General features: G+C 70.6%; 40 protein-coding genes and 1 pseudogene (1 of these 41 running past the window's edge). 25 read left to right on the top strand and 16 right to left on the bottom strand.

Annotated elements, in window-relative coordinates; all coding sequences use genetic code 11:
• A protein-coding gene (locus tag CC117_RS07655) for a hypothetical protein (protein ID WP_071083028.1) crosses the window boundary here: on the top strand, positions 1–783 show its 3' portion. The gene continues 162 nt to the left of window position 1, outside the view; the window shows 783 of its 945 coding nt (coding positions 163–945); its start codon lies off the left edge, out of view; the stop codon is at positions 781–783.
• Between the two features lie 29 nt (positions 784–812).
• Here CC117_RS07655 and CC117_RS07660 read toward each other — a convergent pair whose 3' ends face one another.
• Entirely contained in the window at positions 813–1,109 is a 297-nt protein-coding gene (locus CC117_RS07660; RefSeq protein ID WP_084131706.1) for an ADP-ribosylglycohydrolase family protein, read from the bottom strand.
• A 147-nt stretch (positions 1,110–1,256) separates the two neighbouring features.
• Between CC117_RS07660 and CC117_RS07665 the strand changes: the two genes are divergently transcribed.
• Positions 1,257–2,330 (top strand): hypothetical protein, encoded by a 1,074-nt coding sequence (locus CC117_RS07665; protein ID WP_071083030.1) that lies wholly within the window; start codon positions 1,257–1,259, stop codon positions 2,328–2,330.
• A 79-nt stretch (positions 2,331–2,409) separates the two neighbouring features.
• Here the strand turns inward: CC117_RS07665 and CC117_RS34360 are convergent.
• Positions 2,410–3,073 (bottom strand): annotated as a pseudogene (locus CC117_RS34360) (IS630 family transposase); the annotation flags it as partial.
• Complete coding sequence (locus tag CC117_RS39765; protein ID WP_256385361.1) at positions 3,042–3,167, bottom strand: hypothetical protein; 126 nt, start codon at positions 3,165–3,167, stop codon at positions 3,042–3,044. The pseudogene CC117_RS34360 and the gene CC117_RS39765, both read right to left, overlap by 32 nt.
• Positions 3,168–3,892: 725 nt before the next feature.
• Here CC117_RS39765 and CC117_RS07670 point away from each other — a divergent pair.
• Positions 3,893–6,619 (top strand): type 1 periplasmic-binding domain-containing protein, encoded by a 2,727-nt coding sequence (locus CC117_RS07670; protein ID WP_131803032.1) that lies wholly within the window; start codon positions 3,893–3,895, stop codon positions 6,617–6,619.
• Positions 6,620–6,762: 143 nt separating this feature from the next.
• Here CC117_RS07670 and CC117_RS07675 read toward each other — a convergent pair whose 3' ends face one another.
• Positions 6,763–7,995, bottom strand: coding sequence for a lipase family protein (locus tag CC117_RS07675; RefSeq protein ID WP_116287724.1), 1,233 nt, complete (start codon positions 7,993–7,995; stop codon positions 6,763–6,765).
• Between the two features lie 697 nt (positions 7,996–8,692).
• On the opposite strand from CC117_RS07675, the gene CC117_RS07680 reads away from it, so the two are divergent.
• Together CC117_RS07680 and CC117_RS07685 are read left to right on the top strand one after the other, a co-directional pair.
• Complete coding sequence (locus tag CC117_RS07680; RefSeq protein WP_071083033.1) at positions 8,693–9,571, top strand: aldo/keto reductase; 879 nt, start codon at positions 8,693–8,695, stop codon at positions 9,569–9,571.
• A gap of 467 nt (positions 9,572–10,038) precedes the next feature.
• Positions 10,039–10,599: a hypothetical protein gene (locus tag CC117_RS07685; RefSeq protein ID WP_071083034.1), complete on the top strand. Its 561-nt coding sequence runs from the start codon at positions 10,039–10,041 to the stop codon at positions 10,597–10,599.
• Positions 10,600–10,732: 133 nt separating this feature from the next.
• On the opposite strand, the gene CC117_RS07690 is transcribed toward CC117_RS07685, so the two are convergent.
• Entirely contained in the window at positions 10,733–11,179 is a 447-nt protein-coding gene (locus CC117_RS07690) for a MarR family winged helix-turn-helix transcriptional regulator (RefSeq protein ID WP_071083035.1), read from the bottom strand.
• Between the two features lie 87 nt (positions 11,180–11,266).
• Between CC117_RS07690 and CC117_RS07695 the strand changes: the two genes are divergently transcribed.
• Positions 11,267–11,683 carry an organic hydroperoxide resistance protein gene (locus CC117_RS07695; protein WP_071083036.1) on the top strand — a complete coding sequence of 139 codons (417 nt, stop codon included), beginning with the start codon at positions 11,267–11,269 and terminating at the stop codon, positions 11,681–11,683.
• A 53-nt stretch (positions 11,684–11,736) separates the two neighbouring features.
• On the opposite strand, the gene CC117_RS07700 is transcribed toward CC117_RS07695, so the two are convergent.
• Positions 11,737–12,621 (bottom strand): SDR family oxidoreductase, encoded by an 885-nt coding sequence (locus CC117_RS07700; RefSeq protein WP_071083037.1) that lies wholly within the window; start codon positions 12,619–12,621, stop codon positions 11,737–11,739.
• Positions 12,622–12,769: 148 nt separating this feature from the next.
• On the opposite strand from CC117_RS07700, the gene CC117_RS07705 reads away from it, so the two are divergent.
• Positions 12,770–13,216: a winged helix-turn-helix transcriptional regulator gene (locus CC117_RS07705; protein WP_116287725.1), complete on the top strand. Its 447-nt coding sequence runs from the start codon at positions 12,770–12,772 to the stop codon at positions 13,214–13,216.
• 29 nt (positions 13,217–13,245) lie between these two features.
• The gene (locus tag CC117_RS07710; protein WP_241829918.1) at positions 13,246–14,034 is read left to right on the top strand and encodes a hypothetical protein; all 789 of its coding nucleotides are present in this window, start codon (positions 13,246–13,248) and stop codon (positions 14,032–14,034) included.
• 28 nt (positions 14,035–14,062) lie between these two features.
• On the opposite strand, the gene CC117_RS07715 is transcribed toward CC117_RS07710, so the two are convergent.
• Positions 14,063–14,872 (bottom strand): NAD(P)H-binding protein, encoded by an 810-nt coding sequence (locus CC117_RS07715; RefSeq protein WP_071083039.1) that lies wholly within the window; start codon positions 14,870–14,872, stop codon positions 14,063–14,065.
• Positions 14,873–14,954: 82 nt separating this feature from the next.
• On the opposite strand from CC117_RS07715, the gene CC117_RS07720 reads away from it, so the two are divergent.
• On the top strand, positions 14,955–15,872 hold the full coding sequence (locus tag CC117_RS07720) for an AraC family transcriptional regulator (RefSeq protein ID WP_071083040.1): 918 nt from the start codon (positions 14,955–14,957) through the stop codon (positions 15,870–15,872).
• 52 nt (positions 15,873–15,924) lie between these two features.
• Here the strand turns inward: CC117_RS07720 and CC117_RS07725 are convergent, their stop codons facing one another.
• From CC117_RS07725 to CC117_RS07745, 5 genes are read right to left on the bottom strand one after another with little or no spacing between them, the layout of a single operon-like run.
• On the bottom strand, positions 15,925–16,302 hold the full coding sequence (locus CC117_RS07725; RefSeq protein WP_084131708.1) for a DUF6924 domain-containing protein: 378 nt from the start codon (positions 16,300–16,302) through the stop codon (positions 15,925–15,927).
• A complete protein-coding gene (locus tag CC117_RS07730) occupies positions 16,280–17,815 on the bottom strand; it encodes an MFS transporter (RefSeq protein ID WP_241829919.1) in 1,536 nt (511 codons plus the stop codon). Before CC117_RS07730 ends, CC117_RS07725 begins: the two co-directional genes overlap by 23 nt.
• A 59-nt stretch (positions 17,816–17,874) precedes the next feature.
• Positions 17,875–19,467: an acyl-CoA carboxylase subunit beta gene (locus tag CC117_RS07735; protein WP_071083043.1), complete on the bottom strand. Its 1,593-nt coding sequence runs from the start codon at positions 19,465–19,467 to the stop codon at positions 17,875–17,877.
• Positions 19,464–26,822: a type I polyketide synthase gene (locus CC117_RS07740; RefSeq protein WP_198541767.1), complete on the bottom strand. Its 7,359-nt coding sequence runs from the start codon at positions 26,820–26,822 to the stop codon at positions 19,464–19,466. The genes CC117_RS07735 and CC117_RS07740 overlap by 4 nt, the downstream gene beginning before the upstream one ends.
• The gene (locus tag CC117_RS07745; RefSeq protein WP_084131710.1) at positions 26,819–28,687 is read right to left on the bottom strand and encodes a fatty acyl-AMP ligase; all 1,869 of its coding nucleotides are present in this window, start codon (positions 28,685–28,687) and stop codon (positions 26,819–26,821) included. Before CC117_RS07745 ends, CC117_RS07740 begins: the two co-directional genes overlap by 4 nt.
• Before the next feature lie 729 nt (positions 28,688–29,416).
• Between CC117_RS07745 and CC117_RS07750 the strand changes: the two genes are divergently transcribed.
• Positions 29,417–30,634: a PucR family transcriptional regulator gene (locus tag CC117_RS07750; protein WP_071083045.1), complete on the top strand. Its 1,218-nt coding sequence runs from the start codon at positions 29,417–29,419 to the stop codon at positions 30,632–30,634.
• 25 nt (positions 30,635–30,659) lie between these two features.
• Here the strand turns inward: CC117_RS07750 and CC117_RS07755 are convergent, their stop codons facing one another.
• Complete coding sequence (locus CC117_RS07755; protein ID WP_241829920.1) at positions 30,660–31,316, bottom strand: TetR/AcrR family transcriptional regulator; 657 nt, start codon at positions 31,314–31,316, stop codon at positions 30,660–30,662.
• Between the two features lie 165 nt (positions 31,317–31,481).
• Between CC117_RS07755 and CC117_RS07760 the strand changes: the two genes are divergently transcribed.
• From CC117_RS07760 to CC117_RS07785, 6 genes are all read left to right on the top strand, one after another.
• The gene (locus CC117_RS07760) at positions 31,482–32,330 is read left to right on the top strand and encodes a sugar phosphate isomerase/epimerase family protein (protein ID WP_071083047.1); all 849 of its coding nucleotides are present in this window, start codon (positions 31,482–31,484) and stop codon (positions 32,328–32,330) included.
• Positions 32,327–33,124, top strand: a complete 798-nt coding sequence (locus CC117_RS07765) for an enoyl-CoA hydratase/isomerase family protein (RefSeq protein WP_071083048.1) — start codon at positions 32,327–32,329, stop codon at positions 33,122–33,124. The genes CC117_RS07760 and CC117_RS07765 overlap by 4 nt, the downstream gene beginning before the upstream one ends.
• 90 nt (positions 33,125–33,214) lie before the next feature.
• Positions 33,215–34,267 carry a 2,3-butanediol dehydrogenase gene (locus CC117_RS07770; protein ID WP_071083049.1) on the top strand — a complete coding sequence of 351 codons (1,053 nt, stop codon included), beginning with the start codon at positions 33,215–33,217 and terminating at the stop codon, positions 34,265–34,267.
• 14 nt (positions 34,268–34,281) lie between these two features.
• Positions 34,282–35,097, top strand: coding sequence for an SDR family NAD(P)-dependent oxidoreductase (locus tag CC117_RS07775; protein ID WP_071083050.1), 816 nt, complete (start codon positions 34,282–34,284; stop codon positions 35,095–35,097).
• A gap of 321 nt (positions 35,098–35,418) precedes the next feature.
• Positions 35,419–36,906, top strand: coding sequence for an alpha/beta hydrolase domain-containing protein (locus tag CC117_RS07780; RefSeq protein WP_084131712.1), 1,488 nt, complete (start codon positions 35,419–35,421; stop codon positions 36,904–36,906).
• A 431-nt stretch (positions 36,907–37,337) separates the two neighbouring features.
• On the top strand, positions 37,338–38,093 hold the full coding sequence (locus tag CC117_RS07785; RefSeq protein WP_071083052.1) for an NPP1 family protein: 756 nt from the start codon (positions 37,338–37,340) through the stop codon (positions 38,091–38,093).
• A gap of 598 nt (positions 38,094–38,691) precedes the next feature.
• Here CC117_RS07785 and CC117_RS07790 read toward each other — a convergent pair.
• From CC117_RS07790 to CC117_RS07800, 3 genes are all read right to left on the bottom strand, one after another.
• Positions 38,692–38,991: a hypothetical protein gene (locus CC117_RS07790; protein ID WP_157905374.1), complete on the bottom strand. Its 300-nt coding sequence runs from the start codon at positions 38,989–38,991 to the stop codon at positions 38,692–38,694.
• Positions 38,992–39,055: 64 nt separating this feature from the next.
• Positions 39,056–39,703: a CoA transferase subunit B gene (locus tag CC117_RS07795; RefSeq protein WP_071083054.1), complete on the bottom strand. Its 648-nt coding sequence runs from the start codon at positions 39,701–39,703 to the stop codon at positions 39,056–39,058.
• Positions 39,704–39,705: 2 nt separating this feature from the next.
• Positions 39,706–40,449 carry a CoA transferase subunit A gene (locus CC117_RS07800; RefSeq protein ID WP_071083091.1) on the bottom strand — a complete coding sequence of 248 codons (744 nt, stop codon included), beginning with the start codon at positions 40,447–40,449 and terminating at the stop codon, positions 39,706–39,708.
• Between the two features lie 1,012 nt (positions 40,450–41,461).
• Between CC117_RS07800 and CC117_RS07805 the strand changes: the two genes are divergently transcribed.
• The 9 genes from CC117_RS07805 to CC117_RS07845 form a co-directional block, all read left to right on the top strand.
• On the top strand, positions 41,462–42,601 hold the full coding sequence (locus CC117_RS07805; protein ID WP_018639349.1) for an acyl-CoA dehydrogenase family protein: 1,140 nt from the start codon (positions 41,462–41,464) through the stop codon (positions 42,599–42,601).
• 15 nt (positions 42,602–42,616) lie between these two features.
• Complete coding sequence (locus tag CC117_RS07810; RefSeq protein WP_071083055.1) at positions 42,617–44,038, top strand: aldehyde dehydrogenase family protein; 1,422 nt, start codon at positions 42,617–42,619, stop codon at positions 44,036–44,038.
• A gap of 109 nt (positions 44,039–44,147) precedes the next feature.
• Positions 44,148–44,531, top strand: a complete 384-nt coding sequence (locus CC117_RS07815) for a carboxymuconolactone decarboxylase family protein (protein ID WP_071083092.1) — start codon at positions 44,148–44,150, stop codon at positions 44,529–44,531.
• Complete coding sequence (locus CC117_RS07820) at positions 44,459–45,403, top strand: NAD(P)-dependent oxidoreductase (protein WP_241829926.1); 945 nt, start codon at positions 44,459–44,461, stop codon at positions 45,401–45,403. Before CC117_RS07815 ends, CC117_RS07820 begins: the two co-directional genes overlap by 73 nt.
• Before the next feature lie 696 nt (positions 45,404–46,099).
• Positions 46,100–47,365 carry an aromatic ring-hydroxylating oxygenase subunit alpha gene (locus CC117_RS07825; protein ID WP_071083057.1) on the top strand — a complete coding sequence of 422 codons (1,266 nt, stop codon included), beginning with the start codon at positions 46,100–46,102 and terminating at the stop codon, positions 47,363–47,365.
• Complete coding sequence (locus tag CC117_RS07830; RefSeq protein WP_071083058.1) at positions 47,349–47,672, top strand: hypothetical protein; 324 nt, start codon at positions 47,349–47,351, stop codon at positions 47,670–47,672. The genes CC117_RS07825 and CC117_RS07830 overlap by 17 nt, the downstream gene beginning before the upstream one ends.
• A gap of 2 nt (positions 47,673–47,674) precedes the next feature.
• Positions 47,675–48,883: a metal-dependent hydrolase family protein gene (locus CC117_RS07835; RefSeq protein ID WP_071083059.1), complete on the top strand. Its 1,209-nt coding sequence runs from the start codon at positions 47,675–47,677 to the stop codon at positions 48,881–48,883.
• On the top strand, positions 48,873–49,283 hold the full coding sequence (locus CC117_RS07840) for a nuclear transport factor 2 family protein (protein ID WP_071083060.1): 411 nt from the start codon (positions 48,873–48,875) through the stop codon (positions 49,281–49,283). Before CC117_RS07835 ends, CC117_RS07840 begins: the two co-directional genes overlap by 11 nt.
• Positions 49,280–50,073: acyl-CoA dehydrogenase family protein (locus CC117_RS07845; protein ID WP_071083061.1), on the top strand; the 794-nt coding region annotated here is incomplete at its 3' end. The genes CC117_RS07840 and CC117_RS07845, both read left to right, overlap by 4 nt.

Here is a 50,073-nt window from a genome sequence, read left to right on the forward strand (position 1 = left end):
CAGACCGCACCCACCCAACTTGCCGTGATCCTGGTGGTGCTGCTCACCGTCGGCGCGTCAGGAGTCATCGTCAGCCAGCTGGCAACCCCCGCACTGCGGCTGCTGGAAGGCTACTGGCCGGGGTGGACCGAGCCGGTGCGACGCCGCCTCATCCAGCGTCTCGTCACCCGTGCCGCGCGCGACAGCGCCGCCTGGCAGACCGTGTATGCACACGTACATCCCCCGGCCACCCCCACCAGCAAGGAGGTGGCTGACTACACCCGCCTAGAACGCCGCCTGCGGCGGTGTCCGTCACCGGCGACCCCCGGCTATTTCCTGCCCACCGCGATCGGGAACATTCTGCGAGCCGCCGAACGCCGCCCCCTGAACAAATACGGCCTGGACACCGTCGTCCTCTGGCCTCGACTCTGGCCTGCCCTCCCCGACAATGCCCGCGCGGACATTCGTGCGGCACGAATGTCCCTCGACAGCGCCACCTGTGTCGCGATCTGGGGAATTCTCTTCTGCGTGTTTGCGCCCTTCAGCATCCTGGCCGTTCCGCTYGGAATCGCGGTAGCCACGGTCACGATCGTTTTCGTCGTCCCGGCACGCGCCCAGGTCTTCGGTGATCTGCTCGAAGCCGCCTACGACCAGCACCGCACTCTGCTCTACACCCAGCTCCGCTGGCCTCTGCCCGCCAATCCCCACGAGGAACGGGAACACGGCCAGCGCCTCACCACTTACCTCTGGCGCGGTTCCGACGACACCACTCCCGCGTTCACCCATCCCCGAGACCCAGCCTGAAGACCGCCGTGGAGATCATGTCGGGCCGGTCAGCTGCCGGGGTAGCGGTCGAACCACTCCGTGATGGCGCCGCCCCACGCGTCGGGCTCGGTGGGCGGGTCGACCAGCTCACGGACGATGTCGTCGGCGAGCTCGCCGATCAGATCGGTGCCCTCCAGAGCGGCAAGCCAGTCGGTGGGCAGGACGTGCTCCCCGTACACCGCGCCGAGCAGACTCCCACAGACCATGCCGGTGGAGTCGCTGTCACCGGAGTGGTTGACGCTGGCCAGGAGAGCAGCGCGCGGATCGGCCCGTTCACCCGCCCGACGGTCTGGTGAGTTTGACAGCGTGCGCGGCGCCTGCGACCCCCGACGGCCGACGGAGCTGGCGGCTCAGCCGGTCCGCCTCCGAAATCACCGGACCTGGGGCACCTCCGTCGGTCACGCTGGGACGAGCGCTCCGCGCCACTGCGTGACAGATCGGAGGCCGTACACGTGGTCGACCTCGACGAGATCCCACCCGGCAGGTTCCGCGTCATCCAACTCGCCACCGGTGAACGGCTCGACCTCGCCGACCCCACCCTCGGCCGACCCGACGGCCTGGAACTGTGGGACCGCGCCGCCGCCCAGACCTCCCGCCGCCACGCCCCCACCGCCCGCTGCCTGTTCCCCCAGTGCGAGGGCGCGCCGGTCATCCTCAAGACCTATCGGGCCACCGGAACCCGCTACGCCTCCCACTTCCGCGGCGAAGGAGGCCGCGGCGACCACACCGTCGCCCCACCGGACCGTGCCCGGCACAGCGCGCTGCTCGACGTCTGGACCAGGGTGTACGACCACGTCGGCTGGCAGGTTGCCGCCCACGAACGCGGCCACGGCAGCCGCGGAAGGTCCCCCGGCCTGCTCATCGCCGACGCCCCACAGCCGACTTCCACCCACGTACAGCTCACCCAGAAGAAGAACCACATCAAACGGACCCGGGACGCGGCCGCGCGAGGTGTCACCGCCGTGTGGAACGCCGGCCCCGGTGTCATTCTCGACGACCGGGTGCCCGAGCTGCGGTTCACCACCGACATCCCCGAGGTCCTCGCCGCCCGCCATCCCCAGGACCTCACGATGCTCGGTATCCGCCGCCTCACCTGGGTCCGCGACACCGGCCCCGGTACCGGACCCGGACTGCGCCCGCAGCCTCGTCCGAGACCCATGACCATGGGCGACATCGCCGAACAGATACCCGCCGGCGAACTGGCCCCCGTCGCCTATGGCAAGTACCGGATTCTCCTCTCCAGGACCGATCGCGCCGCCTACGAAGCCGGCCAGACGACCGTCGACGACGGGGAACGCCCGGCCGCCCCGCCGCAGGGCACCGCCCGCCGGCACCTGGAACTGGCGCGGCGAGCCAGAACCGGCAGGCTGACGCTCATCCGCTACGACCCCGATGAGGAGGCGACGTTCGCGCACGGCACGGGCAACCTCGAAACCCTCGTGCCCTGCGTGGTCTGCGGAAACGGCACCTTCCGCCGCCGGTGGGGCCTGGCGATCGAACGCCGCTGCGAACATGAGCTGCGGTGACTCGGCGGATCGCGGGCCGCTACTCCCCCAAGTTCCCCGGTTTCGGGTTTCGAGTCGACCTTGACGTCCGCGTGAAGCCCTAGCGTTCCGAGTCGTTAATTCGTTCGCAGTAGGCGGCGAGGGTCTCGAGGATCTCGTCGGTGGTCTTCGTCCAGATGAACGGCTTCGGGTCCTTGTCCCATGCGTTGGCCCACTTKCGGATGCCGCTTCGAGTTCGGCGACGGACCGGTGCGTCGAACGGCGGAGTCTCCGAYGGGTCAGTTCGGCGAACCAGCGCTCGACCAGATTCATCCACGACGACCAGGTCGGGGTGAAGTACAGGTGGAACCGCGAGTGGCTGAGCAGCCACTTCTTCACCGCCGGAGTCTTGCGCGTGGCGTAGTTGTCCAGGATCAGGCGCAGGTCGTAACCCTTCGGGACCGAAAAGTCGATCAGCTTGAGGAAACGGAGGAACTCCTGATGGTGTGGCACCTGAAATGCTGGGCGGTCACTGATCCTGACGTCGGGTCAAGCGCGGTAAACAGACTGGTCGTGCAGTTGCGGACGTAGTCGTGGTCATCCGCGCGGGCGTGCCGGGCATCAGCGGCAGCACCGGCGCAGTGCGGTCCAGCGCCTGAATCTGGCTTTTTCGTCCACGCAGAGAACGGTCGCTTTCTCCGGCGGTCGAGATAGACCCCCGCCACGTCACGGACCTTCTCCACGAACTGCGGATCAGTCGAGAGCTTCCACGTCTCGACCAGATGCGTCGTCGACCTCGTCGACCGTGCACCGCTCGGTGGACCAGGAGTCGTACTGTTCGGCTGCGATCTGCTGGTGCATCCGGTCTGGGGTGACCATCTCCGCAGCGATGACGCACCTCCCTCACTCGGCAGAACGGACCTGCCCCCACAGCCGGCGTAACGCCGCGCCTGACCTCCCGGGCCACCCGAGGCGGTTGGTGCGGATGGTGGCGCCGCAGGCACGGGCGTGGAAGGCGGACGCAGGGGTGTCAGCGACGCGAGGCAGGTTGGGGTGACTGTAGCGAGGGCGAGCCAGACGGCATTGGCAGTGGATCTCGGCGCCTGGCCCGAGAGGGGGCGCGGCCCGCTACTTTTGCTGATAAGCCAGCAGCTGGTCCGGGTGCATCGTGCCGACAGCGGTCACACGGCATGAGGCGAAGTAGTTGCGGGCGCAGTTACAAGGGGGCGCATCGGTCATGTGGAGAACATCGGCTATGGTCCTCATCGTCGACAACCGGGCAACGATGCCGCGGGACACCCGATGAAAGGACGAACGTGGCGGGGCTGAATGGCGAGGGCGAGGGCGAGGAGGACGTTCCGTACTTCGCGGGCGTAGGTACTCTCCTCCGACTGATACATGAACTGTCGACGCGAACTCGCCGGGCCGCCCCGCTTCCCGCCATCTGTCTGATACGGGCATCGGGCGACGGCCCGTGGCTGAAGAGGCTGAGGTTTCGGCTGCGCCAGGGGCGGGGTAACCGCAGAATTMCGCACGTTCTCGTTCCGAGCGACGCCGCCGCGGGGACGACGGCGTCCGACCAGGCGTCGCGGGTCGAGTCTTTTGTGTCGGCGATTTTCAAGGAACTGTGTATCGACGGATTCGGCGTCACAGTGATTCGCTTCCGTCATTTCACACTCGCCCAACGGCTGACCAAGCTGGAACTCGCCGGGTCAGACGAACCGGTGGACAGGATACTGAAGAACGAGCTGCGAAAATGGGCGGGTTTCAGGGACCCTCGCGAACAAAACCAGATTATTGACAGCACCCCGGGTATTGCTCGAGCCCTGTTGTACCTGCTGGTACTGGCCACTCCGGAGATTCGCCTCAGACTGTGGATGCGAGGCCTGATTCCCGGCTTCGGCCAACCCCGATGGCTCCTGCGGCAGCAGCGACACCTTCCGGACATGCGGGCGGACAGTTTCATCGGCTTCGCCCAGCGTATCTGCGCCAATCAGGATAACAATGACAGTAAGCGACACCAGATTGACTGGTTGCTACTCAACGCATTCCTACAGGACCTCCGCCTCGCCTATCGTCGCAGGCCCTGGCGAATCCGGGCCTGGCGACGGACAGCCAATATTTTGGTGCTCCTTGAGAACGTCACCGTTGACAACGGAGGCGTCGACCTGGTCACACTTCTTGGTGACGTACGTAACGCGACCGGGGAGAACGACCCCCTGGTGGTTGTCGCCAGCAGTTCGGAGGACGAGGCAACCCGGATCACCGCCGCGTGGGCGATCGACGAAGATTCGGACCGGGCGGTCGGGCCGCGTCTTGGAAACTGGCAGCTGCCGCGCCCTGCCGCCGACGCCGACGACGCCTACGAGGTCTGGGCGGCGCTGCCGACCCCCGGCCCCCGACCGGTGGAGAGCTGGTGGCTGCCGCTGAGGATCCCCCTGTCCGGTCGCAGGCCCCCGGTTCCGCCGCAGCCCGCACTGCCCCTCGCGGCCACAGGATGGCGGCGCGCGATGCCACCGCCGCCCTGGCCGCTCGGTGCTCGCAGGTGGGTTCTGTGGTCGCTCACCCTGGTCCTGCTGATGCTCGCCGGAACCGTGGCATGGATCGCCACGCCTGGTCTTCGTCATGGGTGCTGGTCCACGACGGACGGTGTCTCCGTATCCTGGATCGACGGCGAGTGCGTCGGCCTCACCGGCGGCCCCTTCGCCTTCGAGGACCTCGACGGTGATGCCCGTTCGGGCGACCAGCTGCGCGCCGTCCAGGCAGCGATATTCAGGCAGAACGAATGCGCGAACATCCTCCGCCGTCAGGCCACGATCACTCGCGACTTCGTCACTCTGGTCTACTTCGCCGCGCTCAGTGCATCTAGCGAAGCCCAGGCGAACTGGTCCGCGGCGCAGGTCGGTGAGCTGCAGGGCGTGCTAACCCTCCAACGCCATCAGAACGCCGTTCCCAACGCAAAGGATCCCGCCTGCCGTCCGTCCACGGACGAAATTTCATCGGGGACGGAGCAGAGTGGGCCCGTTGTCCGGGTGGTCATTGCCAACGGCGGATCCGACATGCGGTTCGCGGACCGGGTGGCGAAAAAGCATCTGATCCCGTTCGCGGGCAGACCCGACGAGAAGGTCGTGGGTGTCATCGGCATGGACCGCAGCGTCCGCGAGACCAGGGAGGCCATCACCGACCTGGGCAAGGCCAGAATCCCGGTGATCGCCACGACGCTTTCCAGCGACGGCCTGGCGGACCTCTCTCCGTACTACCTGCAGATTGTCCCCCAGAATCGACGGCAGGCCCTGCTCGTCAGGATGTACGCGATCAGAACCCAGCGGATGAAGGTGACCGTCCACTATCCGAAGGGGTCGTGCGGCAATGATGACGGCGTCCTGCCCGATATTGATGATCATTATGTCTACACGCTGGTACGGGACCTGCAGGACGAATTCCCCGCGACCTCAACAGGCTCGTCCGACGGAGCTCGGGCCCCCGAGCTCAACCTGCGCGGCTGGGATCCGCCCTCATGTCGGTCCGGGGCACTGAAATCCTGGTTTCAGGAAGAATGCGGCTCCATGGATGCGAGGGATCTAATCTTCTATGYTGGTCGACACGAGGATTTCAAGGACTTCGTAGCCGGGATGAAATCCTGCCTCGACACCGTTCAGGGGTCGAGCATGAACGGTTCTTTGGTCCTTGCTGACGACTCGGTCACCAGATACGTCATCGAGAACGCCGGCGCGAGCAGTCAGAATGTCATATTTCGGTACGTCTCGAAGGGCGCCGTGGCCGTACTCGCCCGAAAAGACTGCTCAGACGGCGTACTGGAGGAGAAACGTCGGGTTGGTACAGTGGCCCTCGTATTCGGCGATGAGCTACCGCAGTTCTGTAACCGGCTGCGATCGATGTACACGCTCACGGGCATCGAGGAGCCGCAGGCCTACGGTGCCGACGAACGGGTGGCGTTGGCGTACGACGCCGCCAAGATGATGGTCGACGCGGTGGACGCCACCGGAGAAACGGACATACTCGTCATCATGCGCGAGCTCCGTTCCAAGGAGTACAGCGGCGTGACCGGAACCGTTGATTTCCGTGCCACCCAGGTCGCCGACTCCAAACAGCTGGTGGTCATGAGGATCGACCTCGGGCGAAAGACCCTGCCAGACGGCGATAATCCGACGACCCGACAGCCGGGCACCGACGTCGAATACGACACGTTCGTCACGTGCAAGTACGTAATCCGTGGTATGCCGCCGAGCGGCACCGACTGCTGGAACAACAGCCTGGGTCCGCTGGCACCACCACCCGTGGCTGTAGGTACACCAGATGGGCATGAGTAAGCCCCCCGTCCAGACCACCAGTGCGAGGCGGGAAGAGCGGCGCTCCCACGAGCCGGCACCGCCCGCCGCAGGCCACCCGTCCCCACTGTCGCCGATGACGGTGGGGACGGGTGGGCGGCCGGGCGGCCGCTCGGTCCGTCAGGTCAGCAGGAGCGGGTGAAGGGTTTGCCGGCGAATCGGTCGGCGAGGAATCCGATGGCGTCGCCCTGGGCGGTGAAGATGGTGGTGGCGTGTTCACCCAGGTAGCTTCGCCAGCGTATGGGTGCGCCGGCCGCGCAGTAGGTGTTCTTCAACGCCTCGGCCTGGGGGCGGGCGACCAGTTCGTCGATCGGCCAGGCATGATAAAGGAAGGTCGGCACCTTCGGTGGGACGGAGCCGAGTTTCTGCTCGTTGATGCGGGCGATCCAGGCGGGCGTGTTCAGCGGGTTGGTGGTCGTGTAGTCGCTGATTTTCCGGAACGGGTACGCGATGAGGCTTTCGATGCAGGAGGTGGAGAGGTTGCCGAAGAAGGTCCTGCCGGCGTTGTTGAGATAGCCGTCCAGGTTCAGTTCGGGGTAGGCCGCGTTGAGTCCCGAGGCGGCCATCGCCAGGACCGCGAAACCGATGCCGCCGTCGAGCTGTCCGGCAACGGCCAGCAGGTCGGCGGGAACACCACCGGCCGAGATGGCCCGCAGGTTCAGTTCCGGGGCATAGGTCGGCTGGAGTTCGCCGGCCCACGCGGCCGCGCCGCCGCCCTGCGAGTAGCCGAGCAGGCCGACGGGGTTGGCGGTGCTCAGGCCGGTGGCGGGCAGCCGCTGGGCGGCGCGGACGGCGTCGAGGACGGCGTGGCCCTCGGAGCGACCGACCACGTAGGTGTGGACTCCGGGGGTGCCGAGCCCTTCGTAGTCGCTCATCGCCACGGCCCAGCCGCGCTGCAGTGCCTGGTCGACGAATCCCTGGTTCTGGGCGGCGCTGACGAGGGGGTTCTTCGACGGGGCGCACTGGTCACCCAGACCGACCGAACCCGAGGCGACCGCGACGATGGGCATACCGACCGGGCTTCTGCCCTTGGGAACGAAGATGGTTCCGGAGACCGCGTTCGGTCTCCCCTGGGCGTCCTGCGAAAGATACAGAACCAGGTAGACACTGGCGTTGTTGACGTCGCTCTTCTTGCGGTACCAGATCACGTCACCGGGCGCACCGGCGGGCAGTGGTGACGGCGGGGTGTAGAAGGCGTCCCCGGCGGGTCCTTCGCCGGCGGCCGCGGCCGCAGCGGCCGGGGCCGCACTGATCGCGACAGGGACGATCGCCGCGGGTATCACGAGTGCCAGCGTCACGATGATCGATCCGATTGATCTCCGCGGTCGTGAACCGCGGCCGGATAACTTCTGCCACATGCCGATCAACCTTCTTTCTCCAGGGAACGGCTACGCACCAGGGGTCGTCACCAGAGCGGGGGGAAGGGCACAGACGTGCACCGGGACGGCCGGCGAAAGCGTTCGGGGTCTCCCGGTGGTGACCCGACCGGAATTGAGCGCCAGCGAGGTCCACCGACCGGTCCGGTGGTTCCGGTGCCTGACGGCGGAATGTTCGGAGAGGGCTTCCTGCGGGGGGATGGCCACCACTGCGAGCAGCACGTTCTGTCGTGATCACTTCCCACGCCGGGCAGCACCCCCCATTTTGTTACCCGCTGGTACTACCAGCGAGTAGGTTTCGGACCCTAACAATTCCGCCGCCTTTTGCCCATACCGCGACGACGCCAGATCCGGGCGCACCTGCTCCGCGCACCGTCCCAGCCCGCCAGGACCGGCGAGTCCGGTCGTGCGGCACGACCCTGGCAGCTCGCAGGCGGCCGACAACCTCCCAGCTCAGCGCCCCTGCGCCCACCCCCGCAGGCGATCCCGCGCGGCGTGAGGAACCGACACGGCCACGGCCGGCCCCGGGCGCTGCGCGCCGCCGGCAACGTCCGCCCGCAATAGCACCAAAGTGTCGGCCGCGGCGATGAGGACACGGCGTACTCATCCGTCCGGTCACGGGTACGGGGTGGCCGGACGGAGCCGCCTACCATCTACGTGAGCGGAGGGACGTCAGCGGATGGATTCGACCACGTTCCGTATCGGTGGGGATCTTGCGGTGAGCCGGCTCGGGTTCGGGGCGATGCGGCTGCCGACCGAGCCGGGCGCCGATCGCGAGCAGTCGATCGCCGTGGTCCGCCGGGCCGTCGAGCTGGGGGTGACACTGATCGACACCGCTTTTCTGTATGGCGGTGGCGCGAACGAGCAGCTTCTCACCGAAGCCCTGTATCCCTATCCGGACGACCTGCTGATCACGACGAAGGTGGGTGTCGCGCAGACGGGCCCGGAGGGCGAGTGGCGGCTGGATGGCCGGCCGGAGGTCCTGCGCGACCAGGTGGAGCAGGCTCTGCGCCGGCTTCGGATGGACCGGATCGAGCTGTTGCAGCTGCACCGCGTCGATCCCGAGGTACCTGTCGCCGATCAGCTTGGCACGCTGCGGGAACTGAGAGACGCGGGCAAGGTGGGCCGGATCGGCCTGTCCGAGGTGAGCGCGGCCGAGCTCGCGCGGGCGCGGGAGAGCGTCGAGATCGTGAGCGTGCAGAACCGTTACGGCGTGGTCGACCGGGAGCACGAGCCGGTGCTGGCGGCCTGCGCAGCGGCGGGGATCGCGTTTCTGCCGTGGCGGCCGCTGGGGGCGGCGGTGGCCCCGGGGGCCGCGTCCGGCGACACCGCCGAGGTCGCCGCGATTGCGGATGAGCTGGGTGCCACCGCGGCGCAGGTGGCGCTGGCGTGGCTGCTGCACCGGTCGCCGGTGATCCTGCCGATTCCTGGGACGGCACGACCCGACCATCTCGAGGAGAACGTCGCCGCGGCCGAGCTACGTCTGGCACCGGCTCACCGGGAGCGTCTCGAGCGGCTGGCGGCCCCCGCGCCAAGCCGACCCGGCGGCTCGCACTAGCCGAAGCGGCGGGCCTTTGTGGACGTCGCCCGGGTCCCACCCGAGCCCGAGAACGCGAATGCCCTCCTTCACCTCCGGTGAGCTGGGGTTTCGCTCCTCTGGAGTGCATATCCCGGGCCGTCTCCTATCTTCACTCCGCCCTGGTCACGACCACCACGACAACCTGCCTCCGGGCCAATCACACAAGACCACCGAGCTTGCCGAAGCCGCCCGTTTCCGGCATGCATAATACGAAGGAACAAACGCGACGTACTGTCGTGTCCGAGCGGACCGTCCGCAGGCAGGAGTCGGCTCCACGATGAGTACCGCAGTTGTCTCCCGACTGCTGGTTGCTGTGGCGGCACCGCCGACGACATCCCGGCCGGCGAGCTTCCACCCTCCGTGGCGGGCGCCGAGGGATGCCGCCACGGCCCAACCGCCACCCGGACGGGTCGTTCGATCCACCGCAAGAAGGGGGGAACACGACGGTGGATGCCGGATCATGGACCGGCCTGGAGGTCGCGCAGCTCGCAGCAACCACCCTCGTCCCCGTCAGCGTTGCCGGCATCGGATTCTGGATCTCTCAGATCACGAAACGACTCGAAGCCAACCAGTGGCTGAACCAGCAACTTGTGGAGAGACGGATCATCTTCGTTGACGCCGTCTCCGCCAGACTCAACGATCTGTACTGCTACTACCTCTGGATCGGTGGCTGGAAGGAAATTTCTCCGGCCGAAATAATCACGTGGAAGCGCGAGCTCGACCGAACATTCAACATCAACCGCCCCTTCCTGACACAAAGCTGCCTGGACAGCTACCAGGCTTTCATCCGAACCCTGTTCGAGACCTATGCGGCGCCGGGCCGCGATGCGCTGCTGCGGACCACCATCCGTTCACCTAACGGCGACCGCAGCGCCGCCTACCCCCGCACCTGGCAGGCCAGCTGGAACGCGATGTTCGCCAGATCCGGGGAGGCCGACCATGCCAAGGTCATCGCACGGTACGACGATTTGATTCACGAGCTCGGCCGCCAGGTCGGCTGGCAGTAGGAGTGGCCGCCCACCCCGCGGCGAGCCGGAGAGCCGGCATTCTTCTGCCTGTGGCCGGACGCCCACTCACCGACTCGGCCCGGCGGCCCCGGGTCTGCACGAGGCGGGGCCGGCGAACGTTCAGCCGGTCAGCTCAGGTGGAGGCCTGGAGCGACTCGGTGATCGCCGTCAGGTCACGGATGAGTTCCCGGGCGGTCTCCAGGTCGATGCCGTAGCGCTGGAACAGCCGCAGCGGCACCTCCGCCGCCCGGGCCCGCAGCTCCCGCCCCCGCTCGGTCAGGGCGATGAGGACGCGGCGCTCGTCCGCCCGGTCGCGGGTGCGGGTGGCCAGACCGAGATCCTCGAGGCGCTTGAGCAGCGGGGTGAGCGTGCCGCTGTCGAGGTGGAGCCTGGCGCCGATGTCACCGACCGTGAGCGGTTCGGACGCCTCCCACAGCACCAGCATGGTGAGGTACTGCGGGTAGGTGAGGCCGAGCTCGGCCAGCTCCGGCCCGTAGGCACGGATGGCGGCCCGGCTCGCCCCGTACAGCGCGAAGCAGAGCTGGTTACCCAGCTCGAGCTGGGGTAGACGGTCCGCCATGCGATGAACAGTAGCAGACACCTCTTGCATCATTAGATTGTACGCAATATGGTTGGCCACAATCTAACTGCGAGGAGCCAGAAGATCATGGATGCTCTCTACACGGCGATCGCAACCGCCTCGGGCGACGGCCGCAACGGCCACACCGAGAGCGAGGACGGCCTGCTCTCCGTCGACGTCCGGATCCCCAAGGAGATGGGCGGCGCCGGCGGGGCCACCAACCCCGAGCAGCTGTTCGCCGCCGGCTACGCGGCCTGCTTCCACTCCGCCCTCAAGCTCGTCGGCCAGTCCGAATCCGCCGACCTGGAGGGATCCCAGGTCTCGGCCAGCGTCTCCATCGGCACCCTGCCCAGTGGCGGGTTCGGCCTGGCGGTCGAGCTCGACGTCCACGCCCCCAACCTCGACAAGGCGACCACCGAGGCCCTCGTCCAGAAGGCCCACCAGGTCTGCCCGTACTCGAACGCCGTCAGGGGCAACGTGGACGTCGCCCTCAGCGTCGTCTGATCGTTCCTTCGACGTGGCCCGCGCGCCGGTGGGCCGGTGGGCTTTGGTGGACGTCAGCCGGTCGGACGGGCCACGGCGTCCCGGACGGCCTGGTCGCGGGTGGTCGGCGGGCGGCCGATCAGCTTGGCCAGGTCGTCGCTCGTCGTGTACAGCTCGCCGCGAGACAGGCCGGCGTCGGCGTCAGCCAGCACCGTGGCCACCTCCGCCGGGAGCCCGGCGCCGGTGAGCAGGGCGGCGTAGTCGTCGACGGGCAGGTCCTGGTAGGCGATCGGGGTTCCGAGGACCTCGCTGAAGGTGGCCGCGAGTTCGGTCAGGGTGAACGCCTCTCCCCCGAGCTCATGAATGGTGTGGACGGATCCGTCGCTGACGGCCCCGCCGCTGGTGAGGACGGCTGCGGCGGCGTCGGCGTAGTCCTGGCGGCTCGCCACGCTGACCCGTCCGTCGCCGGCGCTGCCGGGCAGCACGCCGTGCTGGCGGATCACCGGCAGCCGGTCGGTGTAGTTCTCCAGGTACCAGCCGTTGCGCAGGATCACGTGCGGCGCCCCGCTCGCCTGCAGGTACTCCTCGGTGCGGCGGTGCTCGTCGGCGAGGAGCAGCCGGGAGGTGTCCGCGTTCAGGATGCTGGTGTAGACGATCAGCGTGGCCCCGGCGGCGAGGGCGGCGTCGATGGCCTGGCGGTGCTGGTCGAACCGCTGGCCGACGTCAGTCGTCGAGACCAGGAGGAGCTGTTCCACTCCGGCGAACGCGTCGGCGAGGCTGGCGGGGTCGGCGAAGTCGGCCCGGCGGGTCTGCACGCCGGTGCGCTGCGCAAGCGCGGCGAGGCGACTGGTGTCACGGCCCGTCGCGACGATCCGTCCGGCGGGCTGGCCGATCTCGATCAGCCGGTCGACGACGAGGCTGCCCAGGTGCCCGGTGGCACCGGTGATGACGACGGACATGGATGTCTCCCGTGGTGGGTGCGGATGGCGGTGGCCAACGGATGGTCTGGCGACCGCCGGCGGCGCTTTTCGACTCAACCGCAGACACTTACCGGAGGGAAGTACCGACCTGAAGGTAAGCTACCCACGGCCCGGTAAGCTGCTGGCCATGGTGGTTACCGAGAACACGGTGGTTACCGAGAACACGGCGGTTACCGAGAACACGGCGGTGGCCGACGAGCCGTGGGACCCGTACGCGCGGGGCTGCCCCTCGCGCGAGCTGCTCGACCGCATCGGCGACAAGTGGAGCGTGCTGCTTCTCGGCGAGCTGGCCGACCAGCAGCCGCACCGCTTCGCCGCGCTGCGCGACAGGATCGAGGGCATCAGCGAGAAGATGCTCACCCAGACCCTGCGTTTCCTGGAGCAGGACGGGCTGGTCTCCCGCCGCGCCTTCGCCCAGATCCCACCCCGCGTCGAGTACCAGCTCACCCCGCTCGGCCTCACCCTCTGCGACGTCCTCAACTCATTGCGCGACTGGTCCACGACGCACGCCGACGAGGTCATGGCCGCCCGGAAGCGCTACACCCAAGCCAGGGCGGCCGGGACCAGCGCCTGAACCGGGCGGGTGGAGCAGCCGAGGGCTGGATGGCAGCATTTCGCGGCATGGGCAGGGACGACAGTGACGAAACGTATGTGATCGAGCTGTGCAACACGGTGTTGGGTGAGCAGGCCGCGACGCAGCACCGGTTCGAGTGGCTACTGGGTGACCCGTCCGCCAACGGGCGACGAGTGATGTTGCCCGTCGATGGATACTGGCCTGGCCATCAGCTCGTCGTCGAGTATCGCGAGCTGCAGCACGATCAGCCCGTGGCGCATTTCGACAAGCCTGACAGGCTGACCGTCAGCGGAGTTCACCGTGGTGAGCAGCGGGCTCTGTACGACGCACAGCGCGACAGCGAGATCCCTGCACACGGGCTTCGGCTGGTCGTGATCCGTCCCGGCGATCTGGACTCCGACAGCCGTGGCCGCCTGCGCCGCAGGGCGGACGCGGATCTCGAGGTCGTCCGCACGTTGCTCGCTCGCGAGAGCGACGAAGACCGGGTGACGGATGCTTTCCGAGTCTGGTTGATCGCTGAGGGCTGGACACCTGTCACGCCGACCGACCCGTGGACCGATATCGAGGCCGTCCGGGGAGGGGAACGCCTGATCGGGGAGGCGAAGGGGAGGACCAGTGAACCGGGCACCGATGCCGACATCGCCTACGGCCAGCTACTGCGCCGAATGACCGTCGATTCGGCCGACATTCGCTACGCGCTGATAGTGCCGACCACCTCCGTGCGCGCCGCCCGACGGGTTCCCGTCCACGTCCGAGACCGTCTGCGCATCTGCCTGTACGAGGTGACCGCTACTGGTGAGGTGCGGCAGCTTCACTGATCGACGGCGGTTCTGTCGCGGCCGCGGTTCAGCGCGGGGAGGCCTCGCGGGCGGCCCAGTCCCGGAAGCGGGTGGCAGACCGGCCGAGGACCTGGGTGACGCCGTCGGAGAGGTAGGCGTCGGCGCCGGAACGGATGCCGCGCAGCATCGCCATCCGCCAGGCGATATACCCCTCAGGGGTACCGGCGGCGCGCAGCCGGGCGAGATGGTCGCCGTCGCTTTCCGGCACGAACACCACGGGCCTCCCGGTGGTCTGCCGGAGCACCGCGGCGGCCTCGGTGAACGTGATCGCCTCCGGTCCGGACAGAGCGACCACCTCGCCGTCGTGGGCGCGGCCGGTCAGGACGACGGCGGCGACCTCGGCGATGTCGTCGACATCGACGAACGGCTCGGCGCCGTCCCCGACCGGGGCGACGATCCGGTCGTTCACGGGGGTGAACATCGCCTCGGTGAAGTTCTGGGCGAAATGGGTCGGACGCAGGATCGTCCAGGCGAGCGGACCGTCCCGCAGAGCCGTCTCCGCGGTGGCGACGGCACCGTCAGGATGAAACTCGACCCCGCGGGCGGAGAGCAGCACGGCGTGGCCGACCCCGGCCTCCGCGGCGACGTCGAGCAGGCGGGTCAGGGTGGCGCTCCAGTCGGTGGCGGAGCCGGGGCCGACGACGAACATCCCGCCCGCGCCGGCGAGCGCGACCGGCCAGGTGGTCTCGTCCCGCCAGTCGAAGGGCGTCGGGGTGGTGCGGCTGGCCGGCCGCGCGTCGCGGCCGTGGGCGGTGAGGATGCGGACAAGGCGGCGGCCGACCTTGCCGGTGCCGCCGAGAGCAACGTAGCTGGACATGCTGGCGACGCTACGAAGCCTGCTGGCGACGGACAATGTCCGATCGGCGCGAATGTATTCGTGATCGTCTACCGTGGGGCGGGTGGACATCCTCAGCGACGAGCTGTCCCGGGCGCGGGCCCGGGGCGCGGTGTTCTCCGTGCTGCGCCGCGCCGAGCCGTGGGGGCTGCGTTTCGAGGGGGTCCGGCCGCTGACGGCCCACATCCTGCTCGAAGGGTCGGCGTGGATCGAGCGGGATGATCTCGACCCGGCACCGGTCCACGCCCGGGACGTCGTGCTGGCGACCGCCGGCTCGCCGTACTCGCTCGTCAGCGGACCAGGCGTCACGACGGTGCCGATCGCCGAGGCCCGCAGAACCCCGTCCGCTCCCGGGCCACCGGGCACGCGGGCGCCGGAGGCAACGGTGATGTGCGGGGCGTATGTCCTCTCCGGCAGCGTCGGCGAGTCGCTCATGCAGGGGCTTCCCCCGTTCGCGCTCCTCCCGGCGGCCGAGCAGGAGCCCGCGCACCGCGCCGCGGTCGACCTGCTGGCGGCGGAGGCCGTCCGGGACGTCCCGGGCCAGCAGGCGCTCCTCGACCGGCTGCTGGACGTGACCCTCGTGTACACCCTGCGCTCCTGGTGGCGCACCACCGAGGCGGCGCCCGGCTGGTACCGGGCGCTGCACCATCCGCACATCCGCCGGGTTCTCGAGAACCTGCACGCCCACCCCGAACAGCACTGGACGCTGCCCGTTATGGCGCGGGACGCCGGACTGTCCCGCGCCGCGTTCGCGGCGCAGTTCCACCAGCTGGTGGGGCTTCCGGCCGGCCGGTACCTGACCCGGCTACGCATGAGCCGTGCCCAGGACGCGCTGCTGCGCACCGACCAGCCGTTGGCTGCGATCGCCGCGAGCGTCGGGTACCGCAACGAGTTCGCCTTCGCGACGGCGTTCCGCCGCCAGCACGGCCTTTCCCCCGGCCGCTGGCGCGCCGACCGCCGCGGCGACACGGGCCGTGGGTAGGGCCCCGGCAGTACCGTCCCGACGTCCGGATCTGTCGCGCCGGCCCGGCCCGTCAGCCGAACCCGCGGAAGGTCCCGTCAGGATCGACGTTGTCGGCGAAGTTCGCGAAATCCATGTTGGCCAGCGAAAGATTGTTTTCGACACTCCACATCCGGGCCGGTACCACCCGAAACCAGCGTCCCGGTTCGCGTAGAAGGTCGATCACCAGAATCGGCATCTCCGAGTCGCGGACCGTCACACCATCGACGACGAAGACGAAGCTTCGACGAGGCGAACCCGCCAGCGCCATCACCTCCTCGATGGTGAGGCCGGCGAATCTCAGCTCGCTGACGAAGGAAAGCCCGGCGGCGAAGCCCTCGGGCGACGGGGCTGAACTCGCCGCGCAGACAGCGTGCCAGGCGGCATCATCAGAGAAATCGGTGCGCAACACCAGGGAGTTCAGCGTCTGGGGAAGGGTCGACACCGGCATAGTCTCGCAAACAAGTGGTCTCGGCCGGTGCGGGAAGCCGACGCAGGTGACGGGCGATGGCCGACGGGTGCAGTGAGACCAGGCTGACGGCCGCGCCGAGGGCCACCAGGCCGGCGGCGACCTGCAGGGCGAGTGCGTAGCCGCTGACGAAGGCGTCGGCCGGAAGCGCCCCGGCCGCGAGTGCGGACTCCTGACGGGTCAGCAGGATGGCGCCGGTGAGCGCGATCCCGAAGACGCCCGAGACCTCCCGTGCCGCGCTCACCACCGCCGACGCCATTCCGGATCGGCCACCCGCCGTCACCGCGAGCATTCTTTCGGTCAGTGGTGTGGTCAGTGCCGAGCCGGCGCCGATGCAGGCGAGGCCCGGGAGAAGGTCGAGGAAATCGCTGCCCACCCCTGCCCGGGAGACCAGCACCAGCCCGACCGCGACCACCGCGAGGCCGCCGGCCACCGTCCAGTGGGCACCGGCTGTCGCTGACAGTTTCGCCGCGACGGGGACGGTCAGCACCAGCAGGACGGCGACCGGGATGAACGCCATCCCGGCCCGGGTCGGGCTGAAGCCGAGCACGTCCTGCAGGAACAGCGAGGTGAAGAAGAAGACCCCGTTGATGCCGAGCCCCCACAGCACCTGGGCGACCGTGCCGCCGCTGAACACCGGATGCCGGAACAGCGACATCTCGACCATCGGGTCCGGTACGACCCGTTCGACCAGCACGAACAGCACTGTCGCCGCGACGGCCAGCGCGAGCATCGTCAGGCTCAGGAACGAGGTGTACCCGTGCTCCGGCCCCTGCAGCAGCGCGTAGGTGATGGCGAACAGCGCCACTCCCGAGGTGAGCAGCCCCGGCAGGTCCAGCTTCGACAGGTCCAGCTTCGACAGGTCCAGCTTCGGCCGTCCGCCGCGGCTGCGGAGCGAAGGTCGGGTGGCGCGGGGGGCCGGCTGGGTGGGAAGGGCGCGCAGGCCGACGACCAGGGCCGCGAGGCCGACCGGGACGTTCAGGTAGAAGATCCAGCGCCAGTGCCAGTGCTGCGCGACGATGCCGCCCGTCACGGGGCCGAGGGCCAGCGCGAGCGCGACCGCGGCCGTCCACACCCCGGCGCCGAGCTGTCGGCCGCGGTTGTCGACATCGGTGGCCAGCACTGCGAGGGTGGCCGGCATGATCAGTGCCGCGCCGCCGCCCTGCACCAGGCGGGCCGCGATGAGGATGTCGCCGGAGGTCGCCGAGCCGGCCACCGCCGACGAGCCGACGAAGACCGCCAGGCCGAGCAGGAACATCGGCCGGCGGCCGTGCAGGTCGGTGAGCCGGCCGCCGACCAGCAGGAGTGTCGAGAACGACAGGATGTAGCTGGTCGCCACCCATTCCAGCTCGGAGACACTCAGTCCCAGTTCGGACTGCAACGTCGGCAGGGCGACGTTCAGGACCGTGTTGTCCATGGCGACCACGAAGGCGGCGGTCGCCACCGCTGTCAGCACCAGCCGGGACCGTCCTGCGCTTTGCGCGGCAGGCCCTTCGGAGTTCCGTCCCGGAATGGTCATAGCGGGATGTTTCCGTGTTTCTTCGGCGGCATCGACTCACGTTTGCTCCGTAATGCCCGCAGCGCCCTGGTGACCTCGACCCGGGTTTCGGACGGCGCGATGACGGCGTCGATGTACCCGCGGTCGGCGGCCGGGTAGGGCGAGGCGATGCGGCTTCGGTACTCCGCGGCGAAGGTCGCCGCCGCCTGGTCGCGTTCGGCGCCGGAGAGCGCGGCCAGCTGCCGGCGGTGCAGGATGCTCACCGCCCCGGTCGCCCCCATGACCGCGATCTCGGCAGTCGGCCAGGCCAGGTTCACATCGGCGCCCAGATGCTTGGAGCCCATCACCGCGTAGCCGCCGCCATAGGCCTTGCGCACCACCACCGTCACCAGCGGCACAGTCGCCTCGGCGTAGGCGTAGAAGAGCTTCGCGCCGCGCCGGATGATTCCCAGCTCCTCCTGCTGTCTGCCCGGCATGTAGCCGGGAACGTCGGTGAACGTGAGCAGCGGAATGTTGAACGCGTCGCAGACCCTGACGAACCGGGCCGCCTTCTCGGAGGCGTCGATGTCGATCACGCCGCCGAGCGCCCGCGGCTGGTTCGCGACGACTCCGACGGAGCTTCCCTCGACCCGACCGAACCCGCAGATGATGTTCGGGGCGAACTCCGCGGACACCTCGAGGAAGTCGGCCTCGTCGACCACCCGCCGGATCACCTCGGCCATGTCGTACGACTGGTGCTGCGCGTCGGGCACCATGGTGTCGAGTTCCCGGTCGCGGTCGGTCACCGTCAGGGGATCCGGCGACGCGGCGTAGCTGGGCGGCGGGTCCTCGCAGTTGTCAGGCAGGAAGCCGAGCAGGACCCGAACCCAGTCGAGCGCGTCGAGCTCGTCGGTGGCCAGGTAGTGCACGTTGCCCGCGACCGCGGCGTTGATCCCGCCGCCACCGAGCTCGTCGAGCGTGGTCTTCTCGCCGGTGACGGCGAACACCACATCCGGCCCGGTGACGAACATGTGCGAGGTGCCGTCGACCATCACGGTGAAGTCGGTGACGGCCGGCGAGTACGCGGCTCCACCGGCGCAGGTCCCCATGATCAGCGATATCTGTGGCACCCGGCCCGAGGCCAGCACGTTGCGGCGGCCGATCTCGGCGTAGTAGGCCAGCGACGCGACGCCTTCCTGGATGCGCGCCCCACCGGAGTCGTTGATCCCGATGATCGGGCAGCCGGTCCTGATCGCCAGGTCCATCATCTTGCAGATCTTCCGTCCGTGCGCCTCACCCAGGCTGCCACCGAACACGGTGCGATCCTGCGCGAAGACGCCGACCTGCCGGCCGTGTACCGTCCCGAAACCGGTCACCACGCCGTCGCCGGCCGGCCGGCGGTCGCCGAGGCCGAACTCGTGGCACTGGTGGCGGGCCAGCGCGTCGAACTCGGAGAACGTCCCCGGGTCGAGGAGCAGATCGATGCGTTCCCGCGCGGTCAGCCGGTCCGGGGTCTGTTGCCGGTCGACCGCGTCCCGGGGCCCGGCGGACAGTGGCTGTTCCCCGCGCTGACGCAGCTCCGCCAGCCGGGCCACGGCCGTGGTGCGGCCTGCGGAGTCGGCGATCGTCATCGGTCCACTCCCGGCGTGCTCGTGGTGGTCTCGGAGGACACGGCGGCTGTGGAGGCCGTGTCGGCTGCTGCGGAGGTCTCGGCGGCTGCGGAGGTCTCGGCGGCTGCGGACGGCGCGGCGGAGCGGCGGGAACGGCGGGCGAGACGGGCGGCGAGATGGCGGGCCACGGCGTCGATGTCCGGCCGGTCGACGAGCGAGAGATGATCTCCCGGCATGACCACGACCTCGAGGTCGTCGCAGCATTCGTCCCAGCCCAGCGCCAGGTCGGTGCGGTGGTAGCGCTCGTCCAGCGCTGTCATCACCGCCTCGGGCCGTTCGGCCCGGTAGAGAATCACCGGGCCGGCGTACCGCCGGGGCCGGTACCGTTCGGCGATCCGGGCATCGAGGTAGGACGTGCGCTGGTGGGCGAGCACACCGGGGCTCATCCCGAGTCCGGCGTCCGCGATCGCCTTCGTCAGCAGGTCGACCTGCGCGTCCTCCGGCATTCCGGCCAGGGCGTCGACGGCGACGTCCAGCGTCGCGTCGTAGGTCTGTTCGATGTAGGACACGAAGCGGGCGAGCCGGGCGGAGACCAGGTCGTGGGCAGACCGGCCGGGCGCCGGTGCGGGTGCCGGCAGTGGCTGGATGCTGTCGATCATCGCGACGAGGTCCACCGTCTCGCCCGCGTCGACGAGCTGCACCGCCGCCTCGTAGGCCAGCACGCCACCGAAGGACCAGCCGGCCAGCCGGTAGGGTCCGGTCGGCTGGAAATCCCGTAGCAGCTCGACGTAGCGGGCCGCCTTCTGCTCGACGGTCCGGATCTCGTCCAGCCGCTCGAACCCGATGCAGCCCAGCCGGTCGGGCAGCTGCGACACCAGCGGGTGGTAGACGCTGGACGTCCCGCCTGCGGGGTGGAACAGGAAGAGCGGTGCTCCGTCGCCGAGCGGGCGCAGGAACCGCATCGGCGACCCGGTATCGCCCTCGAACCGGTCGCGCAGCAGGTCGGCCATCGCCGCCACCGTCGGTTCGGCGAACAGCTCGGTCGCGCTCACCCGCGGTCTCCCGGCCAGAGAGTCGGCCTGCCCGCCGACGCCAACGCCAACGCCGGCGGATCGTTCGTCCAGGTTCGCCTGGACCGCCTCGACGAGCCGGGCGGCGGCCGCCTCGCCGCCGCCGAGCGCGTGGAACGAGTCGGTGACACCGATCGCGTCGGTGACGCCGATCGCACCGTCCCGGCCGGTCGCGCCGTCCCGGCCCAGGGCCTCCCGCCACAGCCCGGCCAGCCACCGCTCGGTGGCGTCGCGCGGCCCGACCCGCGTCGGCCCGCGCGACGCCACCGGGGACGCCTTCGACAGGCCGAGTTCGCGGGCCACGTGGTGTTCGAAGTCGCTCAGGCTGGCGCCCTGCAGCAGCATCCGGGCGGGCAGCGCCACGCCGAAGTCCGCCTCGACGGCGTTCTTCGCCCGCATCGCCATCAGCGAGTCGAGACCGAGCTGGGTCAGCGGCACATCCGGGTCCACGTTCCCGGCCCCGTCCCCGAAGCCCATGATCGAGGCGAGTCGGGCCCGGATCCGGTCGGTCGCGGCCGTGCGGGCCTGGTCGGCGGGCAGCGCCAGCAGCGCGGGCACGCCCATCCAGTCGCCACCGTTCGACCGGCCGCCGCCGGTGTCCGCGGACGGGCCGGTGCCGGTGCCGGCACCGGTGGTCCGGCCCGGTCCTGCCAGCTCGGTGAAGAACGGCATCGTGGCCAGGGCGGGGAACAGCTCGACCGCCGCGGCCACGTTCACCCCGGTCACCCCGGTCACCGGGCGGTCGGTGACCAGCACCGCCTCGAGCGCCTCGAAGCCCTCCGCCGGGCTGATCGGCGCGAGCAGCACGTTGTCGTTGTCGCGGGCGCCACCGATGCCGGACCACGCGCCCCATTCGATGCTCGTCGCGGGCAGCCCGTCGGCGCGCCGCCGCCGGGCGAACGCGTCCAGCCAGGCGTTCGCCGCCGCGTAGGCACCCTGCCCCGGTGAGCCGAACAGCGCCGCCGCCGACGAGAACAGCAGCAGCCAGTCCAGGTCGATGCCCCGGGTGGCCGCGTGCAGCCGCAGCGCACCGTGCACCTTCGGCCGCCAGACCCGATCGAGGCTGGCCCGTTCCAGCCCGAGCACGACACCGTCGTCGAGCACACCCGCCGCGTGCGCCACCCCGTGCAGCGGGACGCTGTCGGCGACAGCGGCCTCGACCAGCCGCCGGGCGACCGCCGGCTCGGCGATGTCGCCGGTCACCACGACGACCTCGGTACCGGCCCGTCGGATGTCGTCGAGTTCCGCACCGGCCGCCACGGAGGGGCCGGACCGGCCGTTGAGGACGACGCGCCGCGCGCCGCGGTCACCGAGCCACCGCGCCAGCGACAGCCCCAGCCCGGACAGGCCCCCCGTCACGACATAGCTGCCGGGACGAACCACCGGCCCCACCGCATCACCGGAACTCACCGCGTCACCGGAACTCACCGCGTTGCCGGGGCTCACCGCGTTGCCGGGGCTGGCCGCCCGGACGGCGTCGCCGGCGGGGTACAGCCGGCCGACCAGGCGGGTAGCGCCGCGCCAGGCGACCTCGTCGTCGGCGGTACCGGCCAGCAACTCGGCGACCACGGACTCCCCCGCCGTCCGTGGGTACGCGGCCGTGTCCCTGTTCCCGCTGACGTCCGCGTCCACCACGGTCACGGCGAGCTCCGGGTGTTCGAAGGCAAGGACCCGGACGATTCCGCGCAGACATCCACCGGCGGGGTCACCTGGCCCCTCGAGCGCCGCCGCGCCCTGGGTCACCACCCATAATCGGATCGGCCCCCGCGGTCCGGCCGTCGCGGCCCGGACCATCTCGGCCACGGCGAACACCAGATCAGCAGCCGCGGACGCAGTCGCGTCGACCGGGACAGCGTTGGCCGAGACAGCATCGACCGGGACGACATCGGCCTCGGGCGGGGCCGCCGGCGGGCAGACGAGCACCAGGCCGGTACCTGTCCGATCGGGGTCGTCCGCCGGCCGTTCCAGGATGTCGGCGGCCCGCCCGGTGCCGCGGACGGTGGCCACCCGGTGCCCGGCCGCCCGCAGACCGTTCTCGACCTCGACCTCGAGCCTGCCGGCGACACCGCTGCCGCTGCCACCACCACCGCCGGCGGAGGCGGCGTCGACGATCAGCCAGCTGGCAGGCGCGGGGCGCGCCGGCTCCGCGGGCAGCGGTGCCGGATCCCACCGGGTCTCGTACAGCCGGCGTGCCAGCGGCACGGGCACCGCGGAATCCGCCAGGGCCCGCAGGTGGACGTCCCGAGCCTCGAGTCGCACCTCCCCGTCCGCGCCGAGGAGCTGCACGGTGCCGCGGAGCACGTCGGCGTCCACACGACGCAGCCGCGCCCGGCAGTGCCCGCCCCGGCCGGGGTCGGCGAGGACGCGCAGCGAGCCGACGCCGACCGGTACGTACCACCGGCGCGCCTCCTGCCCCTGGCTCGCCGGGAGCGACCGGCTGGCGGCCGCGAAGACCTGCAGGCAGAGATCGAGCAGGGCGGGATGCACGACGAACGCGCCGTCTGTCGGAGCCGCCGGGCCGAGGCCGACCCGGGCGGTCGCCCACCCGCCGTCCTGGTCCGTCGACGCACCGGCCAGGGCCGCGTCGACGCCGGTGAAGGCGGGGCCGTAGGCGTGGCCGACCTCGGCGAACAACCGCGGGACGTCCACCTCGACGGCGTCGACCAGCGGGGCCCATTCGTCGTCCCACCCGAGGGGGTCGCCGACGGTGACCCGCGCGGTGGCGTGCTTCTCCCACGGCAGCGGCGTCCCGGGTCCCGCCCCCGTGCCCGTGCCCGGACCGGTACCGGCGACGCGGGCGTGGACGTCGACCACCGCGGCGAGCCTGCCGGTGACCGTCACCGACGTCGTCAGCTCCACCTGGCCCTCGACGGACAGCAGTCCGAGCAGGTCGAGGTCGTGCACGCTGACCTGCGCCGGGTCGACGCCGAACGCCTCCGCGGCGGCGGCGAGCACCGTCTCCGCGAACCCCGCGCCCGGCATGACGGCGGCGCCGCGCAGCCGGTGGTCGCCGAGCCACGGCAGCTGATCCGTACCGGTGACGGTGCGCCACAGGTGGCGGCCGCCCTCGGGCAGTTCGACCCGCTGGCCCAGGAACGGATGCTGGCCGGCGGGTGGGAGGACGCCCGCGCCGCGGGCCGGAGCCTGGCCGGCCGGAAGGGGCGGGCTGAACCAGTGGCGGCGGCGGTGCCAGCGGGTCCGCGGCGGTGCTGCCGCCGGCGTGGCGGCCCGTGGGCGGACGAGTGGCACGAGCCGGTGCCGGTCGACGGCCACACCGTGCAGGTCCAGCTGGGCCACGGCGGCGCGTAACGACACGTGGTCGTCGGTGTCGCGGCGGCCGAGCACCACCGGCACCGGCTCCTGCACCCCGCTGGCCCGCAGTGTCTCCCGTATCGAGGCCACCGCGACCGGATGCGGCGCGATCTCGGCGACCGTGGTGAAACCGTCCTCGGCGGCCGCGGCGAGCGCCTGGGTGAACCGCACCGGACGCCGTGCGTTCGCCGCCCAGTACTCGGCGTCGAAGGCGGGCACCGACCTCGGGTCGGTCAACGCGGTGCCGTACAGCGGAATCCGGGGCGCCCGGCCTCGGACGTCGGCGAGCGCAGCGGTGAGTTCGGCGAGCACCGGGTCCACCGCCGGCGAGTGCGCCGCACCCCGGACGTCGAGGGACCAGGCATCGCGGCCGAGGGCTCCGGCGTGCTCGACGAGCGCCGCCACCCCGGCCGGGTCGCCGGCGACGACACACTGTGTGGGCGAGGAGTACACGGCGACACCGACACCGGGGTAGGCGTCGCCCTCGGCGGTGATCTTCGTGAACTCGGCGGCGGACAGCCCCACCATCGCCATCGCGCCGATCCCGGTGGTCTCCACGGACTCCAGCAGCCGGGAGCGGACGGCCATCACCCGCACGCCGTCGGCCAGGTCCAGAGCGCCGGCGACGACGGCGGCGGCGACCTCGCCCATGGAGTGACCGAGGACCGCGCCCGGCACGACGCCGTAGGAGCGCAGCGTCCCGGCGAGGGCCACCTGCATCGTGAACAGCGTCAGCTGCGTGGCGGCGACGCCCTCGATCGCGGCCGTCGACCCGAGCGCCGCGTGGACCGAGAACCCGGCCTGCTGACGGGTCAGGACGTCGACCGCGGCGACGATCCTGGCGAAGGTCACGTCCTCGGCCAGCAGGCGGGCGCCCATGCCCCGCCACTGCGAGCCGTAGCCCGAGAACACGAACAACGGGCCTCGGGCCGTCTCCGCTCGTTCTCTGCCTCGGCCGCCTGTCGGTCCCGCCGCCACGACGACGTCGGGTCGTCCACTGCGGTCACCACCGACGGCGACCGTTCGCAGGCCCGCGACCACGCCGTCGAGGTCGCGGCCGACGACGGCGAACGCGGCCGGCCCGTGGTCCCGGTGGTGGGTCAGGATGCCCGCCACCTCCGCGAGCCGCATCGCCGAGTCCGCCGTCCCGGAATCCGCCGCTCCGGAGTCTGTCGTCCCCGGGTGTGGCGTCCCCGGGTGCGCCGTCGCGGCGAGCCAGTCGGCGAGGTCGCCGGCCGCCACACGCGCCCGGTCCGCGGTCAGCCCCGACACCGTGAGCACCGGGCCGGCGGTGGGCACGGCCGGGAGGTCACCGGGGGCGCCCGCCCGCCCCGGGCCGTCGTGAGCGCCGTCGTCCGGTCCGGCCTCGGTGAGGACGACGTGCGCGTTCGTCCCGCTGAACCCGAAGGCCGACACTCCGGCCGTCGCGCGTCCGCCGTAGCGCGGCCATGACTGCGGCGCGGGTCCGGTGACGACGCGAAGCCGGGCGGCGGCGAAGTCGATGAACGGATTGGGCGCGGTGAAGTTCAGACTCGGCGGGATGTGCCCGTGGTGGAGCCCGAGCACAACCTTGATCAGTCCGGCGATGCCGGCCGCCGCCTCGAGATGGCCGAGGTTCGTCTTCACCGACCCGGTCAGCAGCGGCCGGTCGGGCGGGCGGCCCGCGCCGAGCACCTCGCCGAGGGCGCTGGCCTCGATCGGATCGCCCAGCGGCGTGCCGGTGCCGTGCGCCTCCACATAGTCGACCTGGTCGGAGGCGATCCGGGCTGTCGCGTAGGCCGTCCGCAGCAGGTCGGCCTGAGCCTGCGGACTGGGCGCCGTCAGACCGTTGGACCGGCCGTCGGAGTTGACCGCGCTGCCCCGGACGACGGCCAGCGCCGGCCGACGCGCCTGCCTGGCATCGGCCGACCTTTCGAGCACGACGACGCCGCAGCCCTCGCCCCTCGCGATGCCGTCCGCGCCGGCTGAGAACGTCTTGCAGCGGCCGTCCGCCGCCAGCGCCCCGCCCAGATCGAAGTTCACGGTCACGGCCGGGGTCAGCAGCAGGTTCACACCGCCGACGATGGCGAGGTCGATCTCCCCGGCCCGCAGGCTCTGGCTCGCCTGGTGTACCGCCACGAGCGACGACGAGCAGGCGGTGTCGACGGCGACACTCGGCCCGCGCAGGTCGAGCAGGTAGGAGATGCGGCCCGCGGCGATGCTCGGCGCCGATCCGGTCGAGGTCCAGGCATCGATCGCGGTCAGGTCGGCGGTGGTCAGGTACGCGTACTCGGCCACGCTGAGCCCGACGAAGACGCCGGTGCGGGTGCCCCGCAGCGACGACGGCCGGATGGCGGCGTGCTCGAGCGCCTCCCAGACGACCTCGAGCAGAAGGCGTTGCTGCGGGTCCATCAGCTCGGCCTCACGCGGCGTGATGCCGAAGAACTCCGCGTCGAAGCCCTCGACGTCGGCGAGGAACCCACCCCAGCGGGTCGTGCGGGCGAGCAGCTCCGCCTGCTCGGGCGCCCTGGCGGCGAACGGCGCCCAGCGCTGCGGCGGCACCTCACCGACACCGGCCTGCCCGGCGGTCAGGGTCGCCCAGAACTCCTCGGGACCGTCGCCGCTCGGGAAGCGGCAGCCGACACCGACAACCGCGATCTCCGCCGGCGCGCCGTGCTCCGCCAGCGTTCCGTGCTCCGCCGGCGCTGCCGGGCGGGTCCCCGTCGCCGGCCCGTCCGCGGGCGGCAGCGCCTGGGCGTCGCCCGCGCCGGTCAGCACCCGTGCCAACAGACGGATGGTCGGGTTCTCCCAGACCAACGTCGCCGGCAGCACGACGTCCAGGTACTCCTCGATCTCCCCGGTGAGAGCCACCGCGTCCCGCGAGGCGAGGCCCACCTCGTTCAGTGGCTGGTCGGGATCGACGTCGGCCGGGTCGAGCTCCGCGGCGTCGGCGACCTGCGCGACCAGCCAGGCCACCAGCTCGGTCTCGGACGGCCGAGGCCCGGACCCGCTCACAGGTCGCGCCCGATCGAACCCGACCGGATGTCCCACCGGCCGTCGAGATAGGCCTGCCGGCAGGCCCTCCGTGCGATCTTCCCGCTGGAGGTGCGAGGCACCGAGCCCGGCTCCACCAGCAGAAAGTCGTGCAGGGAGACGTTGTGCTCGGCCGACACCGCGGCGCGCACGGCCCGGGCGACCGCGCCGGTCTCGTCCGCCGCGCCGTCCGCCGCGCGATACCGCTCGGCGACGACAACGACACCCTCGCCGCCATCTCCGCCCTCGCCGCGGCCCCCGCCGGTGGTCGGCACGGTGAAGGCCGCCGTGCGATGTCGGCCCACGGCCGGATGTGCATCCTCGACGGTGGACTCGACATCCTGCGGGTAGACGTTGCGACCGTCCACGATGATCATGTCCTTGATGCGGCCGGTCACGAACAGTCCGCCCTCGTGCCAGATCGCCAGGTCGCCGGTGCGCAGCCAGCCCCCGGTGGCAGTCGTCTCGGCCCGGGCGCCCGTCGCGGCGTCGCGCAGGACCGCCCGGAACACCTCGACGCTGGTCTGCTCCTGGCGCCAGTAGCCGCGACCGACGTTGTCGCCGCGGATCCAGATCTCGCCCACCGTGCCGTCTGGCAGTGCCCGGCAGGTCACCGGGTCGACGATGCGCAGCTCCTGATCAACCGGGGCGCCGCTGGACACGAGTTCGGCCCGCTTCGCCGCCGGGCCGGCCGGCGGTTCGAGGTGGCCGAGCGCAAGAGCGTCGGAGTCGGCGAACACAGTGGTCGGGCTTTCGTCCATCGGACTCACGCAGACCAGCACGGTCGCCTCGGCCAGACCGTAGGTCGGTCGCAACGCCGTCTCCCGGAGCCCGCACTCGGCGAACGCGGCGTAGAAGCGCCTGAGTGTGTCGGCCCGGACCGGCTCGGCGCCGTTGGCGAAACTCCGCACACGGTCCAGAGACAACTCGGCCTTGTCCGCCTCCCTGACCCGCTTGACGCAGTAGTCGTAGGCGAAGTTCGGCGCCGCGGTGACGACACCCGGATACCGGGATGTCTGCTGCAGCCACCGCAGCGGCCGCTGCACGAAAGCCAGCGGGTCGAATACCACCGAATGGGCGCCCGCGACGACCGGACCGGCGATCGACAGGATCAGACCCATGTCGTGGAAAAGCGGAAGCCAGCTGACGGTGGTGTAGTCCGCACGGCGCTGTACATGGTGTCCCGCCATCGCCTGGTAGGCGTTCACCACCACGTTCCCGTGGGTGATCACCACTCCGGCCGGTACCCGGGTCGACCCGGACGTGTACTGCAGATAGGCCACGTCCTCGACGGTGGGCCGCGGGCGGGTGGCCCAGGCCAGGTCGTCGAAGGTCTCGCCGGTGAAACGGTCGACGGCGACAACCGTCACCTCACGGGAGGACGCTCCCTGGGCCGACCATTCCTTGACGAGGGCCTCCACCTGGTCGAGCAGCGGCGTCGAGGTGACGACACAGCACGGATCGCTGTCGGCGAGCACCGCCGCGAGCCGGTCGGAACTGGCCCCGTACCCGGGTGGGAAGAGCGGCACCGCCACCGCACCGGCCGCGAGCGCCCCGAGGAAAGCAACCGCATAGTCGAGGTTCTGCGGCGTCAGCAGGGCCACCCGGTCACCGGGCTGGACGACCCGACCCAGCCCGACTGCCACCGCCCGCACCCGTTCGTGGAGCTCCCGGTAGGTCAGTGTCGTCTGAACTCCGTCGCGGTCCCGCTCATAGTCGACGAACGTCATCGCGGGCTCGTCCGGTCCGTGTTCCGTCCAGTGCACGAGGTGGTCGACGAGGGTACTCGCCCTCGTCGGAACCACCGGAAGATCGCCGCGGTCGTCGGCGGTCGTGGAAATTCTCATCGAGGCTCCGATCGAGGTGCGAGATGCGAGATGCGAGGGTGCAGATCAGTCCGAGCTCTGACTGGGCCGGCAGAGGATCGATCCCTGACACAACCGGACGAACCCGGCAGCTCACAGGACAGCCTGGCGAGCGGCCGGCCACCCGTCCTCGGAGCGCGGCTACGAACTTCCCGGGCGGTTCATGGACTACGACTCCCAGACACCAGAACAGGGCGATGCCAACACCGCCCCGGAATTTCGTCACACCCCGCCACGGGCCTTCACTATCCGATCTCGCGAGCTGGCGCGACGCCTCACCTCAGGCAGACTCGGCTACTGCATCACCCAGCGCCGCACCTGGTCGTGCCACGGCATCTTCTCCGCACCTTGACGACCCACTCCAGCCCGTGTTAGGCGTATGCCAAACACGAAACGAAGACAGCCACATCGGGCGATCGAACTCCCACGATCTCCCGTGGCGCCAGACCGCACGTATACCCGAGAGAGGCCCACGGCGAGCGACATGAATGAAGTAGCCCCGTTATCCGCGATGCTCGTCGCGACGCCACAGCACGGCGTCGGGCGGTGGGCGGACGGAGGCAGTATGATTTACGACGGTCCGACATTATTCCCATACAGTTCGCCGCCCGGGCGCCCCGAAGACACTCCGACGAAAACGAAGGACCTCGGCCGGGGTGCCGTCGTCGAAGCGGGCGCGCATGCGCCGGTCTCCTGAGCAGGGTGGCGGCAGTGGCGGCGGGCTCGGACCGGTCGGAGCAGGATGCCGAGGAGGCCCGCAACACCGCGGCGATCGAGGAGCTGCGTCGGGCCGTCCGCGCCCTTTCACAAACAGCCGCTGACGCCTTTGGCTCGGTGCCGTGGTTTCCCAGCCTGCCGGCTCAGACCCGGTCCTGGGCCCGCCTGGTCGTCGGGCGCGAGTTGATGATGATGGCGGCGGACATTGCAACACCGCAGCCCCCACGACTACGGAGCATCTTCTCCGGAGCTCCGCTGGAGGTCACGGGGCAGATCTCTCTCGACCAGATCCTGGAACTCATCCGTCTGACCGTCGATGTCGTTCTGAACGGCATCGACGACGTGATGGACGATACCTCCGCGTCGCTGGTACGCGGAGCTCTGGAACGTTATGGCCGCGAGGTCGCCTTCGCCGCGGCGGCCGTCTACGCGAAAGTGGCCGAGAACCGCGGCCGGGCGGGCGCCCAACGGCAGATGCTTCTCCTGGACGCTCTGGTCGACGGCGGCGAGGAACAGATCGCGGAGCGGGCCTCCGGCCTGTTCCCGCTCGGTGTTCCAGTCCGGGTCATCGGCCTGCTCCCGAGACCCGACGCCGGCGAACACGTCCTGCACGAGGTGAACCGGACCGCGGAGCGACACCGTGTCACGGTGTGCGCTGCCCAGCGCGGGCGGTACGTCCTGGCCATCCTTCCCGACGCCGCCGCAGGCGCCCTCGCCGACCTGGCCTCGCCGAGCAGGTGGAACACCGAGGCGGCCGGCTCCGGCGGTCCGCTCGTCACCCACCACGCGGTTGTCACCAGTGGCGTGGTCGGCTCCCTGAGCGCTGCCGGCCCGGCCACCGCGGCGGTGCTGTCCTCGTTACGGGCTGTTCCTGCCTGGCAGGGTTCTCCTGGCCTCCTTCACGTCGACGACCTGCTCCCCGAACGCACGTTGTGCGGCGACCAGCAGGCCGCGGACCAGTTGGTCGCCGAATGCCACGGTCCACTCGCCTCCGCCGGACGAGGACTGGTGGAGACGGTGGATGCTCTGCTCGCCCATGACGGTTCGCCCGACGCCGCCGCGCGCAGCATCCCGGTACATGTGAACACCCTGCGTTACCGTCTGGATCGGGTGATCGCCCTGACCGGGAAGGATCCCCGCCGCGGCCGCGATGCCTTCGCCCTGCGGATGGCCTTCACCCTGGCACGGACCGGGGGGCACGCCTTCCAGTGAGCTGGCCGGACACGCATGCTGCCGGTCAGAAGGCGCCAGGGCGGACGGCGCGCATGACGTCGTCGAGGATCCGGTCCAGGGAATGCTCGCCGTCGCACGCCTTCCAGGCACGGTTCGCCGCCTCCAGGCAGGCCAGCGCGGCCCCGATCATCGCCGCGGGGCGCGCGTCGACGCCGTTGCCCGCCGGGGCGGCGGCGAGGCGGGGCGCGACGTGCGGCAGGAGCTGCTCGTGCCATCGGCACTGCTTCTCCAGGTTGCGTGCCCGCAGGTCGGGGTTGCTGTCGAGCATGCGACGGATGGCGAGCGCGTCCTGCGGGTCACGCGCGTGGTGCGCCAGGAACACGTCGAAGGCACGGCGCAGTGCGGTCCAGGCGTCCTCGCCGGCGGGCCGCTGCGCGAGGGCCTCGGCGAGTTCCTCACCGAGGCTGTCCAGATGCCCGAGCACGACATCTTCCTTCGAGGTGAAGTAGCGGAAGAAGCTCCGCCGGGACATCCCCGCGGCCGCCACGATCTCGTCGATGGTGGTCGTGTCGTAGCCCCTGCGGGTGAACAGGTCCATGGCCACGGCCAGCAGTTCGGCTCGCACGGCCCGGCGGGTGCGCTCGCGAAGCGGGAGCCCTGCTTCCACGTCGCCCGTCATGGCCGCGAGTCTACGCGCTGTGATCGCGTCTTGGTATCGCATGTGGCACTCAGTGCAGAACCAGGCGTAAGGTGCCGATACGTACGGCCGCCGAGGCCGGCCGGCCCGCGGTCACCGCCGCACACCTCCGTGCGGTCGGCGAGGCGGCTTGTCGAACGGCGGCAGCATGCCGGAGCCTCGCCCCGACCAGCAGGAGAGGAACGCGGCATGAGCCACGCACAGCAGGAAAGGGACTGGGTCCTGTGGTCGGGGACGCTCGGGTTGGACAGCCCGCTCGAGCGACGGATCAACGCCGCCACCGCGAACGGGTACCAGCGGCTCTCGATTAGCCCGCTCGACGTGGCGCTGGCCCAGGAGGCGGGCACCAGCCCGCGGGAGCTGGGCCGCAGGCTGCGCGACGCCGGCCTGGGCGTGGTGCTGGACGGATTCATGAACTGGTACGAGGGGGAACCGGTGCCCGCCCGGTCCGTGGCGTTCACGACCGACGAGGTGCTGGGCATGTGCGAGGCGCTGCCGGCCGAGGCGCTGACGGTGTTCTCCCGTCCCACCTGCGATCTGCCGCTGGAGGACGTCGCCGCGGCGTTCGGCCGGCTGTGTGATCGCGCGGCCGGGGCCGGTACCCGCGTGCAGCTCGAGTTCCTGGCGATGATGGCGATCCATGACCTGCCGGGCGCGGCGGCCGTCGTGCTTGCCGCCGACCGGGCGAACGGCGGCCTGGTCCTCGACACCTGGCACTTCTTCCGCGGCAGTCCCGACTACGAGGTACTCGAGCAGGTTCCGGGCGAACGGATCTTCGCGGTGCAGGTCTCCGACGGAGGATCCGACCTGCGCGGAGACATCGCGCAGGACACCTTCCACCGCCTGCTGCCCGGCGACGGCTGTTTCGATCTCGCCCGGCTGGTCCGCGCACTCGACCGGATCGGCGCGCTGAACTCCGTCGGGCCGGAGGTCATCTCGCCGGCGATGACGGCGATGGCCCCGACCGAGGCGGCCCGGCTGGCCAGAAGCCGGGTACAGGCCCTGCTATCTCCGCACAGTGAGGGGAACACGGAATGACAGATGATCTGGGCGCGGCCGGTCTTCGTTTCGAGCGTGACGGCGCCATCGGCTGGTGCGTCATCGACCGGCCCGGTGCGCGCAACGCGCTGACACCGGCTATGTACTTCGGTATCCGGCGGGCGGTGAAGCTGGTCAACACCGATCCCGACCTCGCCGCGCTGATCATCACCGGCACCGGCGACGTGTTCGCGCCGGGCGGCGATCTGGGCAGCCGCTCCGAACCCGGCGACGCCCCGCTGCCCGACCTCACCGGAGCGGACGTGCTGCCGTTCCTGACCGTCCGGGACAGCCCGGCACCGGTGATCGCCGCGGTCAACGGCATCTGCCAGGCCGGCGGGCTGCTGATCGCGATGATGGCGGACATCGCGGTCGCCAGCGACCAGGCCACCTTCCGCGTCCCCGAACTGCTGCGGGGTATCCCCGACGCCACCTACGCGGCGGTCCTGCCCGCCCACGTCGGGCTCGCCGTCGCCCGCGACCTGCTGCTGTCGGCCCGTAGGTTCGACGCCGCGGAGGCCCTGCGGCTCGGCGTCATCAGCCGGGTCGTGCCGCACGAGGAGCTGCGTGCCGCCGCGGTCCAGGCGGCCGGGGAGATCCTGCAGACGGCGCCCGAGGCCCGGCTGCACGTCAAGCGCATGCTCCACGAGGCGTACGGGCCCATCGACTACCAGACCATGTTCTGGTCACTGCAGAACTCGCCCGAACCGCGGGAGGGCATGCGCGCCTTCATGGAGAAGCGGGCACCCGGCTGGGTCCCCGACCAGTTCGCCGGCGACGGCACCCGCCGCTGACGCACGGTCGTTCTGGCACGGCAGCCGGTTCCCCCGCCGACAGGCGAGGCGTGCCCGGATTCCGACGTTGATTCCCTCGAAGGAGGCACTGTGCTTGCGGCACGGCTGCACGGCCATCAGGACATCCGGATCGACGAGATTCCCGAGCCGGAACCGGCGGCCGGCCAGGTGAAGGTAGCCGTCGCCCACAACGGACTGTGCGGCACGGACCTGTCCGAGTTCTTCGCCGGCCCCCGGGCCTGCACGACCGTGCCGCACCCGCTCACCGGCGCCGCGCTGCCCCAGGTGATGGGCCACGAGTTCGCCGGGGTCGTGGCGGCCGTGGGGCCGGAGGTCGACGGCGTCGCGGTCGGTGACCGGGTCTGCGTCGAGCCGCTCTACTCGTGCGGGGAGTGCGACCGCTGTCAGGCCGACCTGCCGCAGCTGTGCCGCCTGGTCATCACCCACGGCATCGCCTCGTCCGGTGGTGGGCTGGCCCAGTACACGGTCGTGCCCCGCGCGATGGTGCACCACCTGCCGGCGTCGATGTCACTCGCCGAGGGCGCGCTGGTGGAGCCGATGTCGGTCGCGTTCAGCGGGGTGCTGCGGTCCGGTGCCGGGCCCGGTCAGACGGCGCTGCTTTTCGGCGGTGGACCGATAGGGATCGGGGTCATGTTCGGCCTGCGGGCCGTCGGCGTCGACGACATCCTGCTCGTCGAGCCGGCTCCGGCCCGCCGCCAGATCATCGAGGCGCTCGGCGTCGCCGAGGTGCTCGACCCGAATGCCTGTGACGTCGCCGACGAGGTGCGCCGCCGGACGGGCGGCAGGGGTGTCGACGTCGTGCTGGACTGCGCCGGGGCGCCCGCCGTCTTCGCGCTCGTCCCGGCCGTGCTGCGCGCGCGGGGGCGGTTCGTGGGGATCGCGGTGACGGACCAGCCGGTGTCCTTCGCGCCCTGGGTGCTGGCGCGCGGGGAGATCGAGCTCACCGGCTCGCTGGGCTACGGACCCGGCGTGTTTCCGCGGGTCATCGACCTGATCGCACAGGGCGCCTATCCGAGCGCGGGGTGGGTCGAGCATGTCGGCCTCCACGAGCTGCGTGACGCGCTCGACGACCTGCGCGTGGGGCGCCTCGCGAAGGTCCTCGTCGACCTCCCGACCAGCTGACAGGAGAGAACCTCGTGAAGACAGGACTGGCTGGCCGCACCGTGGTGGTGACCGGTGGCACCGCCAACATCGGTCGGGCGATCGCCCTGGCGTTCGCGGCCGAGGGTGCGGGTGTCGTGATCGTCGGTCGTGACGACGTGCAGGGCCGGCGGGTATGCGAGCAGCTCGCGGCGGAGGGCGCCGGTGGCACCCTCTGGCACGCCGCAGACGTCACCGACCGCGCCGCGGTCGGTGACATGGTCGCCGCGGTACACGCACGCTTCGGCGGGGTCGACGTGCTCGTCAACAATGTCGGCGGCAACGTCGACATGGACGCGTTCGTGGACACCGATCCCAGCACGTGGGAGCAGGACATCGCGCTGAACATCAGGAGCACGCTGAACTGCACCCACGCGGTGCTTCCCGGAATGATCTCGCAGGGCAGCGGCCGGGTCGTCAATATCGGGTCAACATCCGGAATCGTGGGCGATCCTCTGTTGGCGGTCTACTCGGCGATGAAGGGCGCGGTGCACGCGTTCACCAAGGTCCTGGCCAAGGAGGTCGGCGGGCAGGGCATCACCGTCAACGCGATCGCGCCCTACGGCACGCTCCCCGAGGACCCCGACAGGGACGTCAGCACGGGTAGCCGGTGGCATCCGAGCGGCGTCTTCGCGCGGCTCGCCGCGACCCGGGCCGAACAGATGCACTCGATCGGCCGCCGAACGCTGCTCCAGCGCCAGACCGCCTACCCCGCCGAGATAGGCGCCGCCGCCGTGTACCTCGCCTCCGACGCAGCCGCCTTCATCACCGGTCAGGTGCTGTCCGTCGACGGCGGAACCCAGATCGCCTGAGATCACCGGTACGGCGCCGGTCTGGGCGAGGCGCTCCATGTTCGGGCCGGGGACTTCGTAGGCCGCGGCCGATGACGGCGGGTTCGCAGGCCGGCATAGTCAGCGCCGCTGACGTTACTGGCGGGTCACTTGCCCGCCCGGGCCGCCGGCTTCGGCACCTGCGCGTGACGCGGTCGCGGCCAGGTGCGAGACGCCACACGGTCCGGGTGGGGCCTGCCTCGGATGAAAGCGGTTGCCGTCATGAAACTTCACGGATCTGTCCGGGGCGCCTTACCCGGAGACGTCGGTTCGTCTCAGGACGCCGGTGCCCGACCTCGGCGGATGCCCCGCTGGTTCCGGCGGACGACGACTGCCGTCGCCGCCGCCGCGGTGCTGTCGCTGACGGCCTGCCTGCCGCCTGGTGGCGGCGGTGGCCCCGGGCCCACGCCGACGCCGGTGCCCGGGCCGGCCGCGGACCTGTCGCAGGAGCTGACGGGCGGGAACGGTCCGTTCATCGGCACCGCGATCCCCGTGGACCTGCAGCAGGCGGGCTACGTCCAGCACGAGTACGTCGCGGCCGGTACGGCGACGTCGTACAAGCCGGTCGGCGCCCTCAGCGGGGACGGCAGGTGGAACTTCCAGACCGACGGGACCGCGCCCTACCGCACCCGGGTCCTGGTACGCCAGCCGGCGGACGCGGCGCGGTTCAGCGGCAACGTCGTCGTCGAGTGGCTCAACGTCAGCGGTGGCGTCGACGCCGACCCCGAGTGGGCGACCCTGCACGAGGAGATCATCCGATCCGGTGACATCTGGGTCGGCGTGTCGACCCAGCGGCTCGGCATCCTCGGTGGGCAGGTCCTCGTCCAGGTGCCCGCGCCGGGCGCGGAGAACGCCGGCAAGGGCCTGAAGGCAATCGATCCGGCCCGCTACGGGTCCCTCGACCACCCTGGTGACGGCTTTTCGTACGACATCTTCACCCAGGTGGCACGCAGCCTCCGTGCCGGAGCCGGGATCGGCGGGTTGCAGCCGGAACACGTGATCGCCTCCGGCCAGTCACAGTCGGCGTTCGCGATGGTGACCTACTACAACGGCGTCCAGCCGCTGACCGGCATCTTCGACGGCTTCTACGTGCTCAGCCGGGGCGCGGCCGGTCTGCCGCTCGTCGGCCCCGGGCAGAACGCGGACCTGACCGGTGCGATCCTCGGCGGCACCACGACCACCTTCCGCACCGACGTGGTCGCGCCGGTGATGGACGTGCAGGCCGAATCCGACCTGACCAGCATTCTCGGTTCCGCCAAGGCCCGACAGCCCGACAGCGACAGATTCCGTCTGTGGGAGGTCGCCGGCACCGCGCACGCGGACGCGCACCTGCTCGGCTCGTCCGGCGCCGCCATCGACTGCGGCGCGCCCATCAACGACGGTCCGCTGCACGTGGTCGCCAAGGCCGCGCTGCGCGGGCTCACCAGCTGGCTCGGCACCGGCACGCCGCCCAGCAGCGCGGCCCGCATCGACGTGGCGGACGGGCTGTTCCCGTCAGTCCGCCGCAACGCCGACGCCATCGCCCTCGGGGGGCTCCGCACACCGCCTGTCGACGTTCCCGCCGTCGCGCTGTCCGGCGAACCGGGGCCGACGCTCTCCCCGATCTGCCTCCTGATCGGTTCGAGCAGGCCGCTGCCCGCCGCCCGGCTCGCCGCGCTCTACCCGTCGCGGGCGGACTACGTGCAGCGCTACAACACCAGCACGGACGCGGCTATCGCGGCGGGCTTCGTCCTCACCGAGGACCGCGCCGCGCTCACTGGCTACGCCAGGCCGCAGCTCATCGCCGGCTGACCGAAGAGCGCTGCTGCCGGCGCAGGTACCCGTCGCGGTGCCTGCGCCGGCTCGCGCCTCAGGAGAAAGGCCGCGGGGGCAGCCGAGCCCTTCGTCAACCGCTCCTCCGTCAACCGGTCCTCGTCGGGAGCCGCACGGCGCCAGGATCCCGGCTGCCGCTCAACCATCCACCGGAAATCTGCTGTTGGCGCCGTGTTCCGAGAACTTTTGATGAGCCGTCAGCAGACGGACGGGCCGACAGCAAGGGCCGAGGCCAGGAACAGCGGAAACGGTTTCCGGCAACAACGCGACCTGGGGTTTCGCAGTATTCCCCCCCTCTTCATCACGCCGCAATCTTTTCTGGCACGCCGGGCGCATGGCGACCGAAGAATACAGGGCGGCAGACCGATCAGACCGCCTGACCCGTGCCGCGGTCGACCAGGAGGAAGGCAGTGTCGAAGAAGAGGAACCGGCTGAGGGTGTCGTTTGTCCTCGGCTGTACCGCAGCGCTGGTCGGCGTCTTCGCCGGCGTCGCGCTCGCGGCACCCCCCGCCGCGTTGCCCGCCAACGCGGACACCTTCGAGCAGACGTTCCAGCCGGCCTACGACTATGACACCGACGGTTGCTACTCGACCCCCGCGATCGGTCCCACCGGAACCCTCAACGGCGGTCTTAACCCGTCCGGCGCCCTCAACGGCAACTGCCACGACACGAGCGACCTCGACAACACCAACGGCTACTCCCGCTACAAGTGCAACAACGGCTGGTGCGCGATCCTGTACGGCCTCTACTTCGAGAAGGACCAGGCCACGATCGGCGGGCACCGGCACGACTGGGAGCATGTCGTTGTCTGGGTGCAGAACAACCAGGCACAGTACGTCTCCACCTCGGCGCACGGGAACTTCAACATCTACCCGAGCAGCCAGATCCGATGGGACGGCACTCACCCCAAGATCGTTTATCACAAGGATGGTGTGAGCACCCACTGCTTCCGGCCGGCGAACTCCGGTGACGAGCCGCCGGAGAACGCCTACCACACCTGGCGGTACCCGCCCCTGGTCGGCTGGGGCGGCTATCCGAGCGGAATCCGGGACATTCTCGCCGCGGCCAACTGGGGCAGCGCCGTCTTCGGCCTGAAGGACGGCAACTTCAACAACCACCTGGCAGCGGCCAAGCCGGCCGGCATCCCCTTCGACCCCAACGCCTGACCGATTCCCGCGCCGGGTCACCCCCACCGCACGTTCGCCGCGGGTGACCTGGCGCGTTTTCCCGGGCCCCTGCCGCCCCACGGAAACGTCTCACCCCGCCCAGGCCCACCTCCTGACGTAGCCGTCAGAAAGCGGACTCCCGCCGTCCGCGGATGGGCAGACGTACGTCCGGGCCGCCGGTTCGGGGCAACGCTCGGGTTCAGGCAGTCCGCCCGATCGACATCGGCCCCGCGGGCGGGTCGGTGGCGGCCCACAGCACCGCTCCCGCCGAAGGCTCCACGGCGCCCCTGGGCCGCTGACCAGTGGTTCTCCCGACTTCTCCAGGTGCCTCGATCATCGGCAGCGACCCCTGAAACGCTCCTTCTGATCTTCCCGGCATACCGCCACCGACGATTTCTGGAACAGTCACCACAGTCGCTGTCAAGAGCACTTCCCAGCAAAGACAACACGCAGCCCTATAGTCGCGCGAACGCAACACTCGCGACCGCGCCGGAAGTCGGCCACCGGTGTCAGATCACTGGATACAGGGCCCGCCACCCGACGGGGGCCGGACGCAGGCCCGCGCCCCGGCCCGGCGGGGGGGCAGGCACTGCGCCGGCTACTCGCTCCGCGGCGGGCGCTGTGGCCGAGGTCGCACCCGCCCCTGTGCAGGGTTGGCGAACTCGAACCTGCCGACGACCGTCCGTCCGTCCTCGGCGTACACAGGTACCGAGATCGTCTCGCCGGCCGCGGCGAGGTCGGCGAGACGGCGGTTCCAGGCGGCCGCCTCCTCGAGAGTGCTGACGGTGCCGCCGGTCGCCGCCTCGCACTCAGCGCGGTTGAGGTAGCCGGTCCGCCCGTTCGTCGCCTGAGCGAGGTAGAGATCCGGCTCGTCGCCCGCCTCGTCCACGTCGCTCAACGATCCGTAGGTCTGTCCGGCCGCGTTGGTCGGCCACCGGCGGCCCATGGCGCGCGGGCTCGGGCTATGCCGACACGAGGTCGACGGCGAGCTCGCTGCCGGTGGCGGCGCGGACGTCGTCCACGGTCACGCCGGGCGCCGTCTCACGCAGGACGAGACCGCCGCCGGGAACCACGTCGATGACCGCCAGGTCGGTGATGATCCGGTGCGCGCAGGCCCGGCCGGTCAGCGGCAGGGTGCACTCGTCCAGGATCTTGTGGCTGCCGTCGCGGGCGACGTGCTCCATCATCACGATCACGTGCCGGGCACCGTGGACGAGGTCCATCGCCCCGCCCATGCCCTTGACCATCTTGCCGGGGATCATCCAGTTGGCGAGGTCGCCGGCCCGCGAGACCTGCATGGCGCCGAGCACCGCGACGTCGACGTGACCGCCGCGGATCATCGCGAACGACGACGCCGAGTCGAAGAACGAGGCCCCGGGCAGGACGGTGACCGTCTCCTTGCCGGCGTTGATCAGGTCCGGGTCGACGGCGCTCTCGGCCGGGTACGGGCCGACGCCGAGGATGCCGTTCTCGCTGTGCAGCACCACGGTCACGCCGGCTGGCAGGTAGTTGGGTACCAGCGTCGGCAGACCGATGCCGAGGTTGACGTACTGGCCGCTCTCCAGCTCGCGCGCGACGCGGGCGGCAAGTTCGGTACGAGTCAGGGCCATGGTCAGCTCACCGTCCGCTTCTCGATCCGCTTCTCCGTGTCAGGGGCGTGCACGACTCGCTGGACGAAGATTCCGGGGGTGTGGACCTGGACCGGGTCGAGCTCGCCGGGCTCGACCAGCTCCTCGACCTCGGCGATGGTCACCCGGCCGGCCGTCGCGCACAGCGGGTTGAAGTTCGCGGCGCTGGCGCGGTAGACGAGGTTGCCGTGCCGGTCGCCCTTCCAGGCGTGCACGAACGCGAAGTCGCAGACGATGCCACGCTCGAGGACGTAGGTGGCGCCGTCGAACTCCCGGGTCTCCTTCGGCGGCGAGGCGAGGGCGACCCCGCCCTTGCCGTCGTACAGCCAGGGCAGGCCGCCCTCGGCGACCTGGGTGCCGACACCGGCCGGGGTGTAGAACGCCGGGATGCCGGCGCCGCCGGCCCGCAACCGCTCGGCCAGGGTGCCCTGYGGGACGAGCTCGACCTCCAGCTCGCCGGAGAGGAACTGGCGCTCGAACTCCTTGTTCTCACCGACGTAGGAGCCGGTCGTGCGACGGATCCGGCCCGCACGCAGCAGCATGCCGAGGCCCCAGTCGTCGACCCCGCAGTTGTTGCTGACCGTCTCCAGGTCCTTCGGGCCGGCATCGAGGAGCGCGCGGATGAGGGCACTCGGGATGCCGCAGAGCCCGAAACCGCCCACGGCCAGCGACGCACCGTCAGGGACGTCCGCCACGGCGAGCGCCGGGCTCGGAATCACCTTGTCCAACCTGTCCACCCCTCCATCGCGCTACAGCGCCGGTCCTCGTCCGCCCGAGGCAGGCTGTGGTGCCTGCACAGGGTCCGTCCGCGGCCGGCGGGCAACAACCTTCGATCAGCGTGGCCGGTTCGACCGGCAGAACCGGCCCGACCGGTGCGCTGGGAGCCGCGCTGGGTTCACGGCGCCGGGCCGCGGCGCGCGGGGCCATGCGGCGCGGGTCCACGGGAGGAAGCCACGGAGGACTGCACGCCGGCCCCTTTCACGCGACGGTTCACGTTAGCAGAGACTCACATCGGTGCAGGCCCATCTCACCTGATCGGGCTCCGGCTGCCCGGCGCCCGGCAGCCGGGCAGCCGCTGGACTGCGTCCAGGTTGCGGCGGTACGTTTGGCAATGTTCCGCCGGCTGATGAGAACGCGATTTCCGCGGCCCGCCGACCTGCGGCTCCCGACGTGAACCGTCCACGGCGGACCCCTCCGAGGCGACCTGGAGGCATCCGACTGATGCTGTCGAAGGCGAGATCCGCTCCGGAGGTCCCGCGGGCGGCCGCCAGCGGATTCCAGACAGGCTTCCCGACGGGCCGTGCACCCGGGCACGGAAACGATCCGTCCGCGCGCGTCGGGCTCCCCCCGCGAGAACCCTCCTCTCCGCAGGAGCGCTCCCCCGCACACCCGGCTCTCGCCACGGGCGGGCCCGCTCGGCTGAGCCACTCGTCCCCCTGACCACCGGAGCCGGGCGGCGCCGGGCACCACCAGCTCACCCCGGCGAGCTCGCCCCGGCCCCCAGCCCGATGACCTGCCCGCCACGGCCCGCTGGCAGGCTCCACCCAGCGGCACGCCCCGCTCCGACCCGTCCCGAGGCCGCGCTCCCGGCTCACGGCTCACGGCCGGAGCGACGGACCACACCGGCGGGGGGGCCGGTGGGCGCCACCGGGCAGCCCCGCGGGATCGCTCGGCCGCACACCCACGCAAAGACACAGATCCGGCGGAGACTTCCGCCTTGACCAGGAGAGAGGCGACCGGATGCGACGCACGGTCTACGGTCCCGAACACGAAGCCTTCCGGGCGGCGGTCCGCACCTTTCTCGAGAAGGAGATCGGGGCTCACTACCGGGAGTGGGAGGAGGCCGGGCTCCCCCCGCGCGACTTCTACAACAAGGCCGGTGACCTCGGGATCCTCGGTCTCGGCATCCCCGAGGAGTACGGCGGCGGTGGCGCCGACTTCCTGTTCAACGCCGTCGTCACCGAGGAGGCCGCGCGGGCCGGCTACGCGCTGGGCCCGCTGCGCATCCACGCCGACATCTCCGTTCCGTACTTCGTCGACCACGGCAACGACGAGCAGAAGGCGCAGTGGCTGCCGGGCCTGGCCAGCGGCGAGCTGGTCGCCGCGCTGGCGCTGACGGAGCCGGGCGCGGGCTCGGACCTGGCCGGCCTGTCGACGACGGCACGGCGCGACGGCGACCACTACGTGGTCAACGGCTCGAAGACGTTCATCACGGGCGGGCTGAACGCCGACCTGTTCCTCACCGCGGTGAAGACGGACCCGACCCAGCGCCACGCCGGGCTGTCCCTGCTGGTCATCCCCGGTGACCTGGCGGGTGTGAGCCGCGGCGCCCCGCTGCACAAGATCGGGCTGCACATCCAGGAAGCGGTCGAGATCTTCTTCGACGACGTCCGTGTCCCGGCCGAGTACCTGCTCGGCGAGGAGGGCCAGGGCTTCACCTACCTGACCTCCCACCTGGTGCAGGAGCGGCTGTCGATCGCGATCAACGCCCAGGGGGCGGCGGCGTCGATCGTCGAGCAGACGGTGGAGTACGTCAACAGCCGCAAGGTGTTCGGCAAGACACTCAACACCTTCCAGAACACCAAGTTCGTGCTGGCCGGGTGCGCCACCGAGGTCGAGGCCGGGCAGGCGCTGCTGGACCAGGTACTGCTCGCCCACGTGGCCGGCGAGGCGACGCCGGCGGACGCGGCGAAGGTCAAGCTGTTCTGCACGGAGATGCAGGGCCGGGTGATCGACGCCTGTCTGCAGCTGTTCGGCGGCTACGGCTACATCAACGAGTACCCGGTGGCGCGGGCCTGGGCGGACGCGCGGGTCGGGCGCATCTACGGCGGCTCCAGCGAGGTCATGAAGACGATCATCGCGAAGTCCCTCGGACTGTGACGGCCGGAGTCTGACATGCCCGACCGCCACGATCACTGGATCGACGGCCACGCGGTGGCGCCGGCCGGCGGGGCGTACCTGCCGACGCTCGACCCGTCCACACGCGAGGCCGGCGACGAGATCGCCGCCGGTTCGGCGCCGGACGTCGAGCGTGCCCTGACCGCCGCCGCGGCGGCGCAGCCGGCGTGGGCCCGCAGTTCCGGCGCGCAGCGCAGCGAGATCCTGCTGCGCGTCGCGGACGTGATGGACGCCCACACGTCCGAGCTGATGGAGCTGGAACGGGCCGCCACCGGGAAGGTGCCCGGCCAGCTGCGGGTCGAGGTCGAGATGTCGTCGGCCTACTTCCGTTACTACGCGGGGGTTCTGCGGGCGCAGCACGGTCGCACGATCGACCTCGGCGGGGACAGCCACACCTACACCCGGCTGGAGCCGTACGGGATCATCGCGGTGATCACCCCGTGGAACCTTCCGCTGAACCAGGCCTGCCGGGCGCTGGCCCCGGCGCTGGCGGCCGGGAACGCGGTCGTCGCCAAGCCGTCGGAGCTGACGTCCGTCTCCACGGTGTACCTGGCACGGCTCGCGACCGAGGCCGGGCTGCCGGACGGGCTGCTCAACGTGGTGACCGGCACCGGGCCGGAGGTGGGCACGCCGCTGGTGTCCGACGCCCGGGTCGGGCGGATCACCTTCACCGGTTCGGTCGCCACCGGGCGGCACCTGGCGCGGATCGCCGCCGACCGGCTGGTGCCGACCACCCTGGAGCTCGGGGGCAAGTCCCCGATCCTGGTGTTCGCCGACGCGGACCTCGGGCGGGCCGCCGCGGCGGCGGCCTCGTCGGTGGCGACGAACGCCGGTCAGGTCTGCTCGGCGACGACCCGGCTGCTCGTCGAGGCCCGGGCGCACGACGAGCTGGTGGAGCGGGTCGTCGCCGCCGTCGAGAAGCTCACCCCGGGGGTCGACTTCGGCCCGATCATCACCGAGGCCCAGTACCGCAAGGTGCTGGACTTCTTCGCGGCGACGCGGGCGACCGGCGTGGAGCCGGTGACCGGCGGCGGGCCCTACGAGAACGGCCCCGGCGCGCGCGGGTTCTACATCCGTCCCACCATCTACGCCGGGGTGGCGCCGCACCTGCCGGTCGCCCGCGAGGAGATCTTCGGCCCGGTCCTCGTCACGATGCCGTTCGACGGTGAGGACGAGGCGCTCGCGCTCGCCAACGACTCCGAGTACGGCCTGGTCGGCAGTCTGTGGAGCGGGGACGTCGCCCGCGGCCTGCGGCTCGCCGAGGGCATCGACGCCGGCCAGGTGGCGGTGAACGGTGGTCCGATGACCATCGAGACGCCGTTCGGCGGTTACAAGGCCAGCGGCTACGGGCGGGAGAAGGGCATCGAGGCGCTGCACGAGTACGCCCGGGTGAAGACCGTCAGCCTGTCCCTCCGCTGACACCCTCGGGGCCCGTTATCTGACACATATGGATCCCACCGGCACGGATCTGACACGCGCAGATCCGTGCTGCATGGATCCGACCTGCACGGAGAGGATCACCGCAACCATGGAACAGAGCGAGCAGCTCCAGGCCGCCTACGCACTGCGCCGGGCCATGCTGGGCGACGCCTACGTGGACAGCGCGACCAGCGACACCGACGAGGTCAGCCAGCAGTTCCAGGACCACATCACCGCGCAGGCGTGGGGCGTCTGGACGCGGGAGGGCGTGCTGTCGACCCGCGACCGCAGCCTGCTGGTCATGGCGATGACGGCCGCGCTGGGCCGGATGGAGGAGTTCCGGCTGCACGCGAGCTGCTCGCCGCGTACCGGGGTGAGTGACGCGGAGATCGACGAGCTGCTGTTCCAGGTGGCGGCCTACTGTGGCGCGCCGGCCGCGATCTCCGCGCGGCGCGCGGTCAGGGCCGTGCGGGCGGAACGCGACGGGGCGTGACGATGACGGAGGTGACGTCGCCGAGCGTCGGGTTCATCGGGCTGGGGAACATGGGCGGGGCGCTCGCGGCGAACGTGGCCGCCACCGGCGTCGAGCTGGTCGTGCACGACGCCGCCGGGCCGGGCCGGGCGCCGGCGGGCACGGTCTTCGCCGACGACGTGGCCGCGGTCGCGCGGGCCGCCGACGTCGTGGTGCTGAGCCTGCCCGACGGGGCCGTGTCGGAGGCGGTCGCCGGGCAGCTCGCCGCGGCCGACCAGCGGCGGGTCACCCAGGTCGTCGACACCTCGACGATCGGGGTGACCGCCGCCGGGCGCATCACCGAGCTCCTCGCCGCCCGCGGGATCGGGTACGTCGACGCTCCGGTCTCCGGCGGCGTGGCCGGGGCTCGCGCCCGGACTCTGACAGTGATGTACGCGGGCACGGACGAGGCGTGCGCGCGGGTGGAGCCGGTCCTGGCGGCACTCTCGGACCGCCGCCGCCGTGTCGGTGACCGGCCGGGGCTGGCTCAGGCGCTGAAGCTGGCGAACAACTTCCTCGCCGCGGTCGCGCTCGCGGCCACCAGCGAGGCTGTCGCGTTCGGCACCGAGGCCGGTCTGGACATGGCGACCATGCTGGACGTCCTGAACACGGCGAGCGGGCAGAACAACGCGACCGCCGAGAAGTTCCCCCGCCAGGTCGTCACCGGCACCTACGCCGCCGGTTTCGCGAACTCGCTGATGGCGAAGGATCTGCGGCTCTACCTCGGCGAGGTGCGGGAACAGGGTGGGCCGACATCGCTCGGCACCGTCACCTCCTCGCTGTGGGAGGCGTTCGCGGCCGCGGAGCCCGGCGTCGACTTCACCAGGATCTATCCGTTCGTGCGGGGTTCCTGAACTCTCCGGCGCGCCTGCGCCCTCCGGTACGCCCTGCGGGGCGCCTCCTGACACGCCCTGCGGGGCGCCTCCTGACACGCCCTGCGGGGCGCGGCCGGGAGGCGCCCCGTTCTCGCATGTCGGAGCCGGGCTGCAGCCGCGGTGGAGCCGGACTGGACACGCGCGGCCGGAGGTCCGGAGAGCGCCTCCACAGGTTCTCGAGAGCGGTCGGACAGGTTCCGGAGAGCGCCTCAGCACCTTCGCGGGACAAGGTATGACATCCTCCTCTCCATGGTAGGGAGCATCCCTCTCCTGCCTGGAGAACTGGCGACCCCCGGGGAGGTGTCGCGGCGCCGGGGCGCCGCTGGTGGAAGTCCTCATCCGGGGCTGCGGCCACAGCCGGGGGCCGGAGACGGCCTGTCTCGGCCCGTCGCCTCCACCCCGCCGATGGCACAGGGCGTTGACGCGGACGCCCCTCTCGTGGAAACCTTATTATCGACCGCGAGAACGTAGTTCTCACCGGAGCGAGGGGAGGCTGGACGGATGTGTGTTCCGTTCCGCTCACCGTCGCCACCGGTCGACCCGAGGACCACGTCGACGGCCGCCAGGGGATGGATCCGCCGCACACCGTCGGTGCCTGTCGCCTGCTCGCCACAGCCCGCACCAGTACCGGCCGCATCAGTACCGGCATAGAGCTCGAACACGAGAGGTAAACCTGTGCCCCATTACAAGAAGCCCGACGCGGGCAGCTGGACCCAGCACTATCCCGAGCTCGGCACAGCGCCCGTCGACTACACCGACTCGATCGACCCCGCGTTCTACGAGAAGGAACGGGAGGCGATCTTCAAGCGCACCTGGCTGCACGTCGGCCGGGTCGAGCGCCTCCCACGCACCGGCAGCTACTTCACCAAGGAGCTGCCCGTCCTCGGCACGTCACTCATCATCGTCAAGGGCGGCGACGGCAAGATCCGCGCCTTCCACAACGTGTGCCGGCACCGCGGCAACAAGYTGGTGTGGGAGGACTTCCCCGGCGAGGAGACCGAGGGCACCTGCCGGCAGTTCATCTGCAAGTACCACGCCTGGCGCTACGACCTCACCGGCAAGCTCACCTTCGTCCAGCAGGAGGGTGAGTTCTTCGACCTCGACAAGGCCGACTACGGCCTGAAGGAGGTCCCCTGTGAGGTGTGGGAAGGCTTCGTCTTCATCAACCTCAACCCGCAGCAGACGCTCGCCGAGTACCTCGGCGAATTCGCCGCGGGCTTGGAGGGCTACCCCTTCGGCGAGATGACCGAAGTCTACTCGTACAGGGCCGAGGTCGGCAGCAACTGGAAGATCTTCATCGACGCGTTCGCCGAGTTCTACCACGCGCCGATCCTGCACCAGAAGCAGGCGGTCAAGGCGGAGGCCGAAAAGCTCATCGGCTACGGCTTCGAGGCGCTGCACTACGAACTGAAGAGCCCGCATTCGATGGTCTCCTCCTGGGGCGGCATGGCCCCGCCGAAGGACCCGACAATGGTCAAGCCGATCGAGCGGGTGCTGCGCAGCGGCCTGTTCGGCCCGTGGGACCGGCCCGCCATCGACGGTCTCGACACGCTGCCGGTGGCCCTCAACCCGGCCGGGCACCGCGCCTGGGGCCAGGACTCCTTCGAGTTCTTCCCCAACATGACCCTGCTGATCTGGGCACCGGGCTGGTACCTGACCTACCTGTACTGGCCGACTGCGGTCGACAAGCACATCTTCGAGGCGAACCTCTACTTCGTCCCGCCGAAGAATGCTCGTGAGCGTCTCGCGCAGGAGCTGGCCGCTGTGACGTTCAAGGAGTACGCACTCCAGGACGCCAACACCCTCGAGGCCACGCAGACCATGCTGGCCACCCGTACCGTCAGTGAATTCCCGCTGTGCGACCAGGAAATCCTCCTCCGGGCCCTGCACAAGGAAGTCGGCGACCGCGTGAAGGAGTACAGCGATGCCTCTGCCGTCTGAGTTCTCGGCYCTCGAGCCTTTCCTGGCCTGGGAACTGGCCACCGAGCCGGAGCGCTACGCCAAGCGGCTCGCCTCCTCCATGGACGAGATGCAGGCCTTCTACGACACGGCCTTCCCGCTCCTCGAGGACGCGATCACCTACTGTGACAAGTTCCCCCTCGACGACCTGTCCGACGAGGCCCGGACCCTCATGCACCTGATGCAGTCCCTGGTCATGGTGTCCTTCCCGGTCGAGGTCTGGAAGCAGCCGAGGGTTCCCGACAGCGGCGCCGCGTACCTGGATGTGATCGTCGAGCCCGTGGTCTGACGGTGCTCACGCTCAGGGCTGCCGGGCTTGTCGACGTCGACCTCGGCGAGGTCGTCAGGCCCGGCATCGTCAAGGTCGACGGCGAGCGGATCGTCGGGGTCGGCGGCCCCGTCGAGGGTGAGGTCGTCGACCTCGGCGATCTGGTCCTCCTGCCCGGCCTGATGGACATGGAGGTCAACCTCCTGGTCGGCGGCCGCGGGGAGCACCCCGTGGTCTCGCAGGTGCGTGACGACCCGCCGCTGCGGATGCTGCGCGCCGTGGAGAACGCCCGCAGGACCCTGCGGGCGGGCTTCACGACCGTCCGCAACCTCGGCCTGTTGGTGAAGACCGGGGGCTACCTGCTCGACGTCGCGCTGAGCAAAGCCATCGACGCAGGCTGGGTGGACGGCCCACGGGTGGTTCCGGCCGGGCACTCGATCACCCCGACCGGCGGCCACCAGGACCCGACGATGTTCGGGGCGTACGCACCGCACGTTCTCGACCTGACGGTCGAGGAGGGCATCGCCAACGGGGTCGACGAGGTCCGCCGGGCGGCCCGTTACCAGATCAGGCACGGCGCCCAGCTGCTCAAGGTGTGCGTGTCGGGCGGGGTCCTGTCACACACCGGCCTGCCCGGTGCGCAGCACTACTCGACCGAGGAGCTGCGTGTCGTCGTCGACGAGGCGCACCGACGGAGCCTGCGGGTCGCCGCGCACGCGCACGGCGCCGAGGCGGTGCGCTCCGCCGTGCTGGCCGGCATCGACTGCATCGAGCACGGTTTCCTCGTCGACGACGAGGCGATCGCGTTGATGGTGAAACACGGGACGTTCCTGGTGGCGACCCAGGCCCTCACCGAGGCCATGGACATCTCCCGCGCCGCGCCCGCGCTGCGGGAGAAGGCGGCCCTGATCTTCCCCCGGGCCCGCGCCTCCGTCCGGGACGCCATCGACGCCGGGGTGAAGATCGCCGTCGGCACCGACGCCCCGGGCATCCCGCACGGCAGGAACGCGATCGAACTGGTAACACTGGTCGAACGCGGCATGACGCCGATCGGCGCCATCCGGGCAGCAACCACCACCTCGGCCGAGCTGCTCGATGTCACCGACCGGGGCCGGCTGGCCGAAGGCCTGCTGGCGGACATCATCGCCGTGCCCGGTGATCCGCTGCAGGACATCTCAGTGCTGCAGAACGTGAAGTTCGTGATGAAGGGTGGCAGGACCTTTGTCCACTGACGATGTCATCGAGATCCAGCAGCTGCTGGCCAAGTACGCGGTGACCATCACCAAGGGCGATGTCGAGGGGCTGTTGTCGGTCTTCACCCCCGACGGCACCTACAGCGCCTTCGGCGACATCTTCACCCTCGACCTGTTCCCCAAGATGGTCGCGGCCGCCCCCAAGGGCCTGTTCCTGACCGGGACGGCGCTCCTCGAGATCGACGGGGACAACGCGTCCGGCACCCAGCCGCTCTGCTTCATCGAGCACTCCAAGCACGACATGCGGATCGGCTACTACTCGGACACCTACCAGCGCACGGCGGACGGCTGGCGTCTGCGCACGCGGAAGATGACGTTCATCCGCCGCAGCGGAGCCCACGACTCGGGCCGTCCGCACGCGTACGAACCGACTCCGTGAACATCGGGGACTTCCGGTCGGGCGTCCGGGAATGGCTCGCACAGCATGACCTGACCCCGGGGCCCGACCACTCCCTCGACGGCCAGGTGGCGCAGCTCGCCCGGGTCCGCCGGGAGCTGTACGACGCCGGGTGGATGCGGTACGGCTGGCCCGCCGAGGTCGGGGGGCTCGGCGGCCCGGCGGTGCTGCGCGCGGTGCTCGGCGAGGAGGTCGCCACCCGCGACCTGGCCGAGCCGGGCATCTACTCGATGATCGAGGTCCTGGCACCGACCATGATCTCGTACGCGCCGCCGGCGCTGGCCGCCGAGATGGTGCCGCTGCTGCTGTCCGGCGCCGAGCAGTGGTGCCAGGGCTTCTCCGAGCCCGGCTCGGGCAGTGACCTCGCCTCGCTCTCCACCCGGGCCGAGCCGCGCGGTGACGACTGGGTGATCAACGGGCAGAAGGTGTGGACGAGCCTGGCCCAGTACTCCCAGCGCTGCGTGCTGCTCACCCGCACCGCGCCGGGCCACGGCGGCATCACGGCGTTCTTCGTCGACATGGACACCCCGGGCATCACCGTCCGCCCCCTGCGCACCATGCACGGCATCGACGAGTTCGCCGAGGTGTTCTTCGACGACGTCGTCGTGCCCGGCAGCCGCATGCTGGGCAGGCCGGGGGACGGCTGGCAGCTCGCGATGGACCTGCTGCCCCACGAGCGGTCGACCTGCTTCTGGCACCGGATCGCGCACCTCTTCGAGCGGCTGGACCGGCTGATCGACGCCATGCCGAACGCCGACGCGAGCCTCCCCGC

This window comes from Parafrankia colletiae, from assembly GCF_001854655.1.
Lineage (GTDB): Bacteria > Actinomycetota > Actinomycetes > Frankiales > Frankiaceae > Parafrankia > Parafrankia colletiae.

What these genes read in the sequence shown, in the direction of transcription:
- CC117_RS39765 (WP_256385361.1), bottom strand. Translation starts at nt 3,167, where the DNA reads ATGGTCACCCCAGACCGGATGCACCAGCAGATCGCAGCCGAACAGTAC.
- CC117_RS07675 (WP_116287724.1), bottom strand. Translation starts at nt 7,995, where the DNA reads ATGTGGCAGAAGTTATCCGGCCGCGGTTCACGACCGCGGAGATCAATC.
- CC117_RS07680 (WP_071083033.1), top strand. Translation starts at nt 8,693, where the DNA reads ATGGATTCGACCACGTTCCGTATCGGTGGGGATCTTGCGGTGAGCCGG.
- CC117_RS07690 (WP_071083035.1), bottom strand. Translation starts at nt 11,179, where the DNA reads ATGGCGGACCGTCTACCCCAGCTCGAGCTGGGTAACCAGCTCTGCTTC.
- CC117_RS07695 (WP_071083036.1), top strand. Translation starts at nt 11,267, where the DNA reads ATGGATGCTCTCTACACGGCGATCGCAACCGCCTCGGGCGACGGCCGC.
- CC117_RS07700 (WP_071083037.1), bottom strand. Translation starts at nt 12,621, where the DNA reads ATGTCCGTCGTCATCACCGGTGCCACCGGGCACCTGGGCAGCCTCGTC.
- CC117_RS07705 (WP_116287725.1), top strand. Translation starts at nt 12,770, where the DNA reads ATGGTGGTTACCGAGAACACGGTGGTTACCGAGAACACGGCGGTTACC.
- CC117_RS07710 (WP_241829918.1), top strand. Translation starts at nt 13,246, where the DNA reads ATGGCAGCATTTCGCGGCATGGGCAGGGACGACAGTGACGAAACGTAT.
- CC117_RS07715 (WP_071083039.1), bottom strand. Translation starts at nt 14,872, where the DNA reads ATGTCCAGCTACGTTGCTCTCGGCGGCACCGGCAAGGTCGGCCGCCGC.
- CC117_RS07735 (WP_071083043.1), bottom strand. Translation starts at nt 19,467, where the DNA reads ATGACGATCGCCGACTCCGCAGGCCGCACCACGGCCGTGGCCCGGCTG.
- CC117_RS07745 (WP_084131710.1), bottom strand. Translation starts at nt 28,687, where the DNA reads ATGAGAATTTCCACGACCGCCGACGACCGCGGCGATCTTCCGGTGGTT.
- CC117_RS07755 (WP_241829920.1), bottom strand. Translation starts at nt 31,316, where the DNA reads ATGCGATACCAAGACGCGATCACAGCGCGTAGACTCGCGGCCATGACG.
- CC117_RS07760 (WP_071083047.1), top strand. Translation starts at nt 31,482, where the DNA reads ATGAGCCACGCACAGCAGGAAAGGGACTGGGTCCTGTGGTCGGGGACG.
- CC117_RS07765 (WP_071083048.1), top strand. Translation starts at nt 32,327, where the DNA reads ATGACAGATGATCTGGGCGCGGCCGGTCTTCGTTTCGAGCGTGACGGC.
- CC117_RS07780 (WP_084131712.1), top strand. Translation starts at nt 35,419, where the DNA reads ATGCCCCGCTGGTTCCGGCGGACGACGACTGCCGTCGCCGCCGCCGCG.
- CC117_RS07795 (WP_071083054.1), bottom strand. Translation starts at nt 39,703, where the DNA reads ATGGCCCTGACTCGTACCGAACTTGCCGCCCGCGTCGCGCGCGAGCTG.
- CC117_RS07805 (WP_018639349.1), top strand. Translation starts at nt 41,462, where the DNA reads ATGCGACGCACGGTCTACGGTCCCGAACACGAAGCCTTCCGGGCGGCG.
- CC117_RS07810 (WP_071083055.1), top strand. Translation starts at nt 42,617, where the DNA reads ATGCCCGACCGCCACGATCACTGGATCGACGGCCACGCGGTGGCGCCG.
- CC117_RS07815 (WP_071083092.1), top strand. Translation starts at nt 44,148, where the DNA reads ATGGAACAGAGCGAGCAGCTCCAGGCCGCCTACGCACTGCGCCGGGCC.